At 71.2% G+C, this 57,671-nt stretch carries 46 protein-coding genes and 2 pseudogenes (1 of these 48 running past the window's edge); 31 read left to right on the top strand and 17 right to left on the bottom strand.

Features of this window, described 5'->3' with window-relative positions; translation table 11 throughout:
* The 3 genes from IPQ09_16025 to IPQ09_16015 form a co-directional block, all read right to left on the bottom strand.
* Nucleotides 1-440, bottom strand: partial view of a TetR/AcrR family transcriptional regulator gene (locus IPQ09_16025; GenBank protein ID MBL0195703.1) — the 5' portion only. 346 nt of this gene lie to the left of the window's left edge; 440 of the gene's 786 nt are visible here — the first part of the coding sequence; the start codon lies at nt 438-440; its stop codon lies off the left edge, out of view.
* Nucleotides 441-1,817 carry a glutamine synthetase gene (locus IPQ09_16020; GenBank protein MBL0195702.1) on the bottom strand — a complete coding sequence of 459 codons (1,377 nt, stop codon included), beginning with the start codon at nt 1,815-1,817 and terminating at the stop codon, nt 441-443.
* A gap of 88 nt (nt 1,818-1,905) precedes the next feature.
* Complete coding sequence (locus IPQ09_16015) at nt 1,906-2,859, bottom strand: DMT family transporter (GenBank protein MBL0195701.1); 954 nt, start codon at nt 2,857-2,859, stop codon at nt 1,906-1,908.
* Nucleotides 2,860-3,128: 269 nt separating this feature from the next.
* Here IPQ09_16015 and ccsA point away from each other — a divergent pair, with 269 nt between their 5' ends.
* From ccsA to gyrB, 6 genes are all read left to right on the top strand, one after another.
* Entirely contained in the window at nt 3,129-6,065 is a 2,937-nt protein-coding gene (gene ccsA / locus IPQ09_16010; GenBank protein ID MBL0195700.1) for a cytochrome c biogenesis protein CcsA, read from the top strand.
* Nucleotides 6,055-6,942, top strand: coding sequence for a hypothetical protein (locus IPQ09_16005; protein MBL0195699.1), 888 nt, complete (start codon nt 6,055-6,057; stop codon nt 6,940-6,942). The genes ccsA and IPQ09_16005 overlap by 11 nt, the downstream gene beginning before the upstream one ends.
* Nucleotides 6,935-8,350, top strand: coding sequence for an Ig-like domain-containing protein (locus IPQ09_16000; GenBank protein ID MBL0195698.1), 1,416 nt, complete (start codon nt 6,935-6,937; stop codon nt 8,348-8,350). Before IPQ09_16005 ends, IPQ09_16000 begins: the two co-directional genes overlap by 8 nt.
* Before the next feature lie 398 nt (nt 8,351-8,748).
* On the top strand, nt 8,749-9,906 hold the full coding sequence (dnaN, locus tag IPQ09_15995) for a DNA polymerase III subunit beta (protein ID MBL0195697.1): 1,158 nt from the start codon (nt 8,749-8,751) through the stop codon (nt 9,904-9,906).
* Nucleotides 9,848-11,014, top strand: coding sequence for a DNA replication and repair protein RecF (gene recF, locus IPQ09_15990; protein MBL0195696.1), 1,167 nt, complete (start codon nt 9,848-9,850; stop codon nt 11,012-11,014). The genes dnaN and recF overlap by 59 nt, the downstream gene beginning before the upstream one ends.
* Nucleotides 11,015-11,270: 256 nt before the next feature.
* Complete coding sequence (gene gyrB, locus IPQ09_15985; GenBank protein MBL0195695.1) at nt 11,271-13,748, top strand: DNA topoisomerase (ATP-hydrolyzing) subunit B; 2,478 nt, start codon at nt 11,271-11,273, stop codon at nt 13,746-13,748.
* Nucleotides 13,749-13,816: 68 nt separating this feature from the next.
* Here gyrB and IPQ09_15980 read toward each other — a convergent pair whose 3' ends face one another.
* Genes IPQ09_15980 through IPQ09_15965 form a run of 4 tightly spaced genes read right to left on the bottom strand, consistent with a single transcriptional unit; the run spans nt 13,817 to nt 18,170 of the window.
* The gene (locus tag IPQ09_15980; protein MBL0195694.1) at nt 13,817-15,247 is read right to left on the bottom strand and encodes a hypothetical protein; all 1,431 of its coding nucleotides are present in this window, start codon (nt 15,245-15,247) and stop codon (nt 13,817-13,819) included.
* The gene (locus tag IPQ09_15975) at nt 15,244-17,004 is read right to left on the bottom strand and encodes a response regulator (GenBank protein ID MBL0195693.1); all 1,761 of its coding nucleotides are present in this window, start codon (nt 17,002-17,004) and stop codon (nt 15,244-15,246) included. The genes IPQ09_15980 and IPQ09_15975 overlap by 4 nt, the downstream gene beginning before the upstream one ends.
* The gene (gene dapF, locus IPQ09_15970; protein ID MBL0195692.1) at nt 17,001-17,807 is read right to left on the bottom strand and encodes a diaminopimelate epimerase; all 807 of its coding nucleotides are present in this window, start codon (nt 17,805-17,807) and stop codon (nt 17,001-17,003) included. Before dapF ends, IPQ09_15975 begins: the two co-directional genes overlap by 4 nt.
* 60 nt (nt 17,808-17,867) lie before the next feature.
* A complete protein-coding gene (locus IPQ09_15965) occupies nt 17,868-18,170 on the bottom strand; it encodes a DUF167 domain-containing protein (GenBank protein ID MBL0195691.1) in 303 nt (100 codons plus the stop codon).
* 30 nt (nt 18,171-18,200) lie between these two features.
* Here IPQ09_15965 and aroC point away from each other — a divergent pair, with 30 nt between their 5' ends.
* The 7 genes from aroC to bioD all read left to right on the top strand — a co-directional run bounded on the left by aroC (nt 18,201) and on the right by bioD (nt 24,767).
* On the top strand, nt 18,201-19,382 hold the full coding sequence (aroC, locus tag IPQ09_15960; GenBank protein MBL0195690.1) for a chorismate synthase: 1,182 nt from the start codon (nt 18,201-18,203) through the stop codon (nt 19,380-19,382).
* A complete protein-coding gene (aroB, locus tag IPQ09_15955) occupies nt 19,379-20,953 on the top strand; it encodes a 3-dehydroquinate synthase (GenBank protein ID MBL0195689.1) in 1,575 nt (524 codons plus the stop codon). The genes aroC and aroB overlap by 4 nt, the downstream gene beginning before the upstream one ends.
* A 118-nt stretch (nt 20,954-21,071) precedes the next feature.
* On the top strand, nt 21,072-21,878 hold the full coding sequence (locus IPQ09_15950; GenBank protein ID MBL0195688.1) for a hypothetical protein: 807 nt from the start codon (nt 21,072-21,074) through the stop codon (nt 21,876-21,878).
* Entirely contained in the window at nt 21,875-22,432 is a 558-nt protein-coding gene (locus IPQ09_15945) for a hypothetical protein (protein ID MBL0195687.1), read from the top strand. The genes IPQ09_15950 and IPQ09_15945 overlap by 4 nt, the downstream gene beginning before the upstream one ends.
* Nucleotides 22,433-22,736: 304 nt before the next feature.
* Nucleotides 22,737-22,985, top strand: a complete 249-nt coding sequence (gene zapA / locus IPQ09_15940; GenBank protein MBL0195686.1) for a cell division protein ZapA — start codon at nt 22,737-22,739, stop codon at nt 22,983-22,985.
* A gap of 10 nt (nt 22,986-22,995) precedes the next feature.
* A complete protein-coding gene (locus tag IPQ09_15935) occupies nt 22,996-24,123 on the top strand; it encodes an 8-amino-7-oxononanoate synthase (protein MBL0195685.1) in 1,128 nt (375 codons plus the stop codon).
* Complete coding sequence (gene bioD, locus IPQ09_15930; protein ID MBL0195684.1) at nt 24,102-24,767, top strand: dethiobiotin synthase; 666 nt, start codon at nt 24,102-24,104, stop codon at nt 24,765-24,767. The genes IPQ09_15935 and bioD overlap by 22 nt, the downstream gene beginning before the upstream one ends.
* A 551-nt stretch (nt 24,768-25,318) precedes the next feature.
* Here bioD and IPQ09_15925 read toward each other — a convergent pair.
* A complete protein-coding gene (locus tag IPQ09_15925) occupies nt 25,319-25,978 on the bottom strand; it encodes an ABC transporter ATP-binding protein (protein ID MBL0195683.1) in 660 nt (219 codons plus the stop codon).
* Nucleotides 25,979-26,078: 100 nt separating this feature from the next.
* On the opposite strand from IPQ09_15925, the gene IPQ09_15920 reads away from it, so the two are divergent.
* From IPQ09_15920 to IPQ09_15895, 6 genes are all read left to right on the top strand, one after another.
* Nucleotides 26,079-27,038, top strand: coding sequence for a MoxR family ATPase (locus tag IPQ09_15920; protein MBL0195682.1), 960 nt, complete (start codon nt 26,079-26,081; stop codon nt 27,036-27,038).
* Entirely contained in the window at nt 27,035-28,108 is a 1,074-nt protein-coding gene (locus IPQ09_15915) for a DUF58 domain-containing protein (protein ID MBL0195681.1), read from the top strand. Before IPQ09_15920 ends, IPQ09_15915 begins: the two co-directional genes overlap by 4 nt.
* Entirely contained in the window at nt 28,108-30,306 is a 2,199-nt protein-coding gene (locus IPQ09_15910; protein MBL0195680.1) for a DUF3488 domain-containing protein, read from the top strand. Before IPQ09_15915 ends, IPQ09_15910 begins: the two co-directional genes overlap by 1 nt.
* 109 nt (nt 30,307-30,415) lie before the next feature.
* Complete coding sequence (locus tag IPQ09_15905; protein ID MBL0195679.1) at nt 30,416-30,979, top strand: hypothetical protein; 564 nt, start codon at nt 30,416-30,418, stop codon at nt 30,977-30,979.
* Between the two features lie 283 nt (nt 30,980-31,262).
* The gene (locus IPQ09_15900) at nt 31,263-31,403 is read left to right on the top strand and encodes a hypothetical protein (GenBank protein ID MBL0195678.1); all 141 of its coding nucleotides are present in this window, start codon (nt 31,263-31,265) and stop codon (nt 31,401-31,403) included.
* A gap of 1,178 nt (nt 31,404-32,581) precedes the next feature.
* On the top strand, nt 32,582-33,760 hold the full coding sequence (locus IPQ09_15895; protein ID MBL0195677.1) for a hypothetical protein: 1,179 nt from the start codon (nt 32,582-32,584) through the stop codon (nt 33,758-33,760).
* A 7-nt stretch (nt 33,761-33,767) separates the two neighbouring features.
* Here the strand turns inward: IPQ09_15895 and IPQ09_15890 are convergent, their stop codons facing one another.
* The gene (locus IPQ09_15890) at nt 33,768-34,100 is read right to left on the bottom strand and encodes a hypothetical protein (protein ID MBL0195676.1); all 333 of its coding nucleotides are present in this window, start codon (nt 34,098-34,100) and stop codon (nt 33,768-33,770) included.
* A gap of 194 nt (nt 34,101-34,294) precedes the next feature.
* Between IPQ09_15890 and IPQ09_15885 the strand changes: the two genes are divergently transcribed.
* Entirely contained in the window at nt 34,295-34,675 is a 381-nt protein-coding gene (locus IPQ09_15885; protein ID MBL0195675.1) for a hypothetical protein, read from the top strand.
* A 103-nt stretch (nt 34,676-34,778) separates the two neighbouring features.
* Here the strand turns inward: IPQ09_15885 and IPQ09_15880 are convergent, their stop codons facing one another.
* Nucleotides 34,779-35,462 carry a glutathione S-transferase gene (locus IPQ09_15880; protein MBL0195674.1) on the bottom strand — a complete coding sequence of 228 codons (684 nt, stop codon included), beginning with the start codon at nt 35,460-35,462 and terminating at the stop codon, nt 34,779-34,781.
* Between the two features lie 161 nt (nt 35,463-35,623).
* Here IPQ09_15880 and IPQ09_15875 point away from each other — a divergent pair, with 161 nt between their 5' ends.
* The 5 genes from IPQ09_15875 to IPQ09_15855 all read left to right on the top strand — a co-directional run bounded on the left by IPQ09_15875 (nt 35,624) and on the right by IPQ09_15855 (nt 41,525).
* Nucleotides 35,624-35,923: an SMI1/KNR4 family protein gene (locus tag IPQ09_15875; GenBank protein ID MBL0195673.1), complete on the top strand. Its 300-nt coding sequence runs from the start codon at nt 35,624-35,626 to the stop codon at nt 35,921-35,923.
* A 153-nt stretch (nt 35,924-36,076) separates the two neighbouring features.
* Nucleotides 36,077-36,829 carry a hypothetical protein gene (locus IPQ09_15870; GenBank protein MBL0195672.1) on the top strand — a complete coding sequence of 251 codons (753 nt, stop codon included), beginning with the start codon at nt 36,077-36,079 and terminating at the stop codon, nt 36,827-36,829.
* Between the two features lie 206 nt (nt 36,830-37,035).
* Nucleotides 37,036-38,745: a hypothetical protein gene (locus IPQ09_15865; GenBank protein MBL0195671.1), complete on the top strand. Its 1,710-nt coding sequence runs from the start codon at nt 37,036-37,038 to the stop codon at nt 38,743-38,745.
* 269 nt (nt 38,746-39,014) lie between these two features.
* A complete protein-coding gene (locus IPQ09_15860; GenBank protein ID MBL0195670.1) occupies nt 39,015-40,382 on the top strand; it encodes a DUF839 domain-containing protein in 1,368 nt (455 codons plus the stop codon).
* 168 nt (nt 40,383-40,550) lie between these two features.
* Nucleotides 40,551-41,525, top strand: coding sequence for a hypothetical protein (locus IPQ09_15855; GenBank protein ID MBL0195669.1), 975 nt, complete (start codon nt 40,551-40,553; stop codon nt 41,523-41,525).
* A gap of 101 nt (nt 41,526-41,626) precedes the next feature.
* Here the strand turns inward: IPQ09_15855 and IPQ09_15850 are convergent, their stop codons facing one another.
* The 5 genes from IPQ09_15850 to IPQ09_15830 form a co-directional block, all read right to left on the bottom strand.
* The gene (locus IPQ09_15850; GenBank protein MBL0195668.1) at nt 41,627-42,757 is read right to left on the bottom strand and encodes a hypothetical protein; all 1,131 of its coding nucleotides are present in this window, start codon (nt 42,755-42,757) and stop codon (nt 41,627-41,629) included.
* 1,564 nt (nt 42,758-44,321) lie between these two features.
* A complete protein-coding gene (locus IPQ09_15845) occupies nt 44,322-45,455 on the bottom strand; it encodes an acyl-CoA desaturase (protein ID MBL0195667.1) in 1,134 nt (377 codons plus the stop codon).
* A gap of 19 nt (nt 45,456-45,474) precedes the next feature.
* Complete coding sequence (locus tag IPQ09_15840; GenBank protein MBL0195666.1) at nt 45,475-46,590, bottom strand: iron-sulfur cluster-binding domain-containing protein; 1,116 nt, start codon at nt 46,588-46,590, stop codon at nt 45,475-45,477.
* Nucleotides 46,591-46,758: 168 nt separating this feature from the next.
* Nucleotides 46,759-47,565, bottom strand: a complete 807-nt coding sequence (locus tag IPQ09_15835; protein MBL0195665.1) for a MerR family transcriptional regulator — start codon at nt 47,563-47,565, stop codon at nt 46,759-46,761.
* Nucleotides 47,566-47,687: 122 nt separating this feature from the next.
* Nucleotides 47,688-48,704 (bottom strand): hypothetical protein, encoded by a 1,017-nt coding sequence (locus IPQ09_15830; GenBank protein MBL0195664.1) that lies wholly within the window; start codon nt 48,702-48,704, stop codon nt 47,688-47,690.
* A 111-nt stretch (nt 48,705-48,815) separates the two neighbouring features.
* Between IPQ09_15830 and IPQ09_15825 the strand changes: the two genes are divergently transcribed.
* The 4 genes and pseudogenes from IPQ09_15825 (at nt 48,816) to IPQ09_15810 (ending at nt 51,387) form a co-directional block, all read left to right on the top strand.
* On the top strand, nt 48,816-49,028 hold the full coding sequence (locus IPQ09_15825; protein MBL0195663.1) for a hypothetical protein: 213 nt from the start codon (nt 48,816-48,818) through the stop codon (nt 49,026-49,028).
* Nucleotides 49,029-49,191: 163 nt separating this feature from the next.
* Nucleotides 49,192-49,443, top strand: coding sequence for a hypothetical protein (locus tag IPQ09_15820; protein ID MBL0195662.1), 252 nt, complete (start codon nt 49,192-49,194; stop codon nt 49,441-49,443).
* A gap of 53 nt (nt 49,444-49,496) precedes the next feature.
* A pseudogene (locus tag IPQ09_15815) lies at nt 49,497-50,190 on the top strand (SAM-dependent methyltransferase).
* Between the two features lie 99 nt (nt 50,191-50,289).
* Complete coding sequence (locus tag IPQ09_15810; GenBank protein ID MBL0195661.1) at nt 50,290-51,387, top strand: kelch repeat-containing protein; 1,098 nt, start codon at nt 50,290-50,292, stop codon at nt 51,385-51,387.
* A 213-nt stretch (nt 51,388-51,600) separates the two neighbouring features.
* On the opposite strand, the gene IPQ09_15805 is transcribed toward IPQ09_15810, so the two are convergent.
* On the bottom strand, nt 51,601-53,127 hold the full coding sequence (locus IPQ09_15805) for an aminoglycoside phosphotransferase family protein (protein ID MBL0195660.1): 1,527 nt from the start codon (nt 53,125-53,127) through the stop codon (nt 51,601-51,603).
* Nucleotides 53,128-53,725: 598 nt separating this feature from the next.
* Here IPQ09_15805 and IPQ09_15800 point away from each other — a divergent pair.
* Nucleotides 53,726-53,881: a hypothetical protein gene (locus IPQ09_15800; protein MBL0195659.1), complete on the top strand. Its 156-nt coding sequence runs from the start codon at nt 53,726-53,728 to the stop codon at nt 53,879-53,881.
* A 1,302-nt stretch (nt 53,882-55,183) separates the two neighbouring features.
* Here the strand turns inward: IPQ09_15800 and IPQ09_15795 are convergent.
* Entirely contained in the window at nt 55,184-56,632 is a 1,449-nt protein-coding gene (locus tag IPQ09_15795; protein ID MBL0195658.1) for a transposase, read from the bottom strand.
* 398 nt (nt 56,633-57,030) lie between these two features.
* Between IPQ09_15795 and IPQ09_15790 the strand changes: the two are divergent.
* Nucleotides 57,031-57,429 (top strand): annotated as a pseudogene (locus IPQ09_15790) (VWA domain-containing protein).
* The last annotated feature ends 242 nt before the right edge of the window (nt 57,430-57,671 follow it).

Genomic DNA, 57,671 nt, shown 5'->3' with positions numbered 1-57,671 from the left:
AACGTGGCGCGGTAGCCCTCGACGAAGCGCAGGTACGCGGTGAGGCCCTGGCGGAGGCGCTCGGGCGGCGGCAAGCGTTCGTCGATCTGGGTGCGCTCGAGGAGCTGCTCGGCCGCGGCCTCGACGCTGGCCGCGAAGAAGTCCTTCTTGGTAGGAAAGTAGTGGTAGAGCAGGCCCTTCGATATGCCGAGGCGACGCGCGATCTCGTCGATCGACACCGCGTCGTAGTCCTGCGCCCCGAACACCTCCATGCCGACCGCGAGCAGCTGGGCGCGGCGCTCGTCGACGTCGAGGCGAGTGCGTGACGCGCGTGACGCGCGCGCGCTCGAGGCCTTCGCGATTTGCTTGACGCCCTCGCTGAGGCGCTTGGCGACGTCGCTCGCGACGCTCTTGGCCAGGCCGTTGACGGCGGCGAGCGCCGGGCGCTTGGTCGCCGCCACTCAGATCGCCTCGAAGTAGCGGGCGAGCTCCCAATCGGTCACCGCGCGCTCGTACTGCCGCACCTCCCAGTCTCGCGTGCCCACGTAGTGGTCGACGAAGTCGGCGCCGAGCAGGGACCGCGCGATCTCGCTCTCGGCGAGGCGCGCGTTGGCCTCGCGGAGGGTGCGGGGCAAGGTGAGCTTGGGGTCGGTCGTGGCCGACGCGTCGCCGCGGCTCGGGGGCGGCGGCGCGAGCTGCTGCTCGATGCCCCAGAGCCCCGCCGCGAGCGCGGTGGCGATCGCGATGTACGGGTTCAGATCGGCCGCGGGCTGGCGATGCTCGAGCCGCGTGCCCGACGGACCGCCGCCGATCGCCCGGATCGCGCAGGTGCGGTTCTCCACGCCCCACGTCGCGGTGAGCGGCGCCCACACCCCGGGCACGTAGCGCTTGTAGGAGTTGATCGTCGGCGAGAGCAGCGCCGTGAGCTCGGGCATGAGCGCGAGCTGCCCCGCCAGGTAGCTCCCGCCGAGCGGGCTCAGCTCCGCGGGCGCGCCCTCTTGGTAAAAGAGGTTTACCTCTTCCTCGGAGCCCTCGGGCTTGCCCCAGAGCGACTGGTGCAGGTGCCCGCTCGAGCCGGGGAGGCTCGGGTTCCACTTGGCCATGAACGTGGGCATCACGCCGTGGCGAAAGCCCACCTCCTTCGCGAGGGTCTTGAAGAGCGCCGCTTTGTCGGCCATGCGCAAGGCCTCGTCGTAACGGATGGCCACCTCGTACACGCCCGGCCCGGTCTCGGTGTGGAGCGCCTCGAGCGGGATGTCGAACGCGAGCGCCTGGCTCCACAGCGCCTCGCAGAAGGCCTTGTTCTCCCCTGTGCGGAGCCACGAGTAGCCGAACATGCCCGGGGAGAGCGGCGTGAGCCCGCGGTAGCCCTTGTCGCGGATGGACTCGGGGGTCTCTTTGAACACGTAGAACTCGAGCTCGCTCGCGAAGGTGACGCGGAAGCCCATGGCTTTGGCGCGCGCGAGGACCTTCTTCAAGAGGCCGCGCGGACAGGCCGGGTGCGCCTCGCCGGTGCTCGTGACGAAGTCGACCAGCATCGCCGCGGTGCCGGGCTCGTCCGGGAGCACGCGGAACGTGTCGAGGTCGAGCACCGCGTGGGTGTCGGGGTAGCCGGAGGCCCAGCCTGTGACCTTGGCGTTGTCGTAGAGGACGTCGTGCAGGTCCCACCCGAAGATGACGTCGCAGAAGCCGAAGCCGCCTTTGAGCGCGCTCTGGAACTTGTCGAGCGACATGTACTTGCCGCGCAGGACGCCGTCGATGTCGAAGCCTCCCACCTTCACCTTCGTGATGCCCGCCGCCGCCAGCGTCTGGAGGAGCTCTCGTGCTTTTGCGTCCATGCCGTGAGGCTACACCCTGACTTGAGGGCGCGCGGAGCCCGATCGCAGGCCAAATCAGCGGGCTCGATCGAAGAGCATGACCGCTGATTCAGCCGAGGGGCTCCGCGCGGCGGGTCGCTACGATGGTCACGCCGACGAGCACGAGCACGCCCGCGGTCCCCATGCGGGAAGAGAGGGCCTGCCCGAGCTGCACATACGCCAGAAGGCCGGCGATCAGCGGCTGGAGGTAGATGTACACGGTCACCAGCGTGGGCGTGGAGCGGCCGAGCGCCCACGCGTTCAGCAGGTAGGCCACGATGGTGGGCATGGCGAGGATGTAGAGCAGGAGCCAGGTGCCGCGGGTCGTGAGCTCCGGCGCCGCGGCCACGAGCTCGGGGAGCGCGAACGGCGCGAAGGTGATCGCCCCGTAGGTGAAGACCCACGTGACCACGCGCAGCGCCCCGAGGCGCACGATCGTGCTCCGCCCGAGCACGAGGTAGCTCGCGTAGAGGAGCGAGTTCAGCGCGACCAGGGCCGCGCCTCGGTCGATGGTGCGGAGCCCCGTGAGCACGAGCACCCCGGCGATGGCCACGCCGAGGCCGAAGACCGTCCGCGCGCGGAGGCGCTCGAGCCCCAGCGCGGCGGACAGGCCCGCCGTGCACACCGGGATGGTGGCGCTGAGCAGCGCGGCGGCGAACGGGCTCGTGCGCCCGAGCCCCAGGAGGAACAGCGCCTGGTTCAGCGTGATGCCGAGCAAGCTCAGCCCAAAGAGGGCCGCGTGATCCCTCGCGGTGAGCCGCGGCGGTGGAGGGCCACGCCTCGTAAGTACCCAGTATCCCTGAAAAAACGCCGCTCCCGCGAGCATGCGCGCCATCGCCAATGCGAAGGCGGGGAGGCCCTCACCGCCGGCGGCGCGCGGGAGCATGAGCACCTTGGCCTCGACCGCTTGGGAAGCGAAGGCCACCTGCACGACGAGGAGCGCGGCGTGGGTGGCGAACGTCGCTCGAGGCGCGGTCCGAGGCGCGGGCGCGGGCGCGGGCGCGTGGCGAGAGGTCGGGCTCACGCGGGACAGAGCTCTGCCATGCTCGAGCGCGGGCGCGGCGAGGCGCCCGAGATCACACGGAGATGCGGTGTTCGCGCCCTCTCCGCGCTAGAGTGCCCGCCGATCCCTCGCCCTCCTGGGCGGCACGCCCGGCGCGCCGCCCATGCGCCGCCAGACTCTGCCTCCCAAGGGCTGGGCCTGGCGGTCTCTCGCCCCCAAAGAGCGAGACGAGGTCGCCCTCGCGCCGTCGCGCGGGCACGCCCGGCGGCCGGGGGATCCCCGAGGTCAACATGTGGCAATCGTTTCCGCTCTTTGGCAGCTCGCTGCTGCTCTGCATCATGATCGCCGCGAGCTACACGTTCGCGGTGGCCGTGTCGGCCCACGTCTTCGCCGCGGAGAAGCGCGGCGTGCGGGCCCTCCAGGCCGCGCGGTTCGGCTCCTACGGCACGGTGGCCCTCATCGCGGTCACCGTGCTCTGCCTCGCCTACGCGTTCGTGAGCCATGACTTTCGCATGCGCTACGTCGCGCACTACTCCGACCGCGGCATGCCCACGATCTTCCTGCTGACGGCGCTGTGGGGTGGGCAAGATGGCTCGCTCTTGTGGTGGCTGTTCCTCCTCAGCCTCTACATCGGCGCGTGCATCTTTACCCTCGGAAAGAAGCACCTCGAGCTCCAGCCCACGATCATCGCCACGCTGATGGGCGTCGTCATCTTCTTCTGCGTGCTCATGGCGTTCGCCGCGAACCCCTTCTCCACGAGCGTGGCCGGCGCCCGCAACGACGGCGAGGGCCTGAACCCGCTGCTCCAGAATTTCTACATGATCATCCACCCGCCGAGCCTCTACGTGGGCTTCGTCGGGTGCACGATCCCCTTCGCCTTCGCCGTCGCCGCGCTCGTCACCGGGCGCCTCGGCGACGAGTGGATCAAGGCCTGCCGCAAGTACACGCTCTTCGCCTGGCTCTTCCTCGGCATCGGCAACACGCTCGGCATGCTGTGGGCCTACGAGGAGCTCGGCTGGGGCGGCTACTGGGCGTGGGATCCGGTCGAGAACGCGGCGTTCATGCCCTTCCTCACCATCAGCGCGTTCGTGCACTCCGTGATGATCCAGGAGCGCCGCGGCCTCCTCAAGGTGTGGAACGTGGTGCTCATCTGCGTCACGTTCTTCATGACGATCTTCGGCACGTTCCTCACGCGGTCGGGCGCGATCGCCAGCGTGCACTCGTTCGCGCAGTCGTCGATCGGCACCTATTTCGTGTGGTTCTTGGTCATCGTGGCCGCGTTCTGCTTCACGCTCGTGCTCTTCCGCTGGCCGGAGCTCCGCAACCTCACCCCGAGCCCCACGCTCCGCTACGCGGCGATGCTGACGGGGTGGCTCGTGCTCCTGCTCCTCGCGGGCGCGTATTTCGTCTCTTCGAAGGTGGGCGGGCCCGCGATGACCCACGTGCCCGGCGACGTGATGGGGCCCGAGGCCCTCTCCGCGTACAACGCGAAGCGCACGCTCATCAAGGTGGGCGTCTTCTCGCTGCTCGCGGGCGGGGCCGTGTTCGCCGCGCTCGAGCTCGTGTACCGCCGCATGACCGCGGGGCTCAAGCTCATCTCCACGCGACCGCGCATGGAGTCGCTCTGGTCGCGCGAGTTCACCTTCATGCTGAACAACTGGGGCCTGCTCGGCTTCCTGCTGTTCGTGCTCGCCGCCACCACGTTCCCGATGGTCAGCGAGGCCCTCTGGAACGAGAAGGTCACCGTCGGCCCGCCCTACTACAACGCGTGGGTTCAGCCGCTCGGCCTCCTCATATTTTTCCTGATGGGCATCGGCACGCTGTTCGGGTGGAAGAAAACCAGCCGCGAGCTGCTCATCAAGAACTTCCTCCGGCCCGTGGCGATCACCGGCGCCTACGTGGTGCTGCATCTGCTGTTCGGAAAGTCGCTCGGGTACCCGGCCGTGGTGTGGTCCGAGCCCATCTACGCCGGCCTGCTCGGCAGGTCCCTCGCCGCGTTCAACGCGGTGACGCCGGTGCTCGGCCTCTCGCTGTGCGTCTTCAACACGGCCGTCATCGTGCAAGAGTTCGCGTGGCTGTTCATCGCGCGCGCGCGCGCAGGCACGGAGACCACGCCGCGGGTGCTGTACTACTTCGGGCTCCTGCCGGGCTTCATCTACACGATGTTCACCCTGCCCCCGACTTCACGTCGCCGGTACGGCGGCTACATCGTGCACCTCGGCATCGTGCTCATGTTCTTCGGCTTCACGGGCAAGTCGTGGACGCTCGACAAGGAGACCTCGCTCTCGCCGGGCCAGACCGTGCAGGTCGAGCACCTCACGCTCGAGTACCGCGGCCCGCGCATGGAGGTCGACACCGAGAAACGCATGGTGTTCGCGGACATACGCGTCACGGAGAAGGGCAAAGAGCTCGGCGTCCTCCACCCCGCGAAGTTCATCTACAAGAAGATGCCCGAGTCGCCCACGACCGAGGTGGCGATGCTCCACCAGGTGCGCAGCGATCTCTACGTGGTGGTCGGCACCATCAACCCGCAGACCAAGCTCGCGTCGCTGCAGATCCACGTGAACCCCTTGGTGAGCTTCATCTGGCTCGGGTGCCTCATCCTCATGGCGGGCAGCGTCGTGTGCATGTTCCCCGAGTTTCGCGAAGAGGAGTCGCGCGTGTGGCGCGTGGCGCGCGGCACGGCGGCGGTCACCGCGAGCGTCGTGCTCGGCGTCGTGCTCGCGCTGATGCCGGCGCCCGCCTTCGCGCAGGGCACCTCGTCGAGTCTCCACTCCGGCACGGTGAAGATCGAGAACGAGAAGGAGAAAGAGGTCTTCGGCGCGCTGCGCTGCATGTGCGGCACCTGCGCGCGGGATCTGCTCTCCACGTGCGGCTGCGGCGAGGCCGACGAGACCCGCGCGCGGCTCCGCGAGAAGCTCGCGGCGGGCGTCACCAAAGACCAGATCGTGGCCGAATACGCCGCCGAGTACGGCAGCGAGTCGCTCGCCATCCCGCCGAACACGGGCGCGATGAGGGCCATCTACATCGCCCCGCTCGCGGTCATCGGCGGCGGCGCGATCGGGCTCGGCTTCATGCTCCGGCGCTGGCGCACGGCCGACCCTTCGGCGCCCGCCGCGGTGGAGGGCGCAGGCGACACGAAGGACGCGAAGGACGCGAAGGACGCGAAGCTCGACGGCTACGACGCGCGCCTCGACGAGGAGCTGCGAGGTCTCGATGACGCCTGAGCACGAACCCGACGGCGAGAGCCCGCGGAGCCCGCCGAAGCGAAAGAAGGCCCCAAGACCCTCGAAAGAGCACCTCGCTCAGGCGGCGGTCGAGGAGGAGGCCGCCGCGCGCGCCGCGCTCGAGGAGCGCAAGCTCGCCTTCGGCGCCGCGCTCGCGATCCCGCTCACCACCGTGTTCGCCGCGAGCGTGGTGGGAGTGGCTCTCAGCATGGGGCCGGCGATCCTCGTGCTCGCGGCGGGCACCCTGCTCGGCACGATCGCGCTCTTCTGGGGCAGCCTGCGCACGCTCACCGGCGACGCGCCCCTCTCCGAGGAGCTCGAGCACGCCTCGATGGCGTCGCCAATCGACGCGCTGGCGGACCGGAAGCGCATGCTGCTCCGCGCCTTGAAGGACCTCGAGAGCGAGCACGCCATCGGCAAGATCGACGCGCGCGACTACGCCGCGCTCGCGGCCACATTTCGCGAGGAGATCAAAGGCCTCATGCGCGAGATGGACGACTCGCTCGAGCCCCACCTCGCGGTGGCCGAGCGCCTCGTGGCCAAGCACTTCGCGAAGATCGGCCTCACCGGCGATCCGTTCCGCGCGCCGGGGCGCGTGGACCAGGCCAAAGACGACGCCCTGGCGAAGGACGAGGCCATGACGAAAGACGTGGAGGACCCAGCCTCGATCACTCGGAGCCGTGTGACCTGCCCGGCCTGCGAGGGCTCCAACGAGCCGGACGCGCGCTTCTGCAAGGCCTGCGGCGGCCCGCTGGCCGGCGCGGCGGCGGCGGTCGAAGGCCCCGTGGCGCAGCCCGACAGCCCCGTGGACGCGGCCGCGCCCGTGGCCCCGGAGCGCGCCGCGGACGCCCCCGAGGAAGGCGGTAAAGATGTTTAGTTTTCGTTTCTTACGCGCCTCCTCGCTCCTCGCTGGCGTGGCGCTGGCCGCCCTCGTCTGCCCACCCTGCCTCGCGGCCGACGCCGGCAAACCGGGCTCCTCGGCGTCCGCCAGCGCGTCCGCGGTCGCGAGCGCCAAGGCGCCCGCGGCCACGCCTCACGGCGACGAGCCCCAAGACGACAGCTCGCCACCGGACGGCCACGGCCACGCCAACGGCGGCGCCGGCGGCGCACCTCCCGGGGTGTTCCAGCCGCCTCCCGACACCGCCGAGCCCGATCCGAGCCTGCCTGCGGGCACCTTGCGCATCCACGTGAAGGACCCCGACGGCAAGCCGCTGCCCGGCACCGCGGTCACCATCGGCATCATCAACAACAGCGTCGCGAAGGGCGAGAGCCGACGGCGCGTCGAGTGTTTGACCGACGCCGACGGCGTCTGCACGCTCCGCGACCAGGACCGCGGGCAGCTCCTCGCCTACCGCGCGACCGTGGTGAAGGACGGCGCGACGTTCGCGGTCCCGCCGTTCCAGCTCCCCTCGGACAAGGGCGTCCAGTGCGTGCTGCACGTCTACCCGGTGGTGCACGAGCTCGGGGACCTGCTCGTCGTCTCCCAGGCCATCCTCTACGTGGAAATGAAGGACGACCGCGTGCAGGTCCAGGAGGCCATCACGCTCTACAACTTCGGCAAGGTCGCGTGGGTGCCCCGCGACTTCGCGCTTGGGCTGCCCCCTGAGTTCACGGCGCTCACGTCGCAGCAGCAAATGAGCGACGTCGTGATCGACAGCGCGCCCGCGCCAAAGAAGGGCGCCCGCGTGCGCGGCACGTTCGCCCCCGGCCGCCACGAGCTCGAGTTCCGCTGGCAGATCCCCTACAACGGCACGCGCGACGTCTCGCTTCTCGCGGGGATGCCCCCGAACCTCGCGCAGGCGCGGATCATGGCGCCCGCGTCGAGCCAGATGAAGCTCGTCGTCGACGGCTTCCCCGTCGCGCAGTCTCGCACCGACAACCAGGGCCAGCGGGTGCTGGTCACCGAGCGCGAGCTGCGCCGCGACGAGACCCCGCTCGGGCGTGTCACGGTGGAGATCCGCGATCTCCCTACAGTGGGCCCGGCGCGCTGGATCGCCTCGTCGCTCGCGCTCGGCACCGTGGCAGGCGCCATCGCCGTGGCGTTCGCCGCGAGGCGACGACCCACCCGCCGACGCAGCGCGCGCGGCGAGGACCCCGCGATGACGACCACCTTGCTCGCCGAGCTCGCCGAGCTCGAGCGAGCCCACCGCGCGGGTGACGTGGGGCCCAAGACCTACGCTCGCACCCGCCGAGAGCTGCTCGAGCGCCTCGCCCGCGCGCTCCGCGATGGGGGCGTCGCGGCGCCGGGCGACGGCCCGCGCCAGGCCCCGGGCGTCCCCGCGTAAGGGGAAGCACGGAGCGGGCGCGGGGCGGGCGCCGGCTCCCGCTCGAGGGCGACCGGGCAGGCACCCGCCCGGGTGTGGGAAAGCTGCTCGCGAGGGCGGTGTGGAACCCGTGGGGGCGCTGTCGTAGGAGTACCCACAGCACCCTCCCCAGGCTGGCTCCCCGAGTTGTTCAGCCCCTGTGACGTCTCGAAGTGTTCGAAAATGCTCCGATGTTTGGCTTTCCCACCTCGTCCACAGGGCCTTCTTTCACCCCTATATTTCTAAATACATCTCTCTCTGAGAAGAGAGCCACACCTGCAGGTGTGGGGGCGCGTCTCCACACGGCGTCTGGCCACCCGCCGTCACGGACCGCTGCCCCTTGACGGTCGCGCGGAATAAGGGCACCTAAGTCGGCCGCCATGGAACTGACCGTCGCAAAGAGAGATCTCCTGAGACTCGCGGCCCGCATGCAGGGGGTCGCAGAGCGCAAGAGCACGATGCCCGTGTTGTCGAACGTGCTCTTCACGGCGGGCGGCGCGGGCGCGCTGCGTCTCTCGGCCACCGATCTCTACCTGGGCCTCAGCGGCACCCTCGCGGCGGAGATCACGAAGCCCGGCAGCATGGCGATCCCTGCGAAGGAGCTCGTCGACCGCGTCAAGATGATGCCCGACGGGCCCGTGCAGCTCGCGACGAGCGACAAGGACAACGGCCAGGCCACGATGCGCGCCGTCGGCAGCGCGAGGCGCTACACCCTGCGAGGCATGCCGGGCGGCGATTTCCCGCCGCTCCCGCAGCCCGCGGAGGGAGCCCCCTCGCTCGCCATCGAGGTCGACGTCCTCGCGGAGCTCATCGCGAAGACTCATTTCTCGATCTCGACGGACGAGACCCGCGCGCACCTGAACTCGGCGCTGTTCGAGTGGGAGGGCGAGGTCGTCCGCATGGTCACGACCGACGGGCACCGTCTCTCGAAGATGGAGGTCAAGGTCGTCGGGCGGCAGGCGTCGGCGACGATGCTGATCCCGCTGAAGGCGATCCACGAGCTCCGCCGGCTGTGCGACGAGGTGCTGAGCGAGGCGCGCGACACGAAGTCCGAGCGACCGCAGCTCACCATCGTGCAGAGCGGCTCGTCGGCCTTCTTCCAGGCCGGGTCGATGACGTTCAGCGTGAAGCTCGTCGATGCGCAGTTTCCCCCGTACTCGCAGGTGATCCCGAAGTCGTTCGCGAAGAGCGTGCGCGCGCCGCGGACGGCCTTCACCGAGGCTCTGCGTGCGGTCTCCGTCGCCGCCAACGAGCGGACCGGCGGCGTGAAGCTCTCGCTCCAGGACGGCACGCTGCGCATCTCCAGCGAGTCCCCTGAGAGCGGCGAGGGCTTCGACGAGCTGCCCGTCGACTACGCCGGGGCGCCCATCGCGATCGGCTTCAACGCGAAGTACTTCCTGGACGTGCTCGCGGCGCTCACCACCGAGGAGGTCACGCTGAACCTCTCGGGCGAGCTCGATCCGGCGGTGCTCCGACCGGGTGACGGGGAGCCGGCGGAGCGCGATTTCCTCGCGGTCGTCATGCCCATGCGCATCTGAGCGCGCCGAGGCTCGGCTGCGCCCCCTCGTCCTCGAGACCCTCGCGACGCACGCGCTCCGGAACCTCGCGGAGGTGGAGGTCGCGCTCGCCCCGGGTTTCAACGTCTTCGCGGGCGACAACGGGCAAGGCAAGACGAACCTGCTCGAGGCGGTGTACCTCCTCGCCACGTCGAAGAGCTTCCGCACGAGCCGGCTCGGCGAGCTCGTCGCCTTCGGAGAGCCCGTCGCCGTGGTGCGCGGATCCCTCCGTGAGGGGGACGACACGCGCACCCAGTCGATCGGCCTGCGCGGCGCGGCGCGGGCCCCCAGGGTCGACGGCAAGCGTCCTCGGTCGCTCTTCGACTACGCCGTGCGCTCGCCGGTGGTCGTCTTCCATCCGGGCGAGGTGGCGCTCTCCATGGGCCCGAGCGCGGAGCGCCGCCGGTTGCTCGATCGCGTGGCCCTGCACCTCGAGCCCGCGCTGCTGAGCGAGCTCGAGTCGTACCGGCGGGCCCTCCGGGAGCGCCAGCGCGCCCTCGAGACGCGCGGCGTAGGGGCCCGCGACCTGCCGGACTGGGAGGCGCTCACGGTCGACCACGGCCTGCGCGTGGCCGCGGGGAGGGCCCGGGCAGCGGGAGAGCTCGGTGGACACGCCAGCGACGGCTTCCAGCGTATCGGCGCCCCCGGGAGGGGCCTCGAGCTGCGCTACCAGCGCGCGGCGCCGGAGGAGCGCGGCGCGTACCTCGACGCGCTCGCCTCGACGCGCGTGCGGGATCTCGCGAGGGGCTCCGCGTCGATCGGCCCGCACCGCGACGATCTGGGGCTCGAGCTCGGCGGCCGCGTCGCGAAGGGCGTCGCCTCGCAGGGGCAGCACCGGGCGATCGTGCTCGCGCTGAAGTCCGCCGAGATCGAGGTCGTGGCGCGCGCGCGCGGGGTGCGCCCCATCCTCTTGCTCGACGACGTGTCGAGCGAGCTCGACGCGACCCGCACGGCGGCGCTCTTTCGGTTCCTCCGCGCCCACGACGGGCAGGTGCTGCTCACGACGACCCGGCCAGATCTCATCGCGGTGGGAGACGCAGGATCGCGGAAAGATTTCACGGTCGACCAGGGCCAGGTGCGGGGCGCCTAGTTCCGCTAGAACCGGCGCCGCACCGGGCCGACCGGGCTCCCCGTGGCCTCGCGCCGCGTGGGGGCGGAGCACGGCGGCGTAAGTGCTTGATATTACATGTGTACTGGCGTTGGCACGGCTTGCCTGTTCAGGCGCTCTTTGCTACACTCCAGCCTCCTTTCGAAGCGCGGCGCCGCGCCGGCGTGAACAAACCGCCATTTCAATCGCGATACTTGCCCGCCGCGTACCGGTCTCACGACCAAGAAACGAGCCCTGCATGACCACGGACTACGAGACGATCCCTTCGCCCCCTCCGACCTACGGCAGCGAGAACATCACGGTGCTCGAGGGCCTCGAGGCGGTGCGCAAGCGCCCGGGCATGTACATCGGCGACGTCCACGACGGCTCGGGGCTCCACCACCTCGTGTGGGAGGTGGTCGACAACGCGGTCGACGAGCACCTCGCGGGGTACTGCACCCGCCTCGACGTCACCATCAACGCCGACGGCTCGGTCACGGTGGAGGACAACGGTCGCGGCATCCCCACCGGCATGCACGCGAAGGGCGTCTCCGCGGCGGAGGTCGTCATGACCGTGCTGCACGCCGGCGGAAAGTTCGACCAGTCGAACTACAAGGTCTCGGCAGGGCTCCACGGCGTGGGCGTCTCCGCGGTGAACGCCGTGAGCGAGGTGCTGAAGCTCGAGATCAAGCGCGAGGGCAAGATCCACCGCCAAGAGTACCGGCAGGGCGCCCCCCTCACCCCGCTCGCCGTGGTCGGCGACACCGACACCACGGGCACGCGCATCACGTTCAAGCCCGACCGCGAGGTGTTCAGCACCGTGGTCGACTACAGCTACGACATCCTCGCGAGCCGCCTGCGGGAGCTGTCGTTCCTGAACGCGGGCTTCACCATCCACCTCACCGACAAGCGCGGCGACGGCCGCCGGGAGACCTTCGAGTACAAGGGGGGCATCCGCGAGTTCGTCGAGCTCCTGAACAAGACGAAGGAGCCGGAGCACGACAAGGTCGTGCACATCGTCGCCTCGCAGGCCGCGGACAACGGTCACACGATCGAGGTCGAGGTCGCGATGCAGTGGAACAAGACCTACGCCGAGCAGGTGTTCCCCTACACGAACAACGTCCACAACAAGGACGGCGGGACCCACCTCACGGGCTTCCGCGGCGCGCTCACGCGCGTCTTCAACAACTACGGCGCCTCGGCGAACCTCTTCAAGGAGGTCAAGAGCGGCCTCTCGGGCGAAGACATCCGCGAGGGTCTCACCGCGGTCATCAGCGTCAAGGTGCCCGATCCCTCGTTCGACTCGCAGACCAAGTCGAAGCTCGTGTCGAGCGAGGTGAAGGGCATCGTCGAGTCGGTGGTGGTCGAGAAGCTCGGCCGCTTCTTCGAGGAGAACCCCGCGACCGCGCGCAAGATCCTCGAGAAGGCCGTGTTCGCCGCCAAGGCGCGCGAGGCGGCGCGGAAGGCGCGCGAGATCGTGCGCAAGGGCGCCATGGACTTTACGAGCCTCTCGGGCAAGCTCGCGGACTGCCAGTCGCGGGATCCGGCGGCGAGCGAGCTCTACATCGTCGAGGGAGACAGCGCCGGGGGCTCTGCCAAGCAGGGCCGTGACCGAAAGTTCCAGGCGATCTTGCCGCTGAAGGGCAAGATCCTCAACGTGGAGCGCGCGCGGCTCGACAAGATGCTGTCGTCGGCCGAGATCGGCACGCTCATCACCGCCCTCGGGTGCGGCATCGGCAGCCCCGAGCAGGGCGGCAGCTTCGACATCAACAAGCTCCGCTACCACCAGATCGTGCTCATGACGGACGCCGATGTGGACGGCAGCCACATTCGCACGCTCCTCCTCACGTTCTTCTACCGGCAAATGCCCGAGATCCTGGAGCGCGGGTACCTGTACATCGCTCAGCCCCCGCTCTTTCGCGTGTGGAAGGGCAAGAAGGCCCTCTACATGAAGGACCAGGCGGCGCTCGATCGCTTCTTCCTAGAGCAGGGCGTCGACGGGCTCGGCGTGCGCGCCTCGCGCGGCCCCACGCTGAGCGGCGAGCCGCTCTTTCGCCTCGCCGAGAAGCTCCGCATGTTCCGGCGTGCGCTCAGCAAGCTCGAGAAGCTCGCCGACGCGCGCCTCGCGGCCGCCGTGCTCCGCGGCGCCGGGATCGGCGCTCCCGAGCTGAAGGAGCGCGCCAAGATCGAGGCGGCGGTGCCTGCGCTCCGCGCGCGGCTAGAGCGCAAGTTCCCCGACATTTTCCCGCTCGGCATCGCGGTCGGCTGGGACACGGAGCGCGGCTCGGCGATCCTCACCATCACCCCGCGGCCGGGCTCTGCCGCGCGCGCCACCGTGTTCGACGCCGCGCTGTGCGAGTCGCCCGAGTACGAAGAGCTCTACGAGATCGAGCAGGACATCCGCTCGATCGGCCCCGCGCCGTACTTCTCGCGCCCGACGAAGGACGAGAACGAGGACGAGCTCGAGCTCGAGGACTCGGAGGCGCTCTGGGATCACATCGACGCGCGCGGTCGCAAGGGCTGGCAGCTCCAGCGCTACAAGGGCCTCGGCGAGATGAACCCCGAGCAGCTCTGGGAGACGACGCTCGATCCCAACGCGCGCGTGATGCTCCAGGTGCGGCTCGACGACGCCGTCCAGACCGACCAGATCTTCAGCATTCTGATGGGCGATCAGGTCGAGCCCCGGCGCGACTTCATCGAGAAGAACGCGCTCAACGTGAAGAACCTCGACATCTGAGCGGTCGGCGAGGCGGCGTCCGCCGTGCGCGAGCGCACGCTGCGGCCGTCCGCCCACGACGGATCAGATCAGTCCACGACGCCCAGGCTCTCGCGGAGGACGCGGGCGAGGTCGCCTGGGGTGGCCGTCTCCCAAGGGGTGTCGCGCGGCGAGGCGCCTCGGATGCGGTCGGCGGCGTCGGGGCAGACACGGAGCACCGACGCGCGATCGGCGTCGCGCAGAGGGATCACGACGCGGGCGCCGGCCACGAAGAGCGGCCAGGTAGGCGCGTAGGCTTCGAGGGTCGGGAGGGCGAGGAGCTCGACGCACACGCCCTCGCCGAGGAGCAACAGCGCCGCGACCCGCGGGAGCTCCACGGCCGGAGCGCGGGTGTCCGGGGTCGTCGACTCGACGAGTCGTGACGCGAGGCTCGCGACGGCCCTGAGCTCGGCGAGGCTCCCCGCGATGACCACCCGCGCGGGGCCCGTGAAGCCTGGCGCGATGGCGGCGGCGGCCGCGCGGAGCGAGCTGAGCTGCTCGGCGGAGGCGAGCGTCGCCATGCCGCCGGCGGCGCGCACCTGTCGGAGCCGCCCCGTGGCCTCCAGCGAGAAGAGCGCGGCGAGCACCTCGCTGTCAGGCTCGGGCAGCCGCTCGAGCACTTCGGTCACGGGCGTGGGGCCGCGGACGACCGCGAACACCCTCGCGTTGAGCGCGGTCCCCTCGCCTTCCTCCGCGTGGACTGCGCGCACGTACCTCGCCCGCGCGAGCGAGGCGCCGAGCCGCCCGGCCAGGTCGCTGAGGGCCTCCGCGCGCTCGCAGGCCCGCTCGAGCAGCACGTCGGTGGGCTCGGTGAGGCGCGCGAGGACCTCGGGATCGCCCGGCGTGAAGCGGCTGGTCGGGTCGCGGAGCGCGACCACGCGCGCGAGGGCCTTCTCGCCGCGGTGCTGCCCGAAGGTCACGTCGACGAGCGCGCCCCGCTGCAGGCACAATATCCCTCGCGAGCTCTCTCTCTCGCGGCGTCCGCCAGGCGGCGCGTCCCGCGGGCCCGTGCTCGCCTCGTGCTCGCGGACGACCGACACGTCGAGCGTACCGGAGCGCCCGTCGGCGGCGAGAGACGCCAGGAGCGCCGCGATGGGCGAGAGGCTCACGGAGAGCCGGGTGACCTTCGCGCTGCTGCGCGCGTCCGACACGGGAGAGGTGTCGTGAAACCGCGCCATGATCGCGGTCAGATTGTCTTCGTGGACCTCGATACTCGAGAGGTGCGCGCCCGCGGGCGCCAGCACGACCAGGGGGCCGGGCCGCGCCGCGGCCAAGGCGAGCGCGTCCACGAGCCCGAGGCCGTCGGTGGTCTCGCTCGCGAGCTCGCGGGAGACGAGCACGACGTCGCACGCGGTCGCCGACGCGAGCTCGAGGAGATCGGCGCCGGTGGCCGCTTCGGTGACGGCGTGCCCGGCCGCGCGGAGGTGTTCTCCGAGGGCCGCGCGCCGCGAAGGCTCGCCGTGGGCCAGCAGGAGCTTCACGGGGAGCTCTCCGGGTTCCGGCGCCGATGCCCCTCTTCGAGGCGCTCCGCGAGGAGATCGGCGAGCCGTGGATCGTGGGTGTGCACGCCGACGAATCTGTCGTTCGCGAGCCGCCCGGACGCCGCCCACGAAGCGTGCTCCCCTCGAAGGACGATCACCAGCAGGTCGGCGCATCCCGCGAGGTGGGCGACGCCGCGCAGCTCGACCGAGCTGCCCTGGGCCGAGGCCGCCCTCCGGTCGGGTCGGACGTCGCGTTGCCCGGCCTCGGGCGTGGGTGCCGCGTCGCGGGCGTCGCGCGCAGAGAGAGAGCGCGCGGGCGCCCTGAGGTTTCTCCCCGGGTGGTCGGTCGCGAGGTAGGTGGCGAGGCCGGCCCGCTGCGCCTCGACGCAGAGTTGCTCCGCGAGCGCGAGCAGGCCCGGGAAGGGCACGTCCAGCGGCGCGACGCTTGGAAAGTGAGCGAGCGTGCCCCGCGCGAGGGTGGGCACGAGCTCGCCCAAGGGCAGGGCGTGAACGGCGCGGTCCAGGGCGACGTAGGGCGCTCCGGCCGTGGCGCGGGCGCGGGCCGCTCGCAAGAGCGCGGCGAGGGAGTCGCCCGCGTGTGGGAACGTCGCCGCCCCGGAGGTCACGAGGAGCGGGCCCCGCCCTTCGTCTCGCGCGAGCCCGCGCAGGCGCCTCTCGAGGCGTCGGCGGCAGGTGGCGGCCCCGAGGGTGTCGGTCTCGGGCAACAGAAGCACGAGCTCGTCGGGCCCGAGCCGCGCCACGAGGTCGGACGACCGCAGCTCGCGCCGCACGGCGAGCGCGGAAGACTCGCCGCAGCCCCGGAGGACGAGCGCCGTGAGCCTGCGGCAGTGTCGCCGGGCCCGCGCGATTTCATGCTCGTTGGCCGCGAGGAAGGCCTCTTCGGTGGTCAGCGCCGGGCCCACGTCGTCGATGTTTGTCATCGCGGCGCGCGCTCGGCGCTGCGCGGCGTACTCGGTCGCGATGAGCGTGGCGAGGTCGAGGATCGAAGTAGAGGTCGCGCGCGCACCCGAGACCAGGAGCGCCCCGACCAGCGACCCGTCGCGGCGGAGCGGGGCGTACGCGCCGTCGATTCCACCGGGTCGCGCGAGCGCCTCGAGCGCGGCGGCCTCTTCCGGCGCGGCCGAGAGCGAGCCGATCGCAGCGACCCGCACCGCGGCGCCCCCGAGCGCGGTGTAGAGCGCGAGTCCCTCCGCGAGGCCGCCGGCGACGAGGCCTTCGAGGAAGAGCCCAGCCGCCGAGCTGACCTCACCTGCCGCGAGGGCGCTCATCGCCCGGTCGTAGAGCCTCCGGGTGGTGTGCGCGGCGGCGAGCGCGGCGGCGAGCGCGTGCCGCTCGCGGGCGTCGAGGCGTCGTGAGCGCGCCGCCGCGAGCGTGCTCGCGACGGTGTCGCCTGCGAGCGGCAACAAGTGCAGAGCGTCGGCCCCAACCGCGAGCGCGTCGGCTCCGTGCGCGAGGTCTGCGCGGTGTGCGACGGCGACGACGCGAGCGTCGTGGCGGAGCGCGGGGATGTGGTGGACGAGCGCGAGCCCCGCGCCACCGTCGATCCCGACGTCGACGAGGGCGAGGTCGATGGGCTCACGAGCCGCGTGCGCGAGCGCCTCCTCGATCGTGGTCGCGAGCAGCAGGCGATCGCCCAGCTCGCCCGTGATCGTGGCGACCTGGGCTCTGGACGCGTCGTCGGTGAGCACGGCGAGGAGGGTGAGCGCGTCGTCATTCCGGCGAGGAGGTTCGCTCACGGGACGTCGCCCTCGAACGTGAGGCGCGCGGGGCCACGCATCGTGACGCGGCCGTCGCGCGCGACCCGGACATGGAGGGGCCCGCCGGAGAGCTCGATCGTGAGCTCCTGGTCGTGCGGCGCGAGGCCTCGCGCCGCGAGCACCGCGGCCACCGCGCACGCGCCCGTCCCGCACGCGAGGGTGAGGCCGACGCCTCGCTCCCACACGACCACCGAGGCGCGCGCTGCCGCCGCCAGGTCCACGAACTCGACGTTGGTGCCCTTCGGGAACCGCGGGTGGGTCGCGAGCGCCGGACCGAAGATGGCCACCTCGTCGCGAGGGAGGGCGCCGAGGTGGACGGCGTGAGGGTTGCCGGCGTCGGCGAGGACGAGGGAAAATGCCCGCCCGAGCGCGTCGACCGTCGTCTCCTCGAGGATGGCGACCCGCCCCATGTCGACGAGCACCTCCGCGTCTCCCGGTCGCGCCGGGGTCCACGTGGTCGCGCACGCCTTTGGACCGGCGTCGGTGTCCACCACGAACTCTGCGCCAAGGTCGGGCCGTGTGCGGCGCAGGTGGAGGGCGACGCACCGCAGGCCGTTGCCGCACATCTCGGGTGACGAGCCGTCGGCGTTCACCACGCGCATCCGCCCCGCGCTGCCGGGGGTGAACGGGGGCAGCACGAGGAGGACGCCGTCGGCCCCGACGCCGCGGCGCCGGTCGCACAGCGCGGGCACCCTATCGTCTAGGCAGGACGGCTCCGCGGACTCGACGACGAGAAAGTCGTTGCCGAGCCCCTCGTACTTGGAAAAGCGGAGCGACGCCATGGCAGCCCGTGAGCGTAGAGGGCCCCGCGCTCGCGTGGCAAGTCGCCCGCCTCGATTGGCTCAGCCTCCCGGGCTGCCGGCCAGGGCCGACGTGATGCGCGCGACGAGGTCGGCCTCGCCGAGCCCCGAGACCGACACGAGCTTGTGTCGTGACGAGGTTCCACGAAGAATGCAAACAGCACGCAATGGGAGGCCGAGCACGTCGGCCAGGAGGGCGACCAGCGCCTCGTTCGCGGCGCCGTCGACCGGGGGCGCCGCGAGCGCGAGCGTGAGGCGCCCGTCGTCGATGGAGACCACGCGGCTCTTTTTGGCGCGCGGCTTGGCGCGCACCTCGAAGCGCAGCGCCCCGTCCTTGGCGGTGATCGTCAGCACGTCTGGTACCGTTCGCGGAGCATGACGCAGCTTCGTTGGCTCACGGCGGGAGAGTCGCACGGATTGGGCCTCACAGTGATCCTCGAGGGCGTCCCCGCGGGGCTGCCGCTCCTCGCGGAACACATCGACGAGGATCTCGCGCGCCGGCAGCGTGGCTACGGCCGCGGCGGGCGCATGAAGATCGAGACCGACCGCGTAGTGATCACCTCGGGGGTGCGCGGGGGCGCCACGTTGGGTTCACCCATCACCCTCACTGTGGCCAATCGCGACCACGAGAAGTGGCGCGAGCGCATGGCCGTGGGTCCCCACCCCGCCCACCTCGCAGATCCCCTCGTTCGGCCCCGGCCCGGGCACGCCGATCTCGCCGGTGGTCTCAAGTACGATCGCCCGGATCTGCGTGATGTGCTCGAGCGCGCGAGCGCGCGTGAGACCGCGGCGCGTACGGCGGCGGGTGCGGTCGCCAAGCGCCTCTTGGCGGAGCTCGGCGTCGACGTGTTCGCGCACGTGGTGTCGATCGGCGGCGTCGGGTGCGCGGCGTCGCTCCGGGGCCGTGATACTAATGAAATCAAGCGCTTGGCTCGCGCCAGCGACCTGGCATGCGCGGATCCGGAGGCCGAGGTCCACATGCGCGACGCGATCCGGGAGGCCTCCCACGCGGGGGACACTCTGGGCGGCACGTTCGAGGTGGTGGCCACCGGCGTCCCCGTGGGCCTCGGCGCTCATGTCCAGTGGGACCGCAGGCTCGACGGTCTCCTGGCGCAGGCGCTCATGAGCATCCAGGCGATCAAGGCGGTCGAGATCGGCGATGGCTGGGCCGCCGCCGCGGCGCGGGGCTCTGCGGTCCACGACCCCATCGGGTACGACGCGGTCCTCCGGCGCTTCACCCGCGCATCGAACCGAGCCGGTGGTCTCGAGGGCGGCATCACGAACGGCGAGCCCCTCGTGTGCCGCGCCGCGATGAAGCCCATCGCGACCCTCCGCCGTGCCCTCCCGAGCGTGGACGTGCGCACGAAGGAGCCCGCCGACGCCGCGTTCGAGCGCAGCGACGTGTGCGCGGTCGCCGCCGCGTCGGTCGTGGGTGAGGCGATGGTGGCGCTCACGCTCGCGCGGGCCGCGCTCGAGAAGTTGGGGGGCGACTCGCTCCGCGAGGTCGTGGAAAACTTGCGCTCCGGGCGGCTGCGGACCGAAGAGTACGGTCAATGAAGACGCTCTTCGTGTCGGGGTTCATGGGCACGGGGAAGTCGACGATCGCTCCGCGCGTCGCCAGCGAGCTCGGGCTCCCCTACGTCGACACCGACGCCGTGTTGGCCTCTCGCTCGGGCCGCGCCGGCGCCACCGCGGCTTCGCTGGTGCGCGACGACGAGCGGTCGTTCCGAGCCGCGGAGGAGGCGCTGGTGCTCGAGCTCGCGAGCGCGGCGAAGCCCTCGGTCGTGGCGCTTGGTGGCGGCGCGCTGGTCTCGAGTCGTGCGCGCGCGGCGGCGCTCGCGAGCGGCGTGGTCGTCACGTTGAAGGCGTCGCGTGAGGCGCTGCTCGCCCGCCTCGTCGGCACCGAGCGCCCCCTGCTCGGCGGGGACCCCGCGGCCCGGATCGACGAGCTCCAGCTCGCGCGCGCGGCCGCCTACTCCGAGTGCCACGGCGAGGTGTGGACGGACGTCCTCGACGAGGACGCCGCGGTCGCCGCGGTCTGCGCCGTGCGCGCGGCCGCTCCCGTCCTGGTCGCGCTCGGTGAGCGCTCGTACCGCGTGCACGTCGTGCATGATAGGCCCGAGGTCCTGACCGACGTGGTGGCCGCGCTCGGGCCTTCCGGCCTCCTTGCGGTGACCGATAGTCACGTGCTCCGCGCGCGCGGCACCGCGCTCGCCCGGGCGCTGGACGCCGTCTTCGTGCCCCACCGAACGTGCACCCTTCCGCCCGGCGAGGAGCACAAGACCCTCGCCACGGTCGACACGATTTGGGAGGCCGGGATCGCCCAAGGCCTCGATCGCGATGGGGTTTTCGTCGCCTTTGGCGGCGGCGTGGTGGGCGATCTCACGGGGTTCGCGGCCGCCACCCTCTACCGCGGAGTGCGGGCGGTCCAGGTGCCCACGACACTGCTGGCGATGGTCGACGCCTCCGTTGGCGGCAAGACGGGCTTCGACGTGGCGGCCGGGAAGAACCTCATCGGGGCCTTCGCGCAGCCGTCGGCGGTGGTCGTCGATCTTGCCCACCTGTCGACGCTGCCCGCGCGCCACCGCCGCGCAGGGCTCGCCGAGCTGGCCAAGATCGCGCTGCTCCTCGACGAGGGGCTCGCGCGGGAGCTTCGCGAGCGCGCGCCGGAGCTGGTGGCCGGGCCGCCCGAGGGCCTCGCCAGCGTCGTGAGGCGCGCGATCGAGCTCAAGGCTGGTGTGGTCGCCCGCGACGAGCGCGAGCAGGGCGACCGCGCGCTGCTCAACTTCGGCCACACCGTCGGGCACGCCCTCGAGGCGCATGGCCAGTACCGCACGCACCTCCACGGCGAGGCCGTCGCGATCGGGATGGTCGCGGAGCTCGAGCTGGCGGCGGCGGCGGGGCTCGTTCGCCGCGGAGTGGCCGGCGAGGTCGAGTCTCTCCTCGAGGCGCTCGGGCTCCCGACGCGCCCCGCGGGGGGCGAGCTCGCCGCCGCGGCCGCCTATCTGGGCGTCGACAAGAAGCGACGCGGCGAACGCCTCCGCCTGCCGCTCGCGGTCGCCGTCGGGCGGGGCGAGGTGCTGCCAGTGCTCGCCGACGATCTGCGCACGGCCATGCGCCGCGCGTGACCCGAAGGTCTTCCTTGTCTCGCCGCGCGAGAGGTGACACCTTTTTGACGCGGGCGGTGTAGTAACGATACGGTTTCAGTCGCGACGACCGACGCGTCGTTCCGCCGGAGAAGATGTCATGAAGCGAAGCGTTCGAGGGGCGATTGTCGCGGTGGTCGGGGCTCTGATGGCCGCGGGGCTCGCGCCCGCGTGCGTCGAGTACCCGCAGTCGCTCATCGTGACGAAGGTCGTCGTCGCAAAGCCTGATAGTGACGGCGTCTGCCTGATCGAGCCTGGGTCGGCGGGGCTCGTCAATGGCCGACTCGACGTGGCCGTTGCCGACAGCTACACGGCCTCGCTCGTCGTCGTGAACCAGCTGCGCGTCGCCGCCGATCCCGCGCGAAACCGCGTCGAGACCTCGAACGTCTACCTGCTCGGCGCGACCGTGCGGCAGACCGTAGACGGCGTGAACTTGGACGCCGAGATCAACCCGGCTGCGGGGATCGACGACCGCCGCGCTGGCAACGAGTACCGCACCCCTGGCAGCGGATTCGTCCCGCCGGGTGGCGGCCAGGCGTCGGTCACGGTCGACCTGCTCGACAGCGCCGCAGTGAAAAAGCTTCGTCGCGTGCTCGCCCAGCAGCCCGACCCGAAGAACGCCACGGTCACGGTGATCGCCTTCGCGCGCGTGCAGGGCCAGACGCTCGGCGGTCTCTCGCTCGAGAGCCAGGAGTTCCAGTTCCCTATCACCGTGTGCTCGAAGTGCCTGGTCGATTTCCCGCGCGCCCCGGACACGGCCAACCCCGACGACAAGTGTCCGCCGCCTCCGGTCTCCGCCACCGGCGCGAGTGAAAACATCACCCCGTCGTGCCGACCCGGGCAGGACTCGCCCGTCGACTGCTTCCTGTGCAAGGCGAATTCGCCGTATTGCCAGAACAAGAAATGAGCGTGCGGCGCGCGCGCCGCCTCGCCGCGGCGCTCGCGGCGCTCGCCGTGCTCGGCACTGGGCGGACCGCGCTGGCGGAGCCTCAGCTCAGCGCCGCCCTCACCACGGGCCCAGCGTTTCGCAACCTCCGCGTGGGCCCCGTCAAGCCGGCCTTCCACCTCGGCGCTCGGTTCGACGCCATTTTCCTGCGGTCGGCGCAGCGCGACATGGGCGTCGGGCCCTACGTCGACGTGGGCACCTCGGGCTTCGACTCGCTCGAGACGGGCGGCGGCCTGGAGTGGCTCGTCCCGGCCGGGAGCACCTCGTTCATCCTGTCGGGAGGCGCCGAAGCGCGTGTGGCCGGCGGCACGGTGCAGCCGGGCGCCACCTGGGGCCTCTTCTGGGGCTCGCGGAGCTACAACTACCACTCGATCTACGGGTTCGGCGCGGGGCTGTTCGCCCAGGGGCGCTACGGGCTCGGCGACTTCCGCACCTTCGATCTCGTGACCGGCGTCCAGGTCGACGCGGTCGTGCTCGCGCTGCCGTTCCTGCTCCTCGTCAACGCGGTCCGCTAGCCCGGATACTTCATGACGTTCATGCGACGAGGCACCGAGACCGCAGCGAATAGCTCGCACTCCGCACCGCAGGACCGAGGCGTACTGTCCGTACTCCGCAGGTGCGAGGAGCGCAGTACGAGCTTTGCAGCAAGAGGATCGGATGGCTCGCGCGGAAGCGTCGTGAATTATCCGGGCTAGGCCCTCGCGCGACGCGGGCGTGGCGTCGGGTGCGCGCGGTGGTACTGTGCGGCGGCCGGGGGGCGGAGGCGCCATGCAGAGTCGAGCCGTCGAAGTCGTGGTCGCTGGGCAGAAGGTAAAGGTCGTGAGCTCTGCTTCGGCCGTAGAGCTGCAGGAGCTCGCGAGCGCCGTGACCGAGAAAGTGAGCGCCGTGAGCCCGCGCGGCCGCCCGTCCACGCCCCAGGCGATCGCGCTCGCCGCCCTCGCCCTCGCGCACGAGCTGGAGGTCGAGCGTCGCAAGCGCCAAGCGCTCGAGCGAAAGACGAGGGACACCCTCCGTCGCCTGCTCGTTCGGGTGGATCAGGCGATCGAGAGCACCGGCCCCGAGCGCTGACGCCGGCCGCATGTTTCACGTGAAACGTTCGCCGCTCGTCGCCCTCGAGACGGAGCTTCAGGACCTCGAGGCGCGCAGCCTCCTCCGCCGCCCTACCCGCGTGGGGCCGGGCCAGACGGCGTTCTGCTCGAACGACTACCTGGGGCTGGCCGAGTCCCCCCGAAGCGCCGAGGCGGCGGTGGGTGCGGGCGCCTCCCGCCTCGTCTCGGGGAACACCGAGCACCACGCCGCGCTCGAGCGGGAGATCTGCGACTGGCTTCAGGTCGAGGGCAGCCTGGTGTTCACCAGCGGCTACGCGGCGAACGTGGGCGCCCTCGCCGCCCTGCTCCGCCCCGGGGATCGCGTGCTCTCCGACGCGCTGAACCACGCGTCCATCATCGATGGCGTTCGGCTCGCTCGCGCCGAGGTCGAGGTCTACCCTCACCTCGACGTGGCCCACGTCGCTGCGGCGCTGCGGGCTCGGCCGAATACGCCCACGTGGGTCGTCACCGAGTCCTACTTCGGCATGGACGCGGACGCTCCGGATCTCCGCGCCCTCGCTGAAGCGTGTGGCGAGGCCGGGGCGGGGCTGTACGTCGACGAAGCGCACGCGCTCGGTGTCTACGGCCCCGAGGGTCGCGGCCGATGCGCGGACGTCGGGGTGGTCCCGGATGTCCTCGTGGGCACGCTCGGCAAGGCGATCGGCGCTGGCGGGGCCTTCGTCGCGGGCAGCGACACGCTCCAGCGTTGGCTCTGGAACCGTGCCCGGTCCTTCGTCTTTTCCACCGGGTTGAGCCCTCTGGTCGCCGCCGAGGCCGCGCTTCGGGTGCGTCAGGCGCGCGGGATGGAGGAGGCCCGGGCCGAGCTCCACTCCCGAGCCAGCGAGCTGCGGCGGGGCCTGCACGAGCTCGGCTGCCAGGTGCTCGGCGAGGGGCCCGTCGTCCCGTGGGTCCTGGGTGATGCGCGCCGTGCGGTCGACGTGGCGGCCGCGCTCCAAGGGGCCGGGTACTTCGTGCAGGCCATCCGGCCGCCCACGGTGCCGGCCGGCCTCTCGCGGCTGCGCCTCTCGGTGCGCGCGACCCACACGGCGGGGGAGGTCAGCGGCCTGCTCCGCGCGGTGCGTTCGGTCCAGGAGACATGGGTCGCCTCGTCGTCGTGACGGGGGTCGGGACCGAGGTGGGGAAGACCACGCTCGGGGTCGCCCTCGCCCGGGGGCTTGCGGCCTCTGGGCTGCGGGTGTGCGGCTACAAGCCCGTGGAGAGCGGGCTCGGGCCGGGCGCCGGCGGAGACGCCGGGGCGCTCGACGACGCGGGGACGTTTCACGTGAAACCTACCCCCCTGTACGGGTTTGCCGAGCCCATCTCGCCCCACCTCGCCGCCGAGCGCGCGGGGCTGCAGGTCGATGTGGAGGCGATCGTGGCGGTGGTGGAAGCCGCGCGCAAGGAGGTCGACGTGCTCCTCGTCGAGCTCGCCGGAGGCCTCTTCACCCCGCTCGGGCCCGAGACCGACAACGCGAATCTGCTCGAGGCCCTGCGCCCAGACGAGGCGCTCTTGGTCGTGCCCGACGCCCTCGGCGCCCTCCACCACGCGCGGGCCGGGGAGCTCGCCGCTCGGGCCCGCGGCCTCGGCCCGATGCACCTCGTCCTGGTCGAGCCCGGTCGCCCCGACGCCTCCACGGGCACGAACTCGGCGGCGCTTCGGGGGCTGTTCCGAGGCACCCACCACGTCCCCTGGCGCTCCGCGGGTCTCTCGGCGGCCGACCTCTGCTCCCTGCTGGCCGTCTGCTGCCCGTCGCCCGTCTGACAATTCGCGACGTTCCCCGGGCGATGCCCGCCAAGCCCCCGACCCGCCTCCCTGCGTGGGAGAGGCCGACCTGGGTGCCGGCTTCGCTTCCCCGACCCGGCCGCGCCCTCCGGGAGTGTCGGGGGGCACCACGGGTCCCGGACCGCGACGGCTCGAGCGCTCCCCACGAAGCATCGGCACCACCCCCGGCCCTCGGCCTGGGCGCGCCCGGTCAGGCCAGCGTACTCCGGCGACGCTCGAGCAACGCTCCGACGCCTCCATCGGGGACACCGGACCGGTCCCATCGCGGGCCGGCGCGCGTACTCCCGGATGCCCCATGCCGCCTCCCCCACCCGGTCGAGCCGATCATCCCGAGGCCGCCGCCGGCGCGCCGCGTGGGTCGCCGCGGATGACCCGCCGCCCGGCCGCGCCCCGCGCCGGATGAGGCCGTCACGGGCTCCGGTAGGGATGACGAGCGCCAGAGGACCTCGACCCCCCGACCCCCCCGTTTCACGTGAAACACCGGCGACGTAGATCGGCGAAAAGCCGACCGAATCAAGCGGTTCGGCGCTCTAGGAGCGATCGACGACCCGGCCCCGCTCCAAGCGCAGCCGACTCCCAGCGACCTCAGCGGCGAACCCTTCGTCGTGCGACACGACCACCACCGTGGCCCCTCGCGCGACCTCCGTCCGAATCACCTCGGTGAGGCGACCCACCCCGGACCTGTCCAGGCCGGTCGTCGGCTCGTCGAGGAGCAGGAGCCTCGGCCCGTGGACGAGGGCCCGAGCGAGCGAGACCCGCTGCCGTTGCCCGCGCGAGTACTCCCGGAAAGGGCGGCTCATGAACGCGCCGAGGTCGAAGCGCTCGCTCGCCTCCCGGAGGGCCTCCCCCGGCGCACACCCATACAGCTCCGCGGCGAGCCTGAGGTTCTCCGCACCGGTCAGGTCCGGGTAGCAGAGCGATGCGTGCCCAACCCACCCCAGGCTGCGGCGAACGGTCGCCGCCGTCGCCCCAAGCTCCCCATGGGACACCGTGCCCGAGGTCGGACGCGACAGGGTGCCCACCAGGGAGAGGAGGGTGCTCTTGCCCGACCCGTTGGGCCCCAGCACCGCGGTGACTTCGCCCGACGCGAAGTCCGCCGTCACCGCGACGAGGGCGCGCACGGAGCCGTACGTCTTGGTGACGCGTTCGAGCCGGACCGCCCAGGGAGAGGTGCTGGACAAGAGCGCCATCCTACCCCGCCCTGTTCGTGCGGGCGAATCAACTGCGCGGCCCGCGAGCCCGCCAACCAGCATGGTAGGAAGCCCAGCACATCATGCTAGTCTTAGGCCTATGACGGCCGCCAAAGCCCTCCTTACCGAGGAGCTTCCCGCCATCCAAGCGCTGCGCACGGCCGTCGAGGGTGCCCTCGAGGGGAAGGCCGACGTCGTCGAGCTCGCGCTGGTCGCCCTGTTGGCGCGCGGTCACCTCCTCATCGAAGACGTGCCCGGTGTTGGCAAGACCACCCTCGCGCGAGCCCTCGCCCAGGCGGTCGGTGGCGAGCTGAAGCGCCTGCAGTTCACGAGCGATCTCCTGCCGAGCGACGTCGTGGGCATCTCGATCTGGGACCAGCGCCGCAGCGAGTTCGTCCTCCGCCAGGGGCCCGTCTTCGCGAACGTGCTCCTGGCCGACGAGATCAACCGCGCGAGCCCGCGCACGCAGTCGTCGCTCCTCGAGGCCATGAACGAGGCCCAGGTGTCGATTGACGGGCAGACCATCCCGCTCCCCGACCCCTTCTTCGTCATCGCCACCCAGAACCCACAAGACTTTGCGGGCACCTTCCCACTTCCCGAGTCTCAGCTCGACCGCTTCCTCCTCCGGATCCGCATCGGTTACCCACCCCCGCAGGTCGAGATGCGGCTGCTCACCGAGGGCCTCGACCGACCGAGCGACGTCGACCCCGTCCTCGATCCCGCGCACCTCGTGGAGCTCCAGCGGACCGTCCAGCGCGTCGCGCTAGACACCTCCCTCGTGAGCTACCTGCAGGCCATCGTGCAGGCTACCCGGTCCGCCCCCACGCTCTCTCTCGGAGCGTCCACGCGCGGCGCCATCGCCCTCGCGAGCGGAGCCCGCGCCCGCGCGCTGGTCCGCGGCCGCAGCTACTGCATCGCGGACGACATCCAAGACCTCGCGGTCCCGGCGCTCGCGCACCGTGTGCGGCTCGCGTCCACCGCCGAAGGCTTCATGCCCACCCGCGACGAAGCCGAGGCGGCCGTGCGTGAGCTTGTCGCGCGCGTGCCTGTCCCACTTTGAGCGCTCCGGCGGCGGTCACCGCCGAGGCGGCCGTCGACGCGTCGCCACAGACCGGCCTCCGGCGCGCCTGGTCGCGTGCGTGGGCGCGCCTCACGACCCGACGTAAACCACCGAGACGACTGAAGTTTACGCGCGAAGGGAAGTTCTTCGTCGGCATCTCGCTCGGCGTCGGCTTTGCCGCCATCAACACCGGCAACAACCTCCTCTATCTGCTGCTCGGCCTGCTGCTCGCGCTCATCATGGTCAGCGGCATCATGAGCGAGCTGTCTCTGCGCGATCTCACGGTCGTCCGGCGCCTGCCCGCGCGTGCCCAAGTCGGCCGCGCTCACCTCGTCGAAATCGAGGTGTTCAACCACAAGGGCCGCGTGCCGTCGTACGCCATCGAGGTCGAAGACCTGCGCGACGGGCAGCCCGCCGACAAGCGCTGCTTTTTCCTGAAGATCAGCCCCAAGAGCGCCCAGGTCGCGGCGTACCGGCGCACGCCGCAGCGCCGCGGCCGCGACCGGCACGTAGGCTTCCGCATCGCCACGCGCTTCCCGTTCGGCCTCTTCGAGAAGTCGCGCGAGGTCCAGTCCGTGGGCGATCTCATCATTTACCCGGCCGCCGATCCCATCACCCTGGGCGTGTCGCCTCCCGGCCGCGACGTCGGCGGCGAATCGACCTTCGGGCGCGGACACGGCGAGGACCACTTCGGGCTGCGGCCCGTCCGCGACGGCGAGGACCTCCGAGACGTCCACTGGAAGAAGAGCGCCGCGACCGGCAGCCTCGTGCGTCGGGAGCGCGCGCGCGACGCGCACCCCGAGACCACCCTCCGCCTCGACGTGAAGCGCCCCCGCGGCGCCGGGGACGACTTCCCCGCCGCGTTCGAGCGCCGCATTCGGGAGATCGCCTCCCGCGTCGTCGCGCACGTCAAGCGGGGCGACCGCGTGAAGCTCGTCGCGTCGACGGGCGAGGTGCTCCGCGGCGACAAGCGCAGCGGCTCGGACGTGTTGCTCCGGTACCTCGCGCTCGTCGAGTCGATCCCCGCCGCCGACACGGGCGAGCGCGACCCCAGCGCGGGAGCCACCTGATGCGCTTCGGGCTCGTCCACAGGCTCATGACCAACGCGCTCGCCACCCTCGGCGTGCTCGCGATCGTGAACACGGCCGGCATGCCCCCGTGGACCGCGGCGGCGGTGCTCGGCGGCCTGGCTGTCGCCGTCGCCCTGCCCGAGAGCCTGCAGGTGAAGCCCTTCATGCGCACCCTGGCGACCCTCGGCCCGCTCGCGCTCTTCGTGATCGAGGTCCTCCGCGTCATCTTCGGCGCGTCGGCGCTGGACATCGCCGTCGAGTTCGCGGGGTTTCTCCAGGTGCTCCGCGTGGCCACCCGTCGTGGCGCCGCCCACGATCAGCAGATCATCATCCTCGCGCTGCTCCACTTCGTGGCCGGCACGGTGCTCGGGGGTGGGCTCGCCTACGGCCTCTGCTTCGTCGGGTTTCTCATCGTCGCGCCGGGCGCGCTCGTGCTCTCGCACCTGCGCCGCGAGGTCGAAGGAAACTACCGACAAGGCGCCCGCGATCGCACGGGCCTGCCGGTCGACGTGCCGCGCATCCTCCGCAGTCGTCGCGTGGTCGGCCGCGGCTTCCTGCTCACCACGTGCCTGCTGTCGTTGCCCATCTTCGTCTTCACGGGCGCGCTCTTCATCCTCTTTCCGCGAATCGGCCTCTCGCTGCTGCTGGTGAATCACACCCGATCGGGTCGAATGGTGGGCTTCTCCGATCACGTCGACCTCGGCGACGTGGGCACTCTGCGCAGCGACCCCACCGTGGCGCTCCGGTTCACTCTCCCGGACACCCCCGATCCGCCGCTGCGAATGACGATTCGACTCCGCGGCACCGCCTTCGACACGTACGACGGTCGCGCCTGGTCGCGGTCGGTCATCGAGCGCCACCCGATCGATCTCGCGTATCCCAACGTCGTCCCCATCCTGCGGCTCCCACGCCCCGCACAGGACCGGCGCATCTCCTTCGACCTCGAGCCCATCGACCCGCCCGTGCTCTTCCTGCCGCCGCAGGCGGTCGCGGCGCAGCTCCGACTCCCCACGACGCCCGGTCAGCAGGAGGGCGTGTACGTCTCCGCCGGTCCGGAGGGCGAGCTCCGCTACGCGAGCCCGAGCACCCACGGCGTGCGCTACGACGTGTTCCTCGCGGGGTCGGGCGAAGTCGTCACTCAGCGCCTCGCCCCGACCGACCGCTCGCGCTACCTCACGCTGCCGCCGCTGCCGCCGCGAATAGGCGAGCTCGCGCGCGCCTGGACTGCCAATCAGCCGACCCCGCTCGCCAAGGCGAAGGCCATCGAGGAACACCTCCGAAACGACTTCCACTACGACGTGACCTCCCCGTCGGGCGGTAAGCCGCAGCCGCTCGATCACTTCCTGTTCGAGACCAAGCGCGGACACTGCGAGTTTTTCTCCACCGCCATGGTCATGATGCTCCGCGAGGTGGGCATTCCCGCCCGTAACGTGACGGGCTTCGTCGGCGGCACGTACAACCGCTTCGGAAAGTACTACGCGGTCCGCGAGGGTGACGCGCACTCCTGGGTCGAGGCCCACCTGGAGCAGCCGCACCCCGCTTGGGTCACCTTCGACCCCACCCCGACGGCGGCGGCCCGGCCTCTCCAAGAGACGGGCGGCGCCTATCTCTACGTGCGCGACTTCGTCGAGGCCGTGTCTCAGCGGTGGAACCGCTACGTCGTGGGGTACGACCTCGGCACCCAGGTCCGGCTCTTCGAAGCGGCCAATCGTTCGTACAACCAAGCTCGCTCGCGCGCGGGCCTCACTCAAGGGCTCGCAGGCCAGCTCACGCGAGCGCCCGTCCTCGCGGGCATCGTCGTGGCGCTCGGCGTCGTGGCCTATTGGGTCTGGCGGCGGCAGCGCCCCAAGGACCCCGCGACAGGCAAGGTGGCCACCCCGAAGGCGCGCGCGGCGCTGCTCGTCATCGAGCTCTATCAGAGCCTCGACGCGGCGCTTGCCGCGCGGGGTCTCGCGCGCGCCCCCTCCACTCCACCGCTGCGCTATGCGGAGGATCTCCGCAGGCGGAGCCACCCGCTCGCGGAGGACGTTCACGCGATGACCCTCGCCTACCTCGCCGTCCGCTTCGGCGGCGCGTCGCTCGATCCGCTGACCAAACGCACGTTCGAGGAGGGGATCCGCGCGGTGAGGGCGTTCCGCGAGCCCCCACCGCCCGAGCGCGCGTCGCGGTCTCCCGCGCGTGCCCTGCCGGTGGCGTGAGCTTGTGGCGAGCCGGTCGTCGCACGTCGGGAGTTGAGAAAAGGCACACTCACTCGGAGGGGCGATCTCCGTCCTGGCTCGCCGTGGGAGCCCGGGATAACCTCCAATCATGCGGAAGGTCATTTTGGGACTCGCCAGCGCGAGCCTCCTCGTCGCGTCGCCGGCGCGCGCGGACTCGGAGATCAACGCCGCCTACAACGTGGCGATTGGGGTCCCGGCGGGTCTACTGACGGTGACCACGCTCGTTCCGCTCGTCCGGAACTTCTACTTCGTGGGCCAGGGTGAGCGCGGCTCCAGCGGGTGGGTCACCTACGGCCTGGTCAGCGGGACCCTCGTCGCGGGCGCCGGGACCGCGCTCACCATCGTCACGCGTCCTCGAACCGTCGCCAACCGGACGTGCGAGTACGACCCCGTCACTCAAACGAGCCCCTGCGTCGAGAGTGGAGGCTCGAGGGACGTGGCCGCGGGCGACCTCTTTGGCCTCGGGATCGGCATGATGGTGACCGGAACCGCCAGCATCGTGGCCGCGATCCTCGCGGGCACCATGGGCAGCCCCCGCGCGCAGGCCCGGCGTGTGATCCTCCCTGAAACGGCCTCTCTGACCCTCTCGCTGCCGCGCACACCCGGCGACGCCACGTCGTTCGTCGTGTCGATGCCCGCGATTGCCTTCTGAGCGCCCGCGCGCTCACAGCCGCTACTCTCGGTGACGGCTCTTCGTAGGAGCCGTTGACCCCGTCGCCCGCGCGCCGCCACAGCGGGACGGGCTTCGCTGGCGCCGTTCGCTGCCGCACCGGCCGAGCGTCGCGCGGCCTGGGGCTCGTGCGACCTCGGGGCCGCGCGATCTTCCGTGGGCATGAAGCGCGCGCGGCTCGCCGCTGAGCCCGTCGCAGGAGCGTCATCGGCGACCTCGGGTGACCCGCTTGCACCTGCCCAACGCTGGCGCTAAGACCTCCGGCATGAAGCTGACCGCCCCCGCGCGCGCCGTTCGCCCCGAGCCCCTCGCCCCTCGCCCCGTCGTCGTCGTGTTGCGCGTGAAATCCAGGGTTCACGCGGGAACCCGGCGCGGCGCGCTCGACCACGTCGGCAACTACAACTAGTCCTGCGCCCTGCTCCGACCACCAGACGTGTGTCCAGAAGTGCGACTGCGCGGACGACGCGTGCATCACGAAGTGCACGATGCCCGACGCCTGCGCCAAGTGGGGCCGCTGTCGCGTCCTGCGCGGGCGCCTTCGCCGGGCACGCGGAGCCGAGCGCGACGCGCCCAGCGCGGCCAACGGTGCCAGCGAGACCCGAGCGCGGGTGGTTCTGGCGGCGCATCAAGGAGCCCTCCGGGTACACGTCTCCGCGCCAAGGTCCCGTGGCCCCCGGGACCCGCGCTACCCTGACCGCATGGCCAAGCTCCTTCGCCTGGCCCACGTCGTCTGCCTGGCCCCGGTCGCGCTCCTCGCCTGCGGTGCACGCGTCGAGCCTCGGGCGCCACGCGGGGTGGCTCCCGGGGTGGCTCCCCCCAGCGCCGTCGCCGCGAGCGATTCGGCCGAGCTCCCCGACGCGAGCCACCTCCGCGCGCTCAGCGCGAAGATCGATGGTTCATGCAGTGACTTGTGCTGTGTTCCGAAGCCCGAGTGGCTTCGCGAGCACGGAGAGCCGCCCTCGGCCGCGGTCGTCCGGGCCGCGTGGAACGCGCTCGAGGGCTCGCCAGAACCCGCGGCCGCGACGGTCGCTCTGCGGATCGTGTCGCGCGCCGCGCGCGCCGCCGACGTGCCTCGGCTCGTGGCGTTCGTGGACGACGAGCGGCCTGGGGTGAGCCTCCCGAGCGAACGGCCGCAGCAAGCGCCGACTCGCTGTGTCCCCGTCAGCTGGACGCGAGCGACCCCGTCGAGCGAGGCGCGCCGCGCGCTCGGGAGGGTGTTTGGCACGTCCTTCGCGACCGCGAAGGACTACCGCGCGTGGGCGCTCGCGCACCCGGATCCCGAGCGCTCTTTTGAGGTGTGGAGCGCGCGCCTCTCCGGGGTCAAAAAGGGCACGGCGAGGATCGACGACGAGCGCATGGAAACTTACCTTTGCGCGATGGCAAAAGGGTACCTGCCGTACGACATCGAGCAGCGACTGCTGCTGCCGCCGGACATGCGCGCCTGGCTGCCGGAGGGGCACCTGGCGCTGTTCATTTTGGACGTGGTCGGGGAGCTGGACCTCTCGCAGATCTATGTATTCTACAACGCGAAGGACGACCGTTTAGGCCCCCCGCGAGCGGGCCTGTGGGTGGTAGGGTTGCCCCATGAAGCACGCAGGGCTGCGACTGGCGATCGTCGTGTGGGCAGGTGCGCTTGGGGTCTGCGCGCTCGCGAGCTGCAGCTCCGACGTCCCCGGGGCAGGCGACGCGGGCTCCGCGGACTCTGCGGCGCCCGACTCTGCGCCGCTGGAGGCTGCGGCGCCCGACGTCGCGGTGGCGGACGCGGACCGACCCGACGCGGCGGTCAACGTCGCCGGGCTCCCGCCGCGGCCCACGGCCCCAACGACGGCGACGTCGGCAGGCTACTACGCGATACACACCATGTTCCTTGGCGACACCGATCGCGCAGGTGCCCCGAGCCAGACCGCCTGGAAGCGTTATGGCTATGATCTGGATTCGCGGGTGTCGACCGACAAGTCGACGGATCACTGCAGGCTCAGGCCTGGGGCACCCAACAAGGTGAAGACCGACGGCGAGAGCGGCATCGACAACTCCTTCGGGGCGAACATCCTGCCCATCTTCACGACCGCGCTGCCCGACTTCCCGCGGGACACGAACGCGGCTCTTCAAACCGGGACGGGCACGTACATTCTCCAGGCGGTCGGCTTCGACGGCACCAGCGACCAGTCGAACACGGGGCTGACAGGCCAGCTCTTCGAGACCGGGAGGGTCTCACCGGCCCCTCGGTGGGACGGTTCGGACCTCTGGCCGGTGCTCGCGAGCTCCCTCGTCGGGGGAACGCTCGCGGGCGGCGCGAACGCGAAGATGAGCGACGCCTATGTGAGCGGCGGCATGTTCGTCGGGGTCCTCCCTGGTACGTTCAACCTCTCCCTCGCGGGGGTCCAGGGGGGGATCGTGCTGCCCATCGAGCGACCGCTCATCACCTTCAAGAAGCCATCCAATGGCCTCGACGCGACCACGGGGACCATCGCGGGCGTCATGAACACTGCGCGGTTCAACAGCGAGTTTCGGCGCGTCGCCGGCCAACTGAGCACCGTCCTCTGCGAGGGGAGCACGCTCGACAACATCACCTCGCAGTTCACCCAGGCCTCCGACATCATGAGCGACGGGACGAACGGCGACTCTTCGAAGGAGTGTGACGCGATCTCGATCGCGATCGGGTTCACGGCGAAGGTCGTGAAGGAGCCGAGCGCGGTCGCGCCGGCGCCTCCCCCGTCGCCCGATCCGTGCGTTCCTGCGAGGGACGCCGGCGGCGGAGGTTGACGGGCGGTCAGCCGCGAAGGTCCGCCTTCAGTCTACGCTCGCCTTCGAGCTGCTGGCGCCGCTTGAGCCGCTTGACGGCCCGAACGAGGTTGGCATCGCGCCGCGAGTGATTCACAGTGTGGTCACCGCGAGGCCCGCCCTCGGCTGCCCATTCCTCTTCGAAACGAAGGACTCGACCCATGCGCTTCATGCTCCCTGTCGCTCTCCTCGGTGTGACCGTCGCCGTCGCCGCTTGCTCCAGCACGACGACGACCCCGGACGGCGGCACCGCCCCCGACGCGAGCGCGACGTCCACCGGCACCACCCCGACGCCGACCCCCGACGCGAGCGCGACGTCCACCGGGACCACGCCCCCCGCGGCTGCCCCCGCCCGCGTCGTTCGCCGTCACCGTCGGCACCTGCACCGAGGCGCCCCCCTGCGGCGGATCGCTCGAGGGCACGTGGGACTACTCGGCGGCCTGCGCCCCCGACACGGCCTTCTCCGAGGTGACGAAGGCTTGCGCGACGGCCAAGCTCACTAAGGTGTCTGGCACGATGAGCGGCCGCCTCACCGTCGCGGGGACTTCGCTCACGCGGAAGGGCACCCTCGCCCTCAAGGCCGAGATCAACGTCCCCACCGAGTGCGCCACGCCGGTCGGCGGCTGCGCTGGGCTCGCCACCGCCATCAAGGCGGCGGGCGTGAAGAGCGCGGTGTGCGCGGCGGGCGCGGCGGGGAGCTGCGACTGCGCGATCGAGTCCGACAGCCCCGTCGACAAGACCGGCACGACCTTCACGACCAACGGCAACACCCTCATCACGAGCGACGGGAGCGAATACTCCTACTGCGTGGCGGGCACCAAGCTGACCCACAAGCAGACCAAGGCCGGGAAGCCGGCCGACGAAGAGATCGGCACGTACGAGGCCACCAAGCGCTGACCCGTCGCCGGCTCAACGGGCTGCTTGGCCGCTTGGCGACCGCGCGTGCCCCTCGCGCGTCGCCAGGCGGAGCGTGACGCGTGCCCGAAGAGAGGGGCGCCGCTCAGGTCGCGCGGAGGTCCGCCAAGCACTCACCGGCCGCCTCGATCTCGACCTCGTGGTGCACGTCGCGCGCGCGCTCGGCCAGGGCCGCCGTGTACCAGGCCAACATCGAGGGCAGCGCGCGCAGGCGCGCCGCGTAGGCGTCGGCCGCCTCGCCCAGCGAGAGGCCGTAGGTCGACAGCCGGAAGGTCACCGGCGCGTAGAACGCGTCGACCGCGGTGAACGCAGGGCCCCCGAGGAACGGCCCGCCGAAGCGCTGGAGACCCTGCTCCCACAGCGCCGTCAGCCGCGCGAGGTCTTGGTCGAGCGCCGCTGGGCGCTCGTGGAGGCGCACTCGGACGCCCACGCTCATCGAGCCGCGCTGCCGCAGCACGCCGAACCCCGAGTGCATCTCGGCGGCTGCCGAGCGCGCCCAAGCGCGCGCCGCCGCGTCGGCCGGCCAAACGCCCGTGTGACGCTCGGCGAGGTATTCGGCGATCGCCAGCGAGTCCCACACCACGGTCGCGCCGTCGCGCAGGCACGGGACCTTCCCCGAGGGCGAGAGCCTCCGGAACGGGCCCCACGCCGCCTCATCGCCGAAGAACAACAGCGTCTCGGTGAACGGGATCCCTAGCTCCGAGAGCAGCGCCCACGGGCGCAGGGACCACGAGGAGTAATTCTTGTTGGCGATGAACAGCTCGTACATGGCTCTCCTCTGGGGAACCGCGGCGAGAAAGTCGTCAAACAGCACGCCGCGCGCGGTCCACCTCTGGCGGCGTTTCGATGACGAAGTCCCAAGCGCCAGGGGATCTATCGTAGCCCAGCGCGCCTCCACGGCGCCCGAGCTCGCGCTTTCGTGAACGCTTCGTGAGCATGGCGGCCGACCTCCATGATCACCCTCGTTTGACCCTCGTGTCCGGGGTGGTGCGCGCGGCCTGCTCGGCGGACGAGGTCGCCTCTACCGAGGAGGGGTACGGGATCGTCGTGTCCGAGGAGCTGCGTGCGTTCTACATGGACGTGAACGGCGCCGAGATCGTCTCGATGGTCGGCTTGGCGGACTATCTCGACCTCCTCCTCGCCACGCGCGGCCGGCGCGGGTGGCACGACGGGTCCCAGGAGGTGCGCGCGTCGATCGCCGAGCTCTTCCCGAACGCTCCGGTGCCGTGACCGGGTCCGTCGACGGGGAGCCCTCGAGGCGCTCCCCACGACGGCCCGCCCGGGGTAGCGAAAAAAAAAGCAGCGGGCTCATGATCGCTCCCGGCCCCCCGCTCGCACGATCGGGCTGACTGACCTTCCCACGGGGGGGGAACGGAGCCCACTATGCGTACAACCACTGGAATTGTTTCAGCTCTCTCGCTCTTCGTCGTGTTCGCGTGCTCGCATGATCAGGACGACGGCGCCCGAGTCGCCACGGCCCTCGCGACCGCCCAGTGCAACGTCAAGCTCTTCCGGGCCGACTCGGACACCTGCCGGGCGAGCCACGAGGCGTGCCGCGCGACGCGTGACGCCGTGGCGTGCCGCGACGCTTATGTCGCGTGCTTGCCGGCCTTCCCCGCCTCCGGAGGCGACCGCGGAGCAGGCGAGGGGCGCGGGCGCGGGCGCGACGACGGGCGCGGCGGTGGAGGCGGCGGTGGAGGCGGTGCGGGCGGCGACAGCGCGACGGGCGCCGCGGCGGCGTGCGCGGCGACGCGGGCGAGCTGCGTCACGAGCACCCAAGATCCTTCGGGCTGCGGCGCGACCGCCGCGGAGTGTGTCAAGCGCGCGCTCCACGACGCGTTCATCGCGCGCTGCGCGGACGCGAAGACGCGCTGCGACGACGGCGACTACACGACCGAGGACTGTGCGGTGATCACGGCGCGCTGCGCCGAGGGCGTGGCGTTCGACAAGATCCCGGAGGCGCAGTGTCCCTCGACGGCGCTGCCCGCGCCCTTGCCGGCGCTGCCCGAGGCGGGGGCGCCGGTGGACGCGGCGGTGCCGGTGGACGCGGCGGTGCCGGTGGACGCGGCGGTGCCGGTGGACGCGGCGGTGCCGGTGGACGCGGCGGTGCCGGTGGACGCGGCCGACGCGGGCTGAGACCCGCGGAGGCGCCTCGCGCGCCTCGTCGATGAAGCTCGCCGGGGCTCGCGGGTGTCGATCGACCCGCGTGGGCTTGGGTGCACCGCTCGCGCCGCGGCGCGTGGGCGAGCCTCGTCGGGTCCTCCGGCGCCCGCGCATCATGGCGACGAGGCGGGCCGCGCAAAATTTTCGCCGGGTCAGCCAACTGCCAGTACTGTGTCGGAATGCGCTCTTTTTCTAGCCGCCTCCCCTCCCTCGCGCTCGCCCTCGCGCTCACCCTCCCGTCCCTCCACCTCGCTGCCTGCAGTGACACTCCGGCCACGCCGGGTGACGGCGGCACGGTCACCGAGACCGAAGCGGGCACGCCCCCCCCGGGCGAGGACGGAGGGCCCGGCCCCGACACCGCGCCCCCGCCGCCCGGCAGCACCGCAGACAGCAAGTTCCGGCCGAGCCCGAACGGCTTCAGCTTCTCCAACAGCTTCAGCCCAACCGAGCCCACGCCCGGGCCCACCATGGGCGTGGAGGACGTGCGCCGCATGTTCGGCGACGTGGTCTGCGGCAGCACCGCGGGCGGATGTGTTCTCACGCCGGCCGCGCAGCAGTGGCTCGAGGCCGCCAACAAGGATCTCTACCAGGGGCTCTGCGAGGGGTTCGCGATCCTCGCCAACATCCTGTACGTCGGCGCCAATGGCATGAAGGCTTCGGACTTCCAGCCGGGGGCCACGAACCCCTTCGAGCTGAAGGTCGAGGGCAACGGCAAGCTGCAGCGCGAGCTCGCCTATTGGTACACCACCCAGACTCTCTACGAGCGGACGCCGGGCCTGACCCCCGCGGAGCTGGGCGCGCAGCTCTTCGCCGCGCTCGGCAAGACGCCCTCGGCCGATCTGCCCACGCTCGCGTTCTTCAAGAAGGACGGCAAGGGCGGTCACGCCATGAACGCCCACTCGATCGCCGCCACGCCGACCGGGTTCGACGTGAAGATCTACGACAACAACTACCCCAACGAAGAGCGCACCCTCACCATCGACACCAAGAAGGACGAGTGGCGCTACGTGGGCTCCACCACCGCGCAGGGCGAGAAGGACGAGTACATCGGGGACGCGACCAGCAAGTCCATCCACCTCATCCCCACCGCCCTCCGCCTCCGCAAGTTCGACTGCACCTTCTGCGGCAACGTGCAGCCCGGAGCGCCCCCCACGGGTGTCCGTCAGATTCGCCTCAACAGCGGCGGGCACGCGCTCATCACCGATCCCGCCGGTAAGCGCCTTGGGTACGCGAATGGCGCGCTCGTGAACGAGATCGCGGGCGCGAAGGCGCGCACCGTGCTGAACGGCAGCCGTGGCCGGCCCGATCCGGAGCCCACGTACGAGCTGCCCGCCGGCACGGACACGACCATCACGGTGGACGGCGCGGGGCTCACGGCCGAGTCGAAGTCCACCCTCACGGTCGTCGGTAGCGGGTACACGGTGGACGTCGAGGACATCGCGCTCAGCCCAGGTCAGAAGGACACGATCGTCGTCCGGGCGTCGGGCACCGTGATGGAGTACACGACGCAGCAGGCCGAGACGCCGACTCTAATCGTGGGCATTCAGACCGCGACAGACGACTACCTCATCGAGATTCACGTCAGCAGCGACACGAACGGCCAGACCGTGAAGCTCGAGCTCGATCAAGCGAACGGTCGCCTGAAGGTGACCGTCGATGGTCACGACACGGGCGACTACGACCTCGACGTCGTGGTGCACCGCATCGGCGCCAGCGGCGAAGAGATGTTCGAGCACGAGGGCGACACCGGCATCAACATCCCGAGCGGTGGCACGGCCTCGATCGCCTACGGGGCGTGGACCGGCAACGGCGGGACCATCGCCCTCGAGATCGACGACGAGCGCAACGGCTCGGTCGATCGCACGGTGGTGCTCACGGACCAGAAGTAGCTGGGCGGGACGAGGGCGCGGCGCGTCGGCCGCGCCCTCATCTGACGTGGACCACGGCGCCCTCACGCGTAGGCGGGAGCGTGACGGCGGCCCGCTGGGTCTTTCGCCCCCGGGCGCCCTGCGCTTCGCGTCCGGAGCGACTCTCATCCGCTTGAATGAGACGTCGAACTCGACGCTGAGCTGACGGTCCAGAGCCTCACCGAGACGACGCAGCGGGCGGCGCCCAAGAAGCACTTCTGCGACGCACGCTGCCGTGCAAGACTTCTCCCGTGGCAACCCTCCCCAGGCGTGATCTCCTCCGTCTGAGCCTCGCCGGCCTCGCTGTGGCGATGGCCCGTCCCATCGCGGCCTGCGGCGCGCCGCTCGTGTCCCCGGGGGGGGCCGATTCGGGGGGCGACGCGGTGTCGCCACCGCCCGCAGACGCAGGGCTCGAGGCTTCGCCGATCGACGCCGCGCCGCCGACGGATGGCGCCCGTCCCGGTGACGCGAACGCGGCCGACGCGAGCTCCCCGGACTCCGCGGACGCTGCGGACGCCGCGACGGACGCGGCCGACGCGGCCGACGCCGCGCCCACGCCCCTCAAGTCGAACATCGCCAATCTCGGCCCGCTCGAGCCCCCCGACGCGAACAACCTGCGGCTCCCGCCGGGCTTCACCTCTCGGGTCGTCGCGACCACGGGGCAGCTACCCGTGGCCACCAGCACGTACCGCTGGCACGTCGCGCCCGACGGTGGCGCCGTGTACGCGGCTCCCGGCGGCGAGTGGGTCTACGTCTCGAACTCGGAGGCCAGCCCCGGCGGCGTCGGCGCGCTGCGCTTCAACGCCGCCGGCGACGTGGTGGACGCGTACCCCATCCTCACGGGAACCTCGACGAACTGCGCGGGCGGGCACACGCCCTGGGGCACCTGGTTGTCGTGCGAAGAGCACGGTCGCGGGAGGGTCTTCGAGTGCGACCCCATGGGGGTCGGGGCCGCCGAGGCACGACCTGCGCTCGGCGTGTTTCGACACGAGGCCGCGAGCGTCGATCCGGTGAGAGGGCAGCTCTATCTCAGCGAGGACGAGCCCGATGGGCGATTCTATCGCTTTACGCCCGCCGCAATGGGGATGGGCGGCGCGCTCGACTTGACGGCCGGGACGCTCGAGGTCGCTCGCGTCGTCGCCGGAGCCGTCACCTGGCTCCCGGTCCCCGATCCCGAGCTCACCGGCCCCACCGCGACGCGACATCAGGTGCCCGCCAGCACAGTGTTCAACGGCGGGGAGGGGCTCTGGTACCACGCCGGCAAGGTCTACCTCGCGACCAAGGGCGACGACCGCGTGTGGGAGTACGACATCGTCGCCAGCACGATCCGTGAGCATTACAACCATCTCACAGCGGCGAACCCCATCCTGCGGGCCGTCGACAACCTGACCGGGAGCGCCGGCGGGGACATCCTCGTCGCGGAGGACGGCGACGACCTCCAGATTGTCGCGATCCTCCCGGATGGTTCGCTCAAGGCGATCGTTCAGGTGGTGAACCATCCGGGGTCGGAGGTGACGGGGCCGGCGTTCGACCCGTCGGGGACCCGCCTCTACTTCAGCTCTCAGCGCGCTCCGGGCGGCGCCGTCACCTTCGAGGTCACGGGCCCCTTCCACGTGTAACCACGCGCGGGTCAGCTCGGTCGGGAGCGCCAGAGCGGGAGGTGGTTCGAGGCCGACCTGCACACATGTGTGAGGGAGTCGGAGCAGAGCGCCGCCACGCCCACGCATTTGCGACCCCGCCGCGCGCCGTGCTTGCGCGTGGGTCGTGGTGGGCTAACACCGTTAGCCGTGCGTCCCATCGGCCGAATCTTCGCGCTCCTCCTCCCGCTGTCCCTGGTCGCCTGTGCGGTCGATTCGATCGACCCGCCCCAGCCCGCGTCGCCCCCTGGCGAGGCGAGCGAGCCCCAGGCCGACCCGCCCTCGCCCGTCGCTGCGGGGGCCACCTCCGGCGAAGGCGCTCAGGCGGACACGCCCGGCCTGCCCGGCCTGGAAGAAGCTTCGCCCGCCATCCCCGACGGCGAGCCCGAGCTCGAGCTCCCCAACATCCCAGTGCTCACGGGCCCTGGCCCTGGGCCCTCCCGCACGTGCTCCTACACGAAGGACGCGGACGGGTTCTTCAAGCTGCTCACCAAGACCGGCGGGATCGACTACTGGGTCCGCTTGCCCCCGACGTACACGGCGACCAAGTCGTACCCCATGCTCGTCGGCATGCACGGCTGCGGTGACAACGCGAAGAACTTCGCGACCTGGGCGCTCTCGCCGTGGAACATCCGCTCGACGCAGACGCACATCGCGGTCTCCGTGGGGGCCGCCCGCGACGGGCAGTGCTGGACCGCGTCGACCGACGAGGCGAAGATCCTCGCCGTCGTCGCCGACGTGCGCCAGTGCTTCTGGGCTCACCAGCGCAAGATCGTGCTCGCGGGGTACTCGTCGGGCGGCATCGCCGCGTACTACACGGGCGTGCGTAACGCCGCGAAGTTCGCCGGCATCCTCATCGAGAACTCGAGCCTCCAGTCGGCGTTCGGCGTGGGAACGGGCACCGACAACGCGCTGAACGCGGCAGCCTGGAAGATCAACGTGGCGATCTCGGCGCGCACCGGCGACGAGTACTTCCCCATCGCCCAGCTCCGCACCGACAAGTCGAAGCTCACGGCCAAGGGGTTCCCCGTGCAGTACCGCGAGCTCGCGGGCGGCCACAGCGGCACGAGCGACGACTGGACGGGCTTCCTCCTCACCAAGTACTCGACCTGGCGCGCGCCCTGAGCGAATAGGCGCTCCGAAAACATCGTGCGTCGCTCGCGCCCGCTCACCCGCAAGGGGGGCGGGCGCGCATGCGTGTATGGCGCATGCAATGAGCTCGAGCCTCACCGATACGGGCCGAGCGCGGAGACCTCCCCGAAGAGCGCGGTCGTCGCGAGTCGCCCTCGCTCGATCAAGGCGCCCACGGCGTCACCCGTCGGGAACGCCCCCTCGAGCCGAAAAAAGAGCCCCTCATGGTGCATCTGCACCTCGCGGCTCACCTCTCCGAGCTCGGCGAGGATGTGCGGCACGGGCGCCCTCCCGAGCAGCTCTCGCACGCGATGCTCGGGGTTGCCCGTGACCACGTAGAGGTCGTCGAACCGCGCGTGCCCCACCCGGATGTCCTGGCTGAAGATCCCCTGCAAGAACGACGGGAGGTTCGTTCGTCGAACCGCGAACCCGAACCCGACGGGGGTCGGAAAGCGGACCGAGACCGAGGTGCACACCCGCGCGGGCTCGCTCTCGAGCGCGACCTCGATCGCGCTCCCCGCCGCGGTGCCAGTGAGCTTCATGCGCTCGGGGCTGAACGCGAACCCGGCCGCGTCTGCGAAGCGCAGCCACTCGCCCTGCTGTGCGAGCTCGGGCCGCGTCGGAGGCACCTCGGCACGGCGGACCGACAACGCCCTGGCGATCCACACGGCCTGGTCGAGCCACGCCCCAATCCTCCGCGGATCCGTGACCGTGCCCTGCGTCGAGAGGTCGACGGTCGAGTCGGTGATCACGAGCCCCGTGGAGGCCGCCCGCAGGATCCCGTCGAGGAGCGCGGAGTTGCGCGGCTCGGTGGGAGAAAAGAAGGCGCGGATCGCCCCTGGGGTGAACCCCTCCACGAGGAGCTCCTTGTCGAGGACCGGTGCGCCCAGCGAGATCCCGTCAGCGCCGAAGAGCCCGTGCAGGAACGACTTGGCCTTCAGCTCGAGACCGAGAAAGAGCGGTGGATCGACCCGCGCGACGACCCCGGTGTAGGTCGTCTGGGTGCTCCCGCTCCCCACGTCGTAGCAGAGCACGACGACCTCCGTGCCGCGCCAGCGCCCATAGAGCCGGTGGGCATACGAGGGCTTCGCCGGCGCCGGACCGCCGAAGGTGCGCCGCAGCTGGCGAAAGCCCATGCCCTGGGCGTACCCGGCCGTGGCCAGGCACCGCTCGAGCCCGAGCTCCTTGCCCAGAAATGCCCAGTCCTCCGCATCGAACAGGCCCATCCTTCGCATGTACCGCGTCGGGACGCGGAGTGTCGAAGAAGTGAGGTCAAGGTCGTCGCCGGTCCTCGTGGTCTCACCGGCCTCACCCTACGTCAAGGGCGCGCGCGAGCAAGCCTGCCCCCACGATTTTCCGCCCGCGGCTGTGGGACGCCCCCCGCTCCCGCGGAGTTCTCGTCAGGGGTGGCCCCGCCCCAGGGCACCCCTCCCCAGGCGGGGCCCCCCCCCCCCCCCCCCCCCCCCCCCCCCCCCCCCCCCCCCCCCCCCCCCCCCCCCCCCCCCCCCCCCCCGGCGCCACGCCACCACGGCAGACCCACCCGGCCGCGCCCACAGACGGCCCGGACCCGCCGACCCCCTGTGGACGCACCCCCGCCAGCACCCCCCCCCCCCGACCACCCCCCCGCACCGAGCGGCCCGCCCTCGGGCCCGGGTGGCCCCCGGCGGCCGTGCCCGGGCCCCCCCGGCCGCGACTGCGACCGCGGGACCACGCGGGCGGAGCTGGTTGCGGCAGTGGAGAAGAGGCCACCCGCCCGCCCGGGGAGGCCCGCTCTTCACCCGCGCCAGGAGAACCCGTCGCCTCTCGCGCTGGCCCCCCGCCCTCGGGTAGGCGGCCTCTCCGCCGCTGGACCACCCAAACCCCCGGCCTCAATCTGAGCCTTTCCAGCAAAGCTGCGTCCACGGCGTGAGCGCATGCGCGCCCTTCCCGCCCACGAAGCGCGACGACACTGTGTGACGTGGGACCGCAACCGCCCGTCAGCGCCTCCGGCCGACCCCGAGGCAACCGAACCCTCGCGCCCGAGGCCAAGCCAGGGGTCGCTCGCCTCGCCTCAACCCGAACGCGTCCGCGAGGGGACCAGGCCAAGAGCCTCAGCCCGACCCCGCTAGAGTCCTGGTCCCCGCATGCCGACGCCAGCCCGCCGACCGAAAGAGCCGAGCCAGCACTGCAGTGGGTTCGCCGCCACGCTGGCGGATGGCCCGAACGACTCCGGGCTCAGCCTTCACGCAGGCCCAGCCACTGGAGCCCGCGTCGCCTTAGCGGCCTCTTGAGCTTCGGCAGCGCAAGCTCCGGCTGGCCGAGTCAAGCAGGAGGCGACCGTGACTGCGGACGGCACCCGCGCCCCTGACCCCCCAGACGCGCGCCCCCCCCCCCCCCCCACCCCACCCGTCCACCAGTCCCGAGGGCTACCGAGTGGTCCGGCCAGAGCCGGGACGCACATCCCGCTCGCGGTCGTCAGGACGGGCTCGTTCAACGACAACAAGATGTATCCCGCGAGGTTGTGGAGGTTCACCCGCCCAGCGTCCTTCGCGAGGGCCTCTTGCACGGCGAGGAGCGCCGCCGGGAAGTCACCTCGATTGGCGAGCTCCAGCGCCCTCCGATAGGCATCGTCGGCTTCGCTCGGCATTCGCGCGGATCGGACGCCAAAACGCCGCGCGCGTCTTCCTTCAAATGAAGGACGCGGCGCGGCGCCTTCGCGCCCGCGGCCCGACCCCGCGCGGAGGTTCGGGCGCGGCGCCGCCGGTTCACGTATTCGGTCGCGGGGCGCGGCGCGACCGCGCGCTCGCTCACTCACGCCGCCTTCGGGCTGATCGCGGCGCGAGCGTCTCGACCCGAAGGGGGCAGGGCGAGGCGGACGATCTTCTTCGCGACGCTCCACACCTGGGAAGGCAGTGAGCTCGAGTTGTACGCGACGCCGTACTTCTCGCAGATCGCGCGGACCTCGCGCGCCATCTCCGGGTATCTGTGGGCGGGCACGTCGGGGAACATGTGGTGCTCAATCTGGTGGCTCAAGTGGCCGCTCGCCACGTGGAGCAGCCACGAGCCCTCGAAGTTGGCCGAGCCGCGGAGCTGGCGCAGGTAGAACCCGCCGCGCGTCTCGCCCTCGAGCACCTCGGGGGGGAACGTCTCGGTGCCCTCGGGGAAGTGGCCGCAGAAGATGACCAAGAACGACCACAGGTTCCTCACCATGTTGGCGACGAGGTTGCCGGCGAGCACGGGCAGCGCGAACGGCCCCGACAGGAGCGGGAAGAGCACGTAGTCCTTGAGGACCTGCTTCTTCGCCTTCGCAAGAAACTCGCGCACCTTCGCGCGATCCTCGCGGGTCCGCTCGTTCGGCCCGAAGAGGTACTTCGGCATGTCGACGTCGTGGGCCGCGACACCCCACTGAAAGAGGAGACCCAGCGCCAGGGTGGACACGGGCTGGAGCAAGGCGAGCGGCGTCCAAGGCTGCGACGGGTCGACGCGGAGCATGCGATACCCGAGGTCGTGGTCGACGCCGCGCACGTTCGTGTACGTGTGATGCAGCACGTTGTGAGAGTGTCGCCACTGCTCCGACGGGCACACGATGTCCCACTCGTACGTCTGCGACGAGAGCGTGGGATCGTTGGCGAAGTCGTATTGGCCGTGGAGCACGTTGTGGCCAATCTCCATGTTCTCGAGGATCTTCGAGGCCGCGAGCGCGCCGGTGCCCAGCGCCCACGCGACAGGGAACATGGGCGGGAACAAGGGCGCGGAGAAGCCGCTCGCGAAGAGGAGCGCGCGGCCGGCGACCTCGAGGCCACGTTGCACCCGGATGACGCGCCGGATGTAGCGCGTGTCGCGCGCGCCGAGGTCGGCCTTGGTGCGGGTGAGCAGCGCGTCGATGTCGGCGCCGAACGCCTCGAGGTCGGTAGGCGAGAGGGCGGAGAGGGCAGTGTGAGTCATGAGGTCCTCGCTTCGCGGTTCAGAGATCGACGACGACGGGCCCCACGGGCTCGCTCGTGCAAATTCGGATATCGACGTCGCCGTCGGTCGAGAGAGCGCCCGTGGCCGAGTCGCGGGTGGTCCCGGAGACCTTTCGGCACAGGCACGTATGGCAAATACCGATACGGCACCCGTGCCTCGGGCGAAGGCCCGCGCCCTCGGCCATGGGGAGGATGGGCCCGCGGCCCTCGGCTGTCTTGCCCGCGCGCGCGAACGTGACCGTACCGCCCTCGTGTGCCGGGTCTCCCTCGTGGACGGGCGGGATCGCTGGCGCCGAGAACGCCTCGGTGTGGAGCTTCGTGAGATCGCCTCTCGCCGCGAGCTCGGCGCGCACGACCTCGAGCATGCCCGGGGGGCCGCACGCGAACACCTCCCACGACGCGAGATCGGGCATTTGCGCGGAGAGGGCTCCTTCGCTCATGGGGCCGTACGCGATCGCGACGCGGAGGCCCGGGCAGGTGAGGGGCGCGGCCGCTGCGATCGCGTCGAGCTCGGCGCGAAACAGCGCGTCGCGCGGCGACTTTGCCCACGTGAGAAAGACCACTTCCCCCCGGTGCCGCCGCTCGACGAGGGTCCGCAGCATCGCCATCACGGGCGTGATTCCGCTCCCGCCGCTGACGAGCAAGAGGCGATCGTGAACCGGCGTGCCGAGCACGAAGTCCCCCGCGGGGGCGCCGACTTCGACGAGGTCTCCCTCCCGGAGGGCCGGCGCGTCTCGCTCCGTGAGCCGCGGCGTCACGAGGCCGGAGGGCCGCGCGCGGACGGTGAGCTCGATCGTGCGGCGCCCTGCGTGCTCGCGCGGCTCGGCGCTGGCAATGGAGAAGATGCGCGTGCGCCGGACCCCGTCGATCTCCAGGGTGAGGGCCGTGTGCTGGCCGGCGCGGTGGCGCGGGAAATGTGGGCCCGGGCGTAGCACCAGGGTGACCGTGTCGTAGGTCTCGCGCCGCACGAAGACGACCTCGGCGTGGTGAGCCCGGCGCGAGCGGAGCGGCGCCACGAGGCCGACGAAGTCGTCGAGAGTGCGGGGGTAGACGAGCGCGGACGCGAGGCGCGCGCCCCAGGAGACGGGATTGAGCGTGTCGAGCATGTCGAGCATGAGCGTGCCTTTCGACCTCGCGCAGAGGACGCGAGGCTCCGTGCCGCGCGAGGCGGCGTTCTGGGGGGAGAGAGCGCGGGCGCGAGGCGCGCGCCGGCAAAGGGAGGCGAGCCACGCGGCGTCAGCAGGCCGCGAGAGGAGCTGCGAGAGTGCTGCCGCCGAGCGGCTCTAGCGGCGCGCCTTCTGGCGCTTGTGTTTCGTGAGCACCGCGGCCGCGCCGCTCTCGGTGGCGCTGCGCTGAGAGCGCTCCATTTCTCGAGCGAACACGAGCCGCACGGCCTCGAGGCTCACCGGACGGAGCTCGGCGTACGTGGTGTCGACGTCGTCGCCGAGCGCGTCGGCGTTCTTCATGAAGTAGGCGGTGAGGTCGTCGGCCAGCCGGCCGAGCTGCTTCTGCATGAGCGCGAAGGCGCCCTCGGCGGTGTGGAGCGGCATGCCGACCGCGTCTAGCCTGAGCAGGAGGCCGAGCCTCGCGGGGCTCTCGACGAGGTACGCGTCGCCGCGCCGCTCGACCGCGCCGACCCTCGCGAGCTCACCCAGGAGCCCGGGGCGCCTGCCCGCGAGCTCCGCGCCGAGCTCGGCCTCGGTCATGACCTTGGGGCGATCCGAGGCCCACGGCGACGACAGCTGGTCGTGCGAGCCGATCCACTCGTTGAGCGAGAACTCACCCTTCGCGGTGCGCTCGAGCACGTCGCGGATGGCCCGGATGCGGAGCCCGCGGTCTTGGAGCTGCGTGATCTGGGCGAGCCGCTCGACGTGAACCTGGCTGTAGTAGGCCACGCGCCCGCGGATCGTCGGCTTCGGGAGCGCGCCCTCCGACTGGTAAAACCGGATCGTGCGGCTCGGCACGCGGGTCTGCTCGGCGAGCTCGTCGATCGTGAGCTCGCGCTCGGCCGCGTGAGCCGAGGCGTCGGGCTGGGTCGGTTCTTGGGGGGTCGGTGCTCGCTCGCGCGCCATCTCGGGAGAGGGGAGCATAGCGCCGAAGAGGAGGTTTGCTGCGCCAGTCATCACGGTGACAGTTATGATTGTGACAGCGACCACTGTCAAGGTGCGGGCGGATGTTTTTTCCGACTCAGAGCGCTGGGCGGGAAGTCACCTCACGGGACGAGCGCGCAGGAGGGGTGGAAGCCCGCCGGGAGGCCGGTCGCGTAGGGGGAGGGGGTCGCGCCGTACGGGTGATCCTGAAGGAAGCGCCACGCCGAGGCCCGAACCGCCGCGGGGATGTCGTGCCCCTGCCCATGATCACACAGGACCGGGAAGTGACCTCGCACCTTGATGAAGTCGACATAGCGCTCGCTGGTGGTCTGGAGCACGTAGGGGAACACCTTGTCGTCGGCACCCCCGTGCAGCACCAGCGCGGCGAAGCGCGCGCCGGGCGCATCGCTCGTGGGGGCCATCGTGGCGGTCAGCCCGCCGCTGTACGACACCACGCTCGCGAGGTAGCTCGCGCGGCGGAGGCTCATCACGCTCGTGTGAAAGCCGCCCGCGCTCAAGCCCACCGAGTGGATCCGCCGCGCGTCCACCCCGACCCGCATCGCCGCGCAGGCCAGCAGCTCGTCGGCCACGCGGAGATCGTCGTCACGCACGCCGTCGGCGAGGAACCACGGCAAGATCCCCGCCGCGGGATCGTGCTCGGGCGCGATCACCACCCCGCCTTGCGCCAAGATCGCGTCGATCTGCGCGCGGCCGAGCGCATACTCGGCCTGCGCTGGCGCGTTGGTCGTGCCGTGCCAGTAGAAGACTACCGGCCCGTCCAACGTCGCCGCCGCCGTCGAGATCCACACCTGGGCCCTTCGAGGCGCGACGCCCGCGGGCGCGACAGTGATCATGCCCTCGACGAGCTGCGGGCACGCGCCGGTCGGCCGAGGGAGCACGGCCACGCGCCCGCCCGCGTCCCCCGCGTCCACGGCGCCCGCGTCCGCGTCGGGGCTCGCGCCCGCGCCGGCGCCCGCCTCGCTCGAATCGCTCGCGTCGGGGACCTCGAGGCGTGCGTCCGCCGCCGCTCCATCCGGCGCGCCCCCGTCCGGCGGGCTCGCGTCGGGATCCCCGACCAGGGCCGAGGCGCCCCCACAAGCCAGCAACGTCAGCCCGAGGATGCTCCAAGCAGCGCGCATTCCGAAGAGACTACCAGCCGCGCAGGCGCTCCGCCCGAGGCCGACGTCGCTCGCGCGCGACCGCGGCGCGTGGGCCGCCGGGCCCATCGCGCAGCACAGCTTAGCGAGGGCATGCGCAATCGTCCTCTCACGCAGCTGGCTCTGGTCTCCCTGGCGTCCCTCCTGCTCGCGGTCGGGTGTGCACCCCCCGTGTCGATCGGCATTTCTTCGACACGCGCGAACAGCTCGTCGAGCTCGTCGCGATCCGCCGCGCTCAACCTCATGCCGCCGAGCAGGTTCGGCAACGTGACGAACACGTCGTTGGAGGCCAAGTCGAGCCGGTAGCTCCGGCGGTTGGAGGCACCAGGCGGCGCGCCGAGGGTGTCACCGCGCACCTCGAGCTTCGTGGCTCCCACGAGGAACGTGGGCAGGTCCGCCGCCGGAGCGGGGCGCGGCAGACCCCTCGAGCGGATCGGCAGACGGCGGGTTCGGGTTCGGGTTCGGGTTCGTGGCCTCGACGACGGTCGTGCCGCCACCGCCTACGCCCGGCTCGCCCTCCACACCTCCCCCGATGCCCGACCTGTGCGCCTACGACGGCCAGACCGCGGATCTCGTGGTGACCCGCGACCGCGTGGGCACGACCTACCTCGCCGAAGACACCAACTGCCTCCACCGCAAGGACGTCCGGTACGCCAAGAGCGTCGGAGCGGTGCTCGCCTGGTTCGATGCGCACGTGCGCCTCCCGGGCGCCTCCCCCTGAGGCGCGGCCGACGAGGCGCTCCTTGCGTGGGTCGAGCGCCCGGCGCGCTCTCGATGGGGCGATGGTATTCAGGGGTAGTGGACACCCCGCAGCGGCGCATCGTTCAGGCCGAGGCCTTGGCCTGGCTTCGAGAGAACCCCGCCGCGGAGGGCACGAGCGTCGTCACCTCCCTGCCCGACGTGTCCGAGACCCCGAAGCTCTCCCTCGCGGAGTGGCGGGCGTGGTTCGTGGACGCGGCGAGGCACGTGCTTCGCTGGGTGCCGAGCCACGGCGTGACTCTGTTCTACCAAAGCGACATTCGCCACGCGGGTGAGTGGGTCGACAAGGCCTACCTCGTGCAGCGCGCCGCGGAGGGCGGGCCGCAGCGGCTGCTCTTCCACAAGATCGTGTGTCGCAAGCCTGCGGGCACGCCGGGCCTCGGCCGCGCCGCGTACTCGCACCTCTTGGCCTTCGGCGGCCCAGGGCTCGACCTCGGGGCGATGTGTCGGGTCTCCTCGGGCCCGGACGTGCTGCCTGAAGCCGGCGCCATGTCGTTCAGCGGCGCCATGGGGCTCGCGGCGGCGCGCCTCGCGTGCGCGTTCCTCCGCGACGCGACGAACACCCGCGTCGTCGTCGATCCGTTCTGCGGGCAAGGGCGGAGTGCTCGCCGTCGCCAACGCCATGGGCTTCGACGCCGTCGGCGTCGACCTGAGCGCGCGGCGTTGCAGGTCGGCGCGCAAGGTCGTCTATCCAGGCGAGCTTGGGTGAGCCGCGGGCCCGCGCGCCCGGTACCCACGCTGGCGGCCAGCCGTCCGGGCCGGAGCCCCGCCAAAGGCGCGCGCCGCGCCCCCGTGCGATGCTTGGGGAATGCAAACCCCGCGCAGCCCTCGCGCACGGCTCGTCACGTTCATGGCGACACCTCGCCTGCGGCTCGGGCTCGCCATCGTCGTCTCCTGCGGGGGCACCCCCCCGAGCGTCCCCTCGGACGCGACCTCGCCCACGCCCACGCTCTCCGAAGCGGGCGCCCCGGCCCCGCTCGTCGACGCGGCCTCTCCCAGCGACGCGGGCGGCGACGGCGGCTCGTGGAGCCCGCTGCCGGCGCTCGCGGGCGGCCCCCGTCAGGAGACCGCGGTGGTGGCGCTCGGCAGGAAGCTTTACGTCATCGGCGGGTTCGACGCGAAGACCGAGATGAGCGCCGCCGTGGAGGTCTTCGACCCCAGCGCGGGCACGTGGTCGAGCGCGGCCCCGCTCCCAAACGCCCTCCACCACGCGAACGCCGCCGCTGTGGATGGCAAGCTCTACGTGGTGGGGGCGCTCGGGTCGTCCTTTCGCGCATTGAGCCTCTCGATAGCCTACGATCCTGCCACCAACACGTGGACACCCCGCGCGTCACTGCCTCTCGGCGCGGAGCGTGGAGCCTCGGGCGTGGCGGTCGTCGGCACCAAGATCTATGTGGCCGGCGGGCTCCGCGGCGGCGCCGTGGCTTTGTTCTCGGCCTACGACACGACCGCCGACACGTGGGAGGATCTCCCCGCCATCCCGGCGCCGAGCGATCACCTCGTGGCCGGCGCCGTGGGCACGACGGTCTACCTCATCGGCGGCCGTCAGGCGGCGATCACGAGCCACACAGCGCGCGTAGATGCCTACGACACGCTCACTCGCACGTGGAGCGCGCGGGCCCCCATGCCTACTTCGCGCGGCGGCGCCGCGGCGGCCGTCGTCGGCGCGCGCGTAGTGGTCGCCGGGGGAGAGGGCGACACGAGCCGCCCGAGCGGCGTGTTCGACCAAGTGGAGAGCTACGAGCCCGCGACCGACCGCTGGACCAAGCTCGCGCCGATGCGATCGCCGCGCCACGGCACCGGCGCCGCGGCCATCGGGGGCAAGGTGTACGTGCCCGGCGGAGCCGACCGGCAAGCCTTCGGCGCCGTGGCCACCTTCGAGGCGTTCACCCCGTTCACGCCGTGAGGCTCACCGAGAGCGACCCTGCTCCATCATCGCAAGCGCGCCGCGTGGACGGGGGGCTGTTTTGCGCGCCCGTGTTCGCCCACAACGGGTGGTCAGGGCGCAGCGTGCAGAGCGCGATTTTTGCCAACGCAGCGGGCGACCTCGTCTACACGATGGCGACCGACGCCTCCGGTCCACCGGGGACACCACCTCCGGAAGCGTCTCTGTATGAGATCACGCTGGGACGGGCGGGGGACAGGCGGGGCCAAGCGCGGCGCCCGCGCTCGACCTGCCGATGAGCGCGGGAGCAACCGCAGCCAAGATCGCGCGCTCGATCGCCGAGCCTGGTGCTCGCATCGCGAGCGCGTAGGCGGCAATCACGGCTACCATGGCGAGATACTCGCTGACCCCACATTGGAAGCTCTCGGCCACTCCGAGGGCGCACGATCTGGTCTTCGCAGCGGTGGTTAGAGCGAGCTTGGATGCCGGCGACGCGGCTAGCGTCGGATAACTCGCGAGAAGGTCCGCTGCAGACGTTCCCGTCACGTAGAGCGCGACGAACAAATCGACTAGCTCCCTCTCCCCGACGGTCGCGCGCATTACGAGATGGCGAACCGTTGCGTCGAGGCGGACGAGGTCTACCAACGGGTTGCCTGGGCCACTGGTAGCGTAGTCGATGAAGGCCGGTAGGCGATCAACCAACAAGACGTTCCGACCGTGAATGTCACCATGGACAACACCCTTGTCGTGCAGCGGTGCGAGCACTTCCATGGCCTTGTTCACGACTGCGGAGAGGTCGAAGGACTGCTCATCGTGCCCGATAACCTGGTGGGTGACCGAACGCCTTGCCAGTCCGGCAGCTGGCCAATGTAGCCAGAACACGACCCCTCCCCCATTCGCTGGGCGCTTGTTTAGCTCGGCCAGTCGCTCCGACGCGCGAGAGATCCCGGCTTCTAGCGATTCACCGAGTATCAACGCCTCATCTGTCCCCAGATCGTTTCGATCGAAGCATTCCATACTGAGCAGACGCTCGAGCTCGTTTTCAAGTGTCGGCGCCGGGCGGTTGGTCCCATCGGGGTGGGGCTGCAATCGATATGAGAGCCCGGATAGACCCTCGTGATGGTAGATGACTGGATCCGTCACGTTCGGTTCCCATGCGGCGATCCAGTTCTGATGGAGCTGAAGTTCCTTGAGAAGCTCCGACGGTTCGTCGAGTTTCACCACGAACGGTCGACCCTCTTCCCCCTGCAACATGAAGACACGGGCTTTGGATCTCCCACCGTGCATCTGCGCGGCCCGGAGACGACGAACCTCTACGCTGCCGTCGAGCGACTGCCTGTGCCCCGCGATTAGGCGCAGGAGCAGCGTTTCCTCCCGCGAGATCCCCAACGGAACGAACCTGGTCGCATCGGCCAAGGCTAGGAGCGCAGCCGATGCCCGAATCAGTTCGACGTCAGCCGGGGTGAGGTTAGCGCCACTACCATGACAAAAACGATCGGAGGAGGAACGACCAAGGCCGAGCTCTAGCAGAGAGGGAAGCTCGCGCGCGACTGCCTCGCCGAGGCCGTCCAGCGAGATCCGTGCGAACACAAACGTCGACCAGGAACACAGACGTTTGACGGCATCGCGTTGGCCTTGCTCGTCCATACCGGTCCATGCTGATGACCCTACGACGATGCCGCAAAAGCCCGTTTTGGCGATGGTCCACAGCCGCTCTATGCTGATAACCCGGAGAGGGGAAAATCCGCTTCTGTTGAGCATCGCGTGGTTCGCGGCGTGTTCTACCGGAGCACGCCCCTGTGAACTGAGGGGGCGCTTATGTTCGCGACACGTTTCGTGAGGGGCGATGGACAAGGCCCTCCGAAAACTCGCCACCATTGGTGAGTTCAGGAGGGTCCGTCTCCGACTGAGAGAGTCGAGGAGGACGGATGGTGGAGAGGGTGAGCGAGATCGCGGACGAGGACAAGTTCCACGCGAAACTGTTGGAGATCGACGTCGCGGCGCCCGGGCGGTGCGGAGGGGCCCGGTGCAGTCGGCCGGGGTGCGGGGGCGGCTGGACGTGGCGAACTACCCGCGCAAGGTCCGCGGGGTCGGCGAAGGGGCGGCCGTCGCCGGGCGGTACGATTGGCGGCTGTCGCTAGTGCTGCTCGGTGCGTGGCTGCAGGAGGCGCGACACCGCCGTCGGTGCGGTTCCTGGGGCCGATTCGTGTACGCGATGCGGGTCATGGTGGCGTGGGCGGCCCTGCGCGGAGTGGCGTCGAGGGCAGCCCCAGCGGTCGCGTCGACGTCCGGCGCCCGTCGCGGCAGACGACGAGCCGCTGGGAGAGCTACTGGGGGCGGGTCCAGGCAAGACGCGAGGGTGACGCTGCTGGTCGCGGCGCTGGTCGTGTCGTCGGGCGCCGTGGCCCCGAACGTGGTGGTGGCGCTGATGCGGTCCGCGCGCGGCACCGAGGCGGAGCGCGGTGACGACGCACCGGCTGCTGGCGCCACTGACGACGGCGACGGTTTCCCCTGAACGGGCACGTTCGGCGATGGTTGGGTGACCGCACGCAGAGGGACGGTCGTAGACGGACCGTCTTGATTTCAGGGTTGTCGCACACGCGCAGGAGGGCCTGCGCAGGAGGACGACCTGAGATGAACGACAAGAGCCACGAGTCAGCCCGGATGAAGTGGGCGAGGTTTCGCTTCACGATCGTGGGGCCATTGCTGTCCCGCCTTCACCGGACGTAGGGGAGCTGCGCGAGCACGTCGAAGCGCTCGCTTCGCGGCGGTGGGAGCACCCGACGACGCGAGAGTCCCTGCGCTACGGCGCGTCGACGATCGAGCGTTGGTACTACGCGGCGAAGAACGCGAAGACGGACCCCATCGACGCGCTCGCGCGCAAGGTGCCGTCACACGCGGGCACGCGCCCATCGCTCGGGGCCGCTGCGGAGGCGCTCGCCGTGCAGTACCGCGCCCACCCGAGCTGGACGTACGCGCTTCACCACCAGAACCTCGCGGCGCAGGCGAAGGCGGACGCGACGCTAGGCGAGGTGCCGAGCCCTGCGACGATCGCGCGTCACATGCGCCAGCAGGGGATGGTCAAAACAGCGTCGTCGCAAGCGCAAGCGCGGCGAGGTTCAGGCCTTCGAGCCGCGCGAGCGGCGCAGCTTCGAGGTGACCCAGGTGCACGGGCTCTGGCACGCCGACTTCACGAGTGCTCGCGCGCCATCGCGCTCGCCGACGGGAGCTTCAAGCGGCCTCAGCTATTGGCCTTCATGGACGACGCCTCGCGCCTGATCTGTCACGCGCAGTGGTACCTGGATCAGACGACCGAGGCGTGGGCGCACGGCCTGTCGCAGGCGATGCTCAAGCGGGCCCGCGGGGCGCGCGGGCTGGCCAACGGCTCTGCCCATGATGGCCGCTGGAGGGCACCGGCGGGCTGGCGCGTCTCTCGCTCGCACCCGCCGCCCGCCCCTGCAGTACCCGCCCGGAATGGCGTGGCGGGAGGTACCGTCCGGTCCGGGCGTCACGTCGGGCGGTTAGGGGCAACCCCCGCATCCTGCGGGCCGCCGGAGGCGGCGGGGATATCCAGCGATCCGGACGTGGAGGCGCAGTGGTGCCGGGGGTCCGGATCGGAGGCCGGGCGGGCGCAGGAGCGTAAGCGAAACAAGCCACTTTCCCAAAGCTGGCGGGCGGCGGGACGGCGTGGCTTGAGGCACCTGCACGGTGGCCGGTGGCCGCGCCGAGCCGGTTTCGGCCCTGGCACGGAGGTTGCCGAACCCGAGCAACCTGCATGCGGGCGCACCGCGGCCTTCGCGCGCCCCTTGCGCCCGTCTTACTCAGCAGCCTCGACGCTGCCGGCACCTCGCCGAAGCACGCGACTCTGCCAGTACGGAGGTCCACGAGCCGGGGTTCGCTGCGGCACGTCCGTCGGCTCGCCGATGCCTCGCAGATAGCGAGCGACGCTCTTCGGATCGGTGACGATCGCGAGCAGCTTCATGCTCCCCCCGCAGCATGGGCACGTCAGCACGTCGAACCCAAATGTCCTCTTCAGGAGCTCGGCCCACGGGCGGTAGGCGCCTCGACGCGGCCTCTCGGGCATGGGCGCCGCGTTCTCCGGTGGGACCACCGCGGGCTTCGGGGCGAGACGGGGCCGGAGCTTGCTCGCCGACGCGAGCACGCCCGCGTACCGAACGGTGTGAAAGCGCGGCGCGGGTACCGACGCCGCGAGGCGGCTGAGGAGCGAGAGCGGATCCATGTCCACCGCCACGGTCCCGTCGGAGAAGGGCTTCTTGAGCGTGATCCTCACGAGTCCGTCCGGGCCGCGTGTCACCCGTTCCTGCGCGACTGCGGGACGCAACACGTACTTCAACAGCGCCTCTCTGCCGGCCACGTCGTGCCCGCCGGCGCGCGTCGCCGCGTGAAGCGTGAAGCCATCGAGCGCGACGCACAGCGGTCGCTCGAACACCATCCCCCGTCTCTCGAAGGGCAGCGCGCCGCGGCGCCACTCGGGACCGGCGGGCGGCGTCGTGCCCGATACGGCGGACGCGGCGAGCACGGCCAGACCGTCGCCCTCGCCCTCCGCGTCGCCGTCCTCGAGGAGAAGGCCCCGACGACGAAGGTACTTCACCATCCGGTCGCGCGTACGCTCCAGCACCGCCGCCACGTCCCGCGTCGACAGGTGCCCGACCGCGCGAAAGTCGAGCTCCTCGCCCTTGTCCCGATATGCGCCGTCGAGGAACACCGCGTGCACGTGCGGGTTCAGCTTCAGATCGGAAGAGGTTCGCTGTACCGCGATCACCGCTCCGCTCTGTCCGCGTGGAGATCCACCGCCCCGCTCACGGTAGAACCCGAGCACCGTCTGCACGAAGATCCGCGTCAGCGCCGAGACCAACGGCCCGTCATACCCGAGGCGCTTTCGCCACGCAAAAGGCACTGTGAGCACCCACTGCCGGAGATCCACCGCTGGCAGCACGTCCTCGATGAGATGCGCCGCGGTGGCGCTCATCTTCCGGCCCAGGCACGAGGGACAGAAGCCACGGCCCTTACAGCTGAACGGCACGAGCCGCGTCTCTTCGCAGCTCCCACACTTGAGGCGTGCGAAGCCGTGGCAAAGCAGGCCGCACGCCAGATAGCCTTCGAGCTCCTTCCTCACGAACTTGGGCAACGCGATCGCGAGGGCCCCGTCCTGCACCGCGCCATACAGCGTGTCGAGGTTCTCCTGCACCACGTGATAGAGCGTTGTCGTCTCTGGTCTTCGACGCTCGTAGACCGGAGAGGGCACCGCGCCCCCTCAGCAAGCCCGACGCCCACACAGCATCGCTGCGATCTCGCGAGCTTGCCCTCACCGCGCCCTGTCCCGGACGTCTTCTGGTGTGTTCCGGACACCTCGGCTCCTCGGGAAGCTCTCGCCGCGCGACGCGCCGGTCTCACTGGGGGCCGAAGTTCGAGAAGTCCATGGTGCTGGCGTAATCGCGGGCGGCGCGGGCGGCCGCGCACAGGGTCCCACGCGCCCGTCGGAGCCGCACGTCGAGCGCGGCGAGCGCTGTCTCCGCTGGCGAGCGAGCCGACCCCTCCCGGCGCGCTCCAGCGCCCTCCCAGGCCCGCTTCAATCGCGACCTTTCCCGGGCGAAGCCCGTCCGAAGGCACTCCATGCGGTCCCCTCCGCGGGAGGCAACCCCGGAGAGCCAGCTCTTCATTCGCACGCCGCTCTTCTTCTCCCGCACGCGGCGGCAGCTCGACAAGTGGCAGATCATCCTGCTCGTCGACGAGAGCGGGAGCATGCTCTCGTCGGTCATCCACGCGGCCGTCACCGCGGCCTGCCTCTGGGGTCTCCCGTCGACCAAAACCCACCTCTGCATCTTCGACACCGAGGTCGTCGATCTCACCGACCGCGTCACCGACCCGGTCGAGGTGCTGATGAAGGTGCAGCTCGGCGGCGGCACCGACATCGGGCGCGCGGTGACGTACGCGGCCGGCCTCGTGGAGAACCCGCGAGCCCTCGACGAGGCGTGGAGGCGGCTGGGGTTCAAGAGCCGGACCGCGATGATCCGCAAGGCGATCGAGGCGATGCTGGGGTAGCGCGCTCGAAGGGCTTTCCGCGCGAGGACCTCGCGTGGCATGTATGGGGGCCAATGTCCGTCACCGCCCCCTCCTCGAAATGACCATCCCCGACAAGCCCCGCAGCTTGAACCAGAAGTACGTCACTACGTATCCGTACGGGATACCGAGCCCCAAGGCCATAGCCGCCGCGGAATCGTCGTAGTAGGGCGCCGCGGTCAGCCCGCGGGGAGCGGGTCGTCGCGGTCCGCCGCGAAGCCCGC

This window comes from Myxococcales bacterium (genome assembly GCA_016720545.1).
Lineage (GTDB): Bacteria > Myxococcota_A > Polyangia > Polyangiales > Polyangiaceae > JAAFHV01.
Note: the sequence above shows the minus strand (reverse complement) of the source record. Positions and strands in the feature narration are given on the sequence as shown.

Bases quoted from the DNA above. Each gene is read 5' to 3' on its own strand.
- IPQ09_16020 (MBL0195702.1), bottom strand. From the start codon at position 1,817: ATGGACGCAAAAGCACGAGAGCTCCTCCAGACGCTGGCGGCGGCGGGC.
- ccsA (MBL0195700.1), top strand. From the start codon at position 3,129: ATGTGGCAATCGTTTCCGCTCTTTGGCAGCTCGCTGCTGCTCTGCATC.
- IPQ09_16005 (MBL0195699.1), top strand. From the start codon at position 6,055: ATGACGCCTGAGCACGAACCCGACGGCGAGAGCCCGCGGAGCCCGCCG.
- IPQ09_16000 (MBL0195698.1), top strand. From the start codon at position 6,935: ATGTTTAGTTTTCGTTTCTTACGCGCCTCCTCGCTCCTCGCTGGCGTG.
- dnaN (MBL0195697.1), top strand. From the start codon at position 8,749: ATGGAACTGACCGTCGCAAAGAGAGATCTCCTGAGACTCGCGGCCCGC.
- gyrB (MBL0195695.1), top strand. From the start codon at position 11,271: ATGACCACGGACTACGAGACGATCCCTTCGCCCCCTCCGACCTACGGC.
- dapF (MBL0195692.1), bottom strand. From the start codon at position 17,807: ATGGCGTCGCTCCGCTTTTCCAAGTACGAGGGGCTCGGCAACGACTTT.
- aroC (MBL0195690.1), top strand. From the start codon at position 18,201: ATGACGCAGCTTCGTTGGCTCACGGCGGGAGAGTCGCACGGATTGGGC.
- aroB (MBL0195689.1), top strand. From the start codon at position 19,379: ATGAAGACGCTCTTCGTGTCGGGGTTCATGGGCACGGGGAAGTCGACG.
- IPQ09_15950 (MBL0195688.1), top strand. From the start codon at position 21,072: ATGAAGCGAAGCGTTCGAGGGGCGATTGTCGCGGTGGTCGGGGCTCTG.
- IPQ09_15945 (MBL0195687.1), top strand. From the start codon at position 21,875: ATGAGCGTGCGGCGCGCGCGCCGCCTCGCCGCGGCGCTCGCGGCGCTC.
- IPQ09_15935 (MBL0195685.1), top strand. From the start codon at position 22,996: ATGTTTCACGTGAAACGTTCGCCGCTCGTCGCCCTCGAGACGGAGCTT.
- bioD (MBL0195684.1), top strand. From the start codon at position 24,102: ATGGGTCGCCTCGTCGTCGTGACGGGGGTCGGGACCGAGGTGGGGAAG.
- IPQ09_15925 (MBL0195683.1), bottom strand. From the start codon at position 25,978: ATGGCGCTCTTGTCCAGCACCTCTCCCTGGGCGGTCCGGCTCGAACGC.
- IPQ09_15920 (MBL0195682.1), top strand. From the start codon at position 26,079: ATGACGGCCGCCAAAGCCCTCCTTACCGAGGAGCTTCCCGCCATCCAA.
- IPQ09_15910 (MBL0195680.1), top strand. From the start codon at position 28,108: ATGCGCTTCGGGCTCGTCCACAGGCTCATGACCAACGCGCTCGCCACC.
- IPQ09_15905 (MBL0195679.1), top strand. From the start codon at position 30,416: ATGCGGAAGGTCATTTTGGGACTCGCCAGCGCGAGCCTCCTCGTCGCG.
- IPQ09_15900 (MBL0195678.1), top strand. From the start codon at position 31,263: ATGAAGCTGACCGCCCCCGCGCGCGCCGTTCGCCCCGAGCCCCTCGCC.
- IPQ09_15895 (MBL0195677.1), top strand. From the start codon at position 32,582: ATGAAGCACGCAGGGCTGCGACTGGCGATCGTCGTGTGGGCAGGTGCG.
- IPQ09_15885 (MBL0195675.1), top strand. From the start codon at position 34,295: ATGAGCGGCCGCCTCACCGTCGCGGGGACTTCGCTCACGCGGAAGGGC.
- IPQ09_15880 (MBL0195674.1), bottom strand. From the start codon at position 35,462: ATGTACGAGCTGTTCATCGCCAACAAGAATTACTCCTCGTGGTCCCTG.
- IPQ09_15870 (MBL0195672.1), top strand. From the start codon at position 36,077: ATGCGTACAACCACTGGAATTGTTTCAGCTCTCTCGCTCTTCGTCGTG.
- IPQ09_15865 (MBL0195671.1), top strand. From the start codon at position 37,036: ATGCGCTCTTTTTCTAGCCGCCTCCCCTCCCTCGCGCTCGCCCTCGCG.
- IPQ09_15850 (MBL0195668.1), bottom strand. From the start codon at position 42,757: ATGGGCCTGTTCGATGCGGAGGACTGGGCATTTCTGGGCAAGGAGCTC.
- IPQ09_15845 (MBL0195667.1), bottom strand. From the start codon at position 45,455: ATGACTCACACTGCCCTCTCCGCCCTCTCGCCTACCGACCTCGAGGCG.
- IPQ09_15840 (MBL0195666.1), bottom strand. From the start codon at position 46,590: ATGCTCGACATGCTCGACACGCTCAATCCCGTCTCCTGGGGCGCGCGC.
- IPQ09_15835 (MBL0195665.1), bottom strand. From the start codon at position 47,565: ATGCTCCCCTCTCCCGAGATGGCGCGCGAGCGAGCACCGACCCCCCAA.
- IPQ09_15830 (MBL0195664.1), bottom strand. From the start codon at position 48,704: ATGCGCGCTGCTTGGAGCATCCTCGGGCTGACGTTGCTGGCTTGTGGG.
- IPQ09_15825 (MBL0195663.1), top strand. From the start codon at position 48,816: ATGCGCAATCGTCCTCTCACGCAGCTGGCTCTGGTCTCCCTGGCGTCC.
- IPQ09_15810 (MBL0195661.1), top strand. From the start codon at position 50,290: ATGCAAACCCCGCGCAGCCCTCGCGCACGGCTCGTCACGTTCATGGCG.
- IPQ09_15805 (MBL0195660.1), bottom strand. From the start codon at position 53,127: ATGCTCAACAGAAGCGGATTTTCCCCTCTCCGGGTTATCAGCATAGAG.